We start from the raw sequence: 57,671 nt of genomic DNA on the forward strand, positions 1-57,671 counted from the left end.
CACGACACCGCCCAGCGGCATCCGGCCCGGACCGCACTGATCGGCGAGCGCTCGCTCACCTACGCCGAGCTCGACGCCGAAGCCGATCGGATGGCGCACGGCCTGCTTGCGCTCGGCCTCACACCGGGCGACCGGGTGGTGGTCCAGCTGCCCAATGTCGCCGAATTCCTGACGGTGCTGTTCGGTGTGCTGCGCGCGGGCATCATCCCGGTGCTCACGCTGCCGGCGCATCGTCGCGCCGAGATCGAGCACCTGGCCGGCCTGTCCGACGCGGTCGCGTACGTGATCGCCGATCAGGCAGGCGATTTCGACTATCGCGAACTGGCCGCGACGGTCCGCGCGAACGTTCCTGGCCTGCGGCACGTGCTCGTGCTCGGCGATCCCGGCGAGTTCACCGCCTTGGATTCGATTCCGGCGCTGGGCGATACCCGTGCGGCCGATGGCGCGAGCCTGCCCGAGATCGACGCCTCCGACATCGCGCTGATGCTCGTTTCGGGTGGCACCACCGGGTTGCCGAAGCTGATCGCCCGCACCCACGACGATTACGTGTACAACGCGACAGCGAGCGCACAGGTCTGCGAACTCACCGAAGACGACGTCTACCTGGCGACCCTGCCCGCCGCGCACAACTTCCCGCTGGCCTGCCCCGGCATCCTCGGCACCGTCAGTGTGGGCGGCGCGGTGGGGTTCGTCGCCGACCCGAGCCCGGAGAACGCCTTCGCGATCATCCAGCAGCACCGCGTGACGGTGACCGCGGTGGTCCCGCCGCTGGCCCAGCTGTGGTGTGCGGCAGTGGAATGGGAAGAGCCCGATCTGAGTTCGCTGCGGCTGCTCCAGGTGGGCGGGGCGAAGCTGGCCGAGGTCAATGCCCGCGATGTCGCGCCTGCGCTCGGCGTGAAGTTGCAGCAGGTGTTCGGCATGGCCGAGGGCCTGCTGAACTACACCCGCCTCGACGATTCCGACGAGCTGATCTGCACCACCCAGGGCCGCCCGCTCTCCCCCGCCGATATCGTGCGCGTGGTCGACGCCGAAGGCAACGAGGTGGCGCCGGACGAGGAGGGTGAGCTGCTCACCAAGGGCCCGTACACGATTCGGGGCTATTACCGCGCCCCCGAGCACAATGCGCGCGCCTTCACCCCCGACGGCTTCTACCGCAGCGGTGACCTGGTGCGCAAGCTGCCCAGCGGACATCTGGTGGTCTCGGGCCGGATCAAGGACGTGATCAACCGCGGCGGCGAGAACATCTCCTGCGATGAACTCGAGGAGCACCTGCTCGCCCATCCGGCGGTCCGGCATGCCGCCGCCGTCGGCCTGCCCGATCCGAGCCTGGGCGAGAAGGTGTGCGCGGTACTGGTGGTGAATGGGCAGATGCCGACGCTGGTGGAGATCAAGACCTTCCTCACCGAGCGCGGCCTTGCCACCTACAAGCTGCCCGATGTACTGCGTCAGGCCGAGACCCTGCCCGTAACTGCGGTCGGCAAGATCGACAAGAAGGCGCTGCAAGCCGAGGGCTGATCCCCGCGGCGCCGGAACCGATCGCCGGTACGCCGCAGCGGTGCCGCAGGGCACGGCCGCGGCTGTTCGGCCGGCCATCGTCCCGCCACCGGCGAACGGCCGAGGGCCGTGCGGCAATCACCGCACGGCCCTCGTCGTGTCGTTATTCGGCTTCGATCTACGCCTTGACGACGTAGGGCGCGATGCTGCCGAGCTTCTCGCAGGTTTCCTCGAACTCACGCTCGGGCCGCGACTGGCCGACGACACCAGCACCGGCGCGCAGCCACGCGCCCTCGGTGGTCTGATACACCGCACGCAGCACCAGCGTGGCCTCCAGCGCACCGGTGGGCGACACCGTCACCACCGCACCGGAATACAGTCCGCGCGGATCGTGATCGAGCCGGAACACCGAATCGACACCGGCCCGCTTGGGGATGCCGGAGGCGGTCACCGACGGGAACAGCACCTCCAGCGCGTCCCAGCTGGACCGGTCCGCGGCCAGCCGTCCGCGCACGGTGGAGGCCAGATGCTGCACACTGCCGCGCTCACGCACCGCCATGAAATCCGAGACGGCGGGAGTACCCGGATCCGCGACCGCGGCGATCTCGGCGAAGGAGGTCTGCACGGAGATCGCGTGCTCGACGATCTCCTTGGGGTCGGCGAGCAGGTCGGCGCGGGCGGCCAGGTCGATCTGATCGCCGAGGCCGAAGGCCCTGGTGCCGGCGAGCGGTTCGGTGGTGACGACCCGGTCCTCGTCGACGGAGGCGACCAATTCCGGGCTGAAACCGGCAGCCTCCAGACCGCCCAATCGCAGCAGGAACGACCGCGCCGGAGTGTTGTTGGCCCGGCCGAGCCGGTAGGTGGCCGGAACGTCGACAGCGAAGGGCAGATCGACCTTCCGCGACAGGATGACCTTCTGGTACTGCCCGGCGTTGATCTCGGCAATGGCCTCGGCGACCCGGCCCTGATAGCCGGTGGGGTCGACCCGGATGTCGACCGGATGCGGCACCGGCAGGTCAAGGCCCTGCGAGCCGGCGATCAGCTCGTGGATGACGTCGGTCTCGGCGTCGGTGGCACCGCTGATTCGCACACCGGCCTCGCCGACGACAACCTCGATTCGCGGAATCATCAGGTGCACCAGCGAGGTTCGCGGCCGCAGATGCGCGGTGGCGCCCAGCGACCAGGCACAGAATTCGAAGCCGATCCAGCCGTAGGCGTTGCGGCCTTCCAGCGGCAGGGTGCCGAGCGCACGGTCGACGACGGCGGCCGGGCTGCCCTCCCACGCACTGGCGGTGGTCTCGCCGTTCCAGCTGACCCGCAGTTCCTCCACGTCCAGCTCGACGCCACCGATCGGGTCCGCGGCGAACACCCATTCCCCCGGGCGTTCGTACATGACGAACTCGCCGAACCGTTCATCGGCCGCCAGCCGGGACATCGCTGCCGCCGGATCGGTCACATACTCAACGCGCGAGCGCTCGTCCGTCGTCGACAACGATCCTCCAAGGTTATGCTGACCTAACTTTGATAGGTAAGGTTAGCATTACCTGTACCGGACGATACTGTGCCCGCAACCACAGCGGGGAAGAGACTCTCGGTCCGGAGTTCCTGCGCGGATCCCGCTGGCGGGCTTGAATAGAGGGATCGTCGTTTCAGCGGAGGGACCACACATGATCGATCGCGGCGGCGCACCGGCCCGCAGCTCGGATGAGCCGGCCATCGGCTCGGTGGTCGCCCTGGTGGAGGCGAGCTCCCGGGTGGAACGCGAACTGGTCGGCGCCTGGCTGGCCGACGGCGGCCTCACCGCCGAACTGGGCACCGACGCACCCATCACTCAGATCGACCTCGACGCCGATGCCATCGCCGACCGATTGACCGGCCGCACCGACAATCCGCTGGTGGTTCCGGTCCGAGTGCTCTGGCTGCCGCCCGAACGCGAGGGCGTTCGCCGCACCACCTTCGCCGATCTGGCCACGCTCACCAACCCGCGCAAACCGCATCGGCTGGCCCAGCGCAGGCTGGTGCGCCGCGAGCCGGACCGCCATGTCGTGCTCACCGGCCGTCCGGCCCGGCTCAGCGAGCTGCGCGCCAATAATCCCGAGGCGGCGGCGCTGGATATCGCGGGCACCTCGGAGCCGTTCGCGCGCGCGATCCTGCGCGCGGGTGTGCTCGCATTGGAACGCGCCGAACGCACCGTCATCGGCGATCGGTACAAGGTGCCGCGGCTGGTGGCCGAGGAGATCCTCGATTCGCCGGACTTCCTGCGCAGGCTCGATCTCATCGCCGACCGCATCGGCGCGAGCAGACACGAGGTGTATCGCAGGGCCGAGAAGTCGCTGCATGAGCTGGTCGCCGCGCAGAGCAGGCTGGTCTCGGATCTGTTCACCCAGGCCATGCGGCCGGTGCACGCCTCGACCTGGAAGGTGGACTGCGACGAATCCGGCCTCGACGCCCTGCGTGATTTCAACCGCCGCTACCCGCTGGTGTTCCTGCCCTCGCACCGCTCCTACGTCGACGCCTTCGTCCTCGGTGATGTGCTCGCCCGCAATGATTTCCCGCCCAACCACGTCATCGGCGGGGCCAACCTGCGCTTCTGGCCGATGGGGCCGATCGCCCGGCGTACCGGCACGATCTTCATCCGGCGCAGCTTCGGCGACGATGAGGTCTACAAGGCCGTCGTCGAGGAGTACTTCGGCTACCTGCTGGCCAAACGGTTCAACCTGGAATGGTATTTCGAGGGCGGACGTACCCGCACCGGCAAACTGCGCCCACCGCGCTACGGCCTGCTGAACTATCTGGCCGCCGCCGTGCGCTGGAACCGCATCGACGACGTGATGCTGGTGCCGGTGTCGATCACCTACGAACGCCTCAACGAGCTCGGCGCCATCGCCAGCGAACAATCGGGCGGCAAGAAGAAACCCGAGGGCTTGGCGTGGCTGGCCAGATATGTGCGCAGCCAGCAACATTCGGCCGGCCACGTCTACGTGCGGTTCGGCGCGCCGCTATCGGCGCGGGAGCGGCTGGCCGCGCACGGCGACCCGCTCACCGCGCCGCCGCTGTCGATTCCGCTGCACCGTGCCGACGGCACCGCGCCGCCTATCATCGACGCCGGCGACGAGGTGGGCGAGCTGGAACGTAAAGCGGTGCAGCGGCTGGCGTTCGAGATAGCCGTCGGCATCAACGAGGTCACCCCGATCACCGTCAACGCGCTGGCCACCCTCGCCCTGCTCGGCGTGCACGAACGCGCGCTCACCCTGCGCGAAGTGTGCGATCTGCTGGCGCCGGTGCTCGATTACATCGAGCGCCGCGATCTGCCGCGCGGTGAGGTGGCGGCGCTGCGCGATGAGCAGAGCCTCGAGGTGGTGCTGGAGCAGTTGTCGCTGGCCAAGGTGGTCACGGTGTATCGCGGTGGGCTGGAGCCGGTCTACTCCATCGAATCCGGGGCCTATCTGGAGGCGGCGTTCTACCGCAACAGCGCCGTGCACTGGTTCGTCAACCGGGCGATCGTGGAACTGTCGATCCTGGCGGCGGTCGACAAGGCCACCCAGGAACTCGACGACGGCGCCGACACCGACCCACTGCGCACCGGCTGGGAAGAGGCCTTCCGACTACGTGACCTGCTCAAATTCGAGTTCTTCTTCCCCGAACGCAACGAGTTCTCCGAGCAGCTGACCGCCGAGATGCTACTGATCGACCCGGACTGGAACCACCGCACCAGAGACACCCTGAGCGTGGAGATCCTGGCCCAGCTCACCGCCTCCGGCTTCATGATGGCCCACCGGGTGCTGCGCTCGTTCTTCGACGCCCAGCTGGTGGTGGCCGAGCGGCTGGCCGATCGCGGCGATGCGGCGATCGAGGACCGCAAACAGTTCATCGACGAATGCGTCGCGGTGGGTAAGCAGATGCTGTTGCAGCAGCGGCTGCACAGCCCCGAATCGGTCTCGACCGAATTGTTCACCAGTGCACTCAAATTGGCCGCCAACTACGATCTGGTCGAACCCGACGATGCCACCGGGTTGGCCGACCGTCGTGCCGAATTCGCCGAACGGCTGCGCGTCATCGGAATCCGGATCGCGCGCGCCGCGGCGCTCGATCCGTCCAATCTCCCGGTCTCGGAGCGATAGTGGGCAGCGAGGAGCGGATGAGCGCGCTGGAACTGGATGCCGCGCATTCCGATATCGAGTCGGTGCTGGCCGCGATCCGGGTCGGGCCGCAGGGGCCGGGTGTCGCGGCGGTGTTCGAGCTGGGCGGCGTCGTGCTCGACGGATTCGAGTCCGCGCCGTCGCATCGCCCGTTGCCTCGGCGCAGCGGCGATCGCGACCAGCAGCTGGTCCGGGTGCTGCTCGACGGTATCCGCGCTCACCCGGACGACGGTTCGCACGGCCGGTTTCTCGGCGCAGCTGCCCAGGCGCTGGCCGGCTCGACCGAATCCGATCTCGACGAGATCGGTGCCGGGCTGTTCAGACGCACGCTCTACGGGCGCATCCATCCGGAGGCGTGGCGGCTGATCCGGGCTCACCGAGCGGCCGGGCATACCGTCGTCCTGGTCTCCTCCGGCACCCGGTTCACCCTCGAACCGGTCGCGGCCGCCCTCGGCATCGAGCACACCCTCTGCACCCGGATGGCCACCGAGGACGGCGTGCTGACCGGATATCCCGACGGCCGGGCCCTCTGGCGCTCGGGGAAGGCCGAGGCGATCCGAGAGTTCGCCGCCGCGTCCGGTATCGAACTGCGCACCAGCTTCGCCTATGCCGCCGACGGCACCGACCTGCCGACCTTGTCGTCGGTGGGATTTCCGATCGCGGTGAATCCCGATCCGGCACTGTCTGTCACCTGCGCCGAAAAGGACTGGCCCGCGCTCTCCTTTCGCCCGCGCCGTCCGGCGCGCCGCGTGGACATCGCCCGCACGGTCGCGGGCTTCGCCGCCCTCATCGCCGGTGCGATCACCGGAGTCCTGGTGAAGTCCTACACCCGCGACCGCAGGTCGATGGCCGACGCCCTGATGAAGTTCGGCACCGGCGCCACCCTGCGCGCCACCGGAGTCCGGTTGCGGGTCACCGGCGAGCACAATGCCCGTTCGCCGCGGCCTGCGGTGTTCGTCTTCAATCATCAGAGCCAGTACGACGTGATCGTCGTCCCGGCCGTGCTCGGCGGCGGGGTCACCGGCATCGGGAAAAAGGAGCTGACCAAGAATCCGGTGTTCGGGCCGCTGATGCGGTTCGTCGGCGTCACCTTCATCGACCGTACCGATACCGCTCGCGCCAAGGCGTCGCTCGAACCGGTGGTGCACACCTTGCGCGATGGGCTGTCCATCGCGGTGGCGCCGGAGGGCACCCGCTCCTTCACGCCCGAAGTGGGCCGGTTCAAGAAGGGCGCGTTCCATATCGCGATCCAGGCGGGGGTGCCGGTGATTCCGGTGGTGATCCGCAATGCGGGCGAGGTGTCGTGGCGCGATTCGATGGTGGTGCGTCCGGGTGTGGTGGATGTGGCGGTGCTGGATCCGATCGACGTCAGCGGGTGGGATCCGGCGAATATGCATGACGACGTGGAGCGGGTGCGTCAGCTGTTCATCGATACGTTGCTCGACTGGCCGGAGTAGGCCCCAGGCGCTCATCGCGGCCACTGCCCGCGCCATCCAGGCTCGGTCATACACGACTACGGCCCGCATCCTGGTGGGATGCGGGCCGTTCGCCGAATTGTGGCGCGGGTCAGACCGCGCGGCCGAAGAGCAGCTTCCACGGCATGAGCGCCGATTCCAGCTGCACCTTGAGGCTCATCTTGGAGGCGCCGAGGGTGCGTTCCTCGAAGCGGATGGGCACCTCGGCGATGGTGATGCCCTTCTTGACGGTGCGGTAGTTCATCTCGACCTGGAACGAGTAGCCGTTGCTGCGGATCGAGCCGACGTCGATGGCGCGCAGGGTGTCGGCCTTCCAGGCCTTGAAGCCCGCGGTGGCGTCCTTGACGCCCAAGCGCAGGATCAGGTTGACGTAGAAGTTCGCCCAAGCCGAGAGGGCCTTGCGGTACCACTTCCATTCCTCGGCGGTCGAGCCGCCGGGCACGTAGCGCGAGCCGAGCACGACTCCGGCGTCGGTGCTGGTGAGCTTGTCCAGCATGGCCGGGATGACTTCGGCGGGGTGGGAGAGATCGGCGTCCATCTGGATCACCACGTCGGCGCCTTCGTCGAGGGCTCGGGTGATGCCCGCGATGTAGGCGCGGCCGAGGCCGTCCTTCTCGGTGCGGTGCAGTACGCCTACGACGTTGGGGAGTTCGGCGGCGAGCTTGTCGGCGACTTCGCCGGTGCCGTCCGGCGAGTTGTCGTCCACCACGAGCACGTGCAGGTCGGCCACCGGTAGCGCGGTCAGCCGTTCCACCGCAACGGGCAGATTTTCGCGCTCGTTGTAGGTCGGCACAACAACGGTAACCCTCAAGGGTCGCCCTCCCTGCTCACCTGGTCGCGCCCGGGAACCCGTACGCAGGCCGCGAGCGATCGTCTGATTTCTCGTGAACGGTAGCTGATCCGCCTCCCCGCGAATTCAGCGCACCAGGCCCACACTCTGCCATCTCACCGCGCCCGACGCACATCCGGTGATCTTGCGAACACCACCGTTCGCCCGAATGCGTTTGCCGCCCAGCCCCCGCCCGCCTGTTCTTGGACCTCGCTCAGTTACCTCCGTCACGCCACTGCTGGTCCCGCGCGTCCTCGGCGGCATTGCGTTCCCGCACGATCTCCAACGCCCGCTCCGCCGTCGCCTGATCCGGAAACGGCCCGAGCCGATCCGCAAACCAGCACCGTTTCCCCTGCTCGGCCCGCTTGTGCTTGAGGCAGTAATACCAGGAATCAGCCATACCCCCAGCATTCCACCGAGCCTGCCGGCCGACATCGGAAATGAGCCGACCATCCGCGCCGGTTCGCGCCCGATCACTCCCGGGAGTGATCGGGCGAACACTTCCGGACTACGGAAAGCTTGCGATCGCCTCGCGCACCAACCGGGTGAGATCGCTGCCACCCGAGCACCAGTTCTCCTCGCCCGACAACACGATCTCGCCGACAGCCGCGGCGACGGCGACGACGTAGGGCCCGTCCGTCCAGAACCCGAACATGGGACTACCGGACTGCCTCGGCCTGAAATCTGCGGCGGTCGTCATCGCCCGGCCACTGCCGTAGTCCCACTCATCCTCGTCCATCTTCTTGTCCCGCTGGAAGTAGGGAAACGTGGCGGCCGCCCCGGTCGGGATGTCGCCGGCGTATCCGATATTCCACCAGACGTTTTCGTCGTCCCATGAGCTGTCGTAGGTCCGCACGCCCAAAGAGCCGAACCGGTCCCCGAGCCGCTGGTCGGTCACCAAGACCGCGTAATCCTCGTCGATCGTGGAATAGGTGGGATCGCTGGTGAGCTTGGTGAAGGCCATCCGCCGGAACGTTCGTGCGGTGGCCTGGATCGCCGAACCCGCGCGGTGCACTTGAATCACCTCGGCCGGGCCACCCCAGTCGACGACGTGGCTCGCGGTGAGAACATGCCGAGGCCCGACGATGACTCCCGATCCGGCCGCCACCCGGCCCTGGATGTGGCATACGCAGACCCACGGGTACCTGAGGTCGCTGTAGATGTTGCGGTCGTCCGGCGGATAGATGATCAAGGGCTTGAACGGCACACCACGGAGTTCCAGCCGTGGCGGCCGCGGTCGTGGCGGGGCCTTCGGACGCAGCGTCGACCCCACCCAGTCCGGTCGTTGCGGTTGTATCGGATCATCGGCACCCATCCCCTTGTCGATGAACACCGCCTTGGCGTCTCCCGGATCCGCAAGGTCCGACCAGAGCGCGGAAAGATTTTCCGGCACGTCGGCTTCTTCAGCGGCCTCGAAAGTCTCCAGTTGATCGCGTAGTTCGGCCCAAGTCAGCGGCCGGTCCGACTCTGACGTTGTGCCTTCGCTGTCGTACGACATCACGTCACCTTCCTGCGTTCTTCTGATCCCGACCTGGAAGAGGATCTGCGGGTAGACGGCGGCGAACTGCCTTCGCCCGCTGGCATCACTCGCATCGCCACCGATGACCGGGTTTCGAGGCCGGACTCGTCGCGGCCTGCTCGAGCGGGCATTCCAGATGCCGGCCAGGGACATCTGGGCGTTGCTGTCGTTGAAGAACCCGCGGCGCGCACGGCGACGCGATGACCAGGGCACCAGCCCGCCCCAACGGACACAGCGGCGTAATCTAGCCACCTTCAGGTTCGGAATGACGATGGTGTCGCCGTCCACGGTTTCGAGCACCGCTTGAACTGGGCCCTCACGCCCGGACCGAAATCGTCGAGCTGCGCAAATAGCGCGCTACAGAAAAATTGTTCGAGCGAGACCCGATTTTGTCAAGATACCTGAGCGCCAAAAGCGTTACTGGGCCTGCGCATGACCACGAGCCGAAAAATCCCCTAGCCGAGTCCTCAGCCAGGGGGATGGGGTGGCCAGGGCCGGGATCGAACCGGCGACCTTCCGCTTTTCAGGCGGACGCTCGTACCAACTGAGCTACCTGGCCGCAGGCACCCGAACGGAATGCCATACGTGAAACGCCGGATTTCTCCGGCGTTTACTTGCGACCCTGACGGGACTCGAACCCGCGACCTCCGCCGTGACAGGGCGGCGCGCTAACCAACTGCGCCACAGGGCCTTGCTCTACTGCTCCACAGTCCGAAGACTGTACCCCCTACGGGATTCGAACCCGCGCTACCGCCTTGAAAGGGCGGCGTCCTAGGCCGCTAGACGAAGGGGGCTCGTCCCGGATTTCTCCGGACCGGCTTTACAACGGCTGTCCGTTGGGAGCTCGCATAGCTTATGACAAGGTTGCGAGGTTTCCCAAACCGGCTGGTCAGAGGGCTAAACCGAGCTCTTCCAGGCGAGCGCCCGCGCGCCAGCCCTCACGCCGGAACCGCTCCACCCATTCCGGCGTGGACATGGATTCGATCACCACTTCGAGCGCCTCCTGGAAGCGGGAGCGCAGATCGACCCCGTTGCCGAACAGGTCGATGAAGTAGCGGGGGGGGGCCAGCGCGGCCGCGAGGGTGCGGGCGAAGCGGTCGGGGTCGGCGTCGGCCCGCAGCTGCCCCTGTTCGATCGCGCGCACGGCGAGCGCGCGGGTGGCGCGCGCGATGATGCGGCCGCCGCCGTTGGGGACCTCGCGATAGAAGTCGGGCTCGATGATGAGCCGGAATTCGGCCTGGACGATGATGTCGTGTTCGAGCCGAAGCGCGATCTCGTCGAGCATGCCGTGCATGACGTCGAGCGGGCCGAGATCGGTGCGGGCGAGCCAGCGATCGGCCGAGAACCGATATCGATCGAGTGCGGTGTCGAGGACCGCCCTGGCCAGATCTTCCTTGGAATCGAAATGGAAGTACATGGCGCCCTTGGTGGCTCGCGATCCTTCCAGTATGCGGTTGAGCGATGCGGCGGCGTAGCCGCTCTTGCCGAACTCAACGGCGGCGGACCTGATTATCGCCGCACGTGTCCGGCGGGCCCGCTCTTGCTGCCGTGCCATCTTCGAAACGCCTCCGAAGCCTTGTGGAGCCCAAGGGGTTCCACCCCGGCGGGCTCCTTCGCCGCCAAAGCGAGCCCGAATGGAAACAGGCTATTGGCGCGAATTTATGAGTTTTATCAACACTTACAACAGGGTTTTCGCCCCGGATACAGACTTTTGGTACGAAAACTAGGCGAGAAACCCGAAACACACCGACTGGTATAATTTTCCTGCCCGGGTGCGCCGCAGGGGGTGCGCATCCGGGCTTTTTCGTCGTCGCGCTTTCCGTCGTCCCCGATTTGCCTCCTGGCGGCGTCAACTCATGGGAAGCCCCGAATTCACCGATTCGCCACGGTACCCGGAATTGTCACCCGACACGCGGCAAACCGTAAGAGTGAGGTTGCCGGCGAGGCCGACTCCGGCCGCAGCTAACATCACGCAACAACTAGGATGGACCGGCGGATACCGAATCGGCAAGCGACACAGCGTCGTTGGAGTATTCGGCTACCGTGTTCCGCACCCGGAATCCATTACACCCGCCACCGCCGCAGACATCGACCGCCCAGCGTGCGCGGGTATCCAAACTCCTTGGTATGCAACATGTTTGAATGATATATCGCCGCTCCGAGCACAGCCAAGGCCACCCTCGCCCCGCCCGCAAGCCCCCGTGACACCACCTCGGACCCGCCGCCACACCCCTGGCCCCGGTACCACCGCGTCCGCCCGCGACGACTCACCACCGCCCCCGGTTACGAGAAACCACGCCTGCCCATTACACTTGCCAACCGCGCCCCTATAGCTCAGTTGGTAGAGCTACGGACTTTTAATCCGCAGGTCCCAGGTTCGAGCCCTGGTGGGGGCACCGCACGGGCGCCCGGTTCCGCATCGGGCGCCCGAGGTGTTTCCGGGGGCGAATCCGCACCGCCGCAGGTGGTTCCGTACTGCCGGGCGGCCCGACGCAGGTCCGCGGGCGAGCGGGACGTCGTGGGCGTGGGGCAGCATCCGGGGCCGGCGTGGGGCAGAAATGGGGCAAAGTAGGTCCTCGCCCATGCGGCGGCGGATCGCGGGGCCGGAGTTCGCGGACCTCGCCACCGCACGCTCCATCTGAGTGATACCGCACAAGATCACCTGGTCGGCTAACGCCGGGGCGGGGCGCGGCGATAGACCCCTCGCTGCGGAGCGAAGTCCTACACTCGCTAGTAGTTGCCGAGCGCCAACGACGGCGTATGACGTCCATCACCCCGAGAATTCCGTGACTGGATGCGTTTCGCATCACACCTACGGTGCCGTAAGGTATGGCCGCATCGGCAACGGTCAAACCTGAGGGGGGCGACCCGCAAGACCGCATAGATGAAGGGCTGATACATGGCAAGGGATCTGACTCAACTCGAGCTGCTGACGGAGTTGGAGCCGGTTGCCGAAGAGAACGTCAACCGGCACCTGTCCCTGGCAAAGGAATGGCATCCGCACGACTACGTCCCGTGGGACGACGGCCGCAATTTCGCCGCACTCGGTGGCGTCGACTGGGACCCGGAACAGTCGAAGCTGAGTGAAGTCGCCAAAGCAGCGATGATCACCAACCTGCTGACCGAGGACAACCTGCCCTCGTACCACCGGGAAATCGCCGAGAACTTCTCCCAGGACGGCGCCTGGGGCACCTGGGTCGGACGCTGGACCGCCGAGGAGAATCGCCACGGCATCGTGATGCGCGATTACCTGGTGGTCACCCGCGGCGTCGACCCGGTCGCGCTCGAAGAAGCGCGCATGATCCACATGACCAACGGTTTCGCCTCCCCCGCCGAGGCCGACGCCGGCTTCCTGCACTCGGTCGCCTACGTCACATTCCAGGAACTCGCCACCCGCGTCTCGCACCGCAACACCGGCAAGGTCTGCGACGACCCGATCGCCGACCGCATGCTGCAGCGCGTCGCCGCCGACGAGAACCTGCACATGATCTTCTACCGCAACATGTGCGGCGCGGCCCTGGATCTGGCGCCCGACCAGACGCTCGAAGCCATCACGCTCATCCTGGAGAACTTCCAGATGCCCGGCGCCGGTATGCCCAACTTCCGCCGCAACGGCGTGTTGATGGCCAAGCACGGCATCTACGACCTGCGCCAGCACCTCGAGGACGTGGTGGAGCCGGTGCTGAAGAAGTGGAACATCTTCGATCGCACCGACTTCACCCCGCGCGGCGAGGCCGTCCGCGAACGCCTCGGCAACTTCCTGGAGAAGCTGGGCAAGGACGTCGTGAAGTTCGAAGAGCAGCGCGACCGGATGCTGGCCCGCGAGGCCGCCAAGCGCGAACGCGAACTGGCGAGCTCGGCCGCGAGCTGATCCGCGAGTCACCGCAGACGAAAGCGCCGCCGTCCGGATCGGACGGCGGCGCTTTCGCGTTCCGAGTGGCTGCTACTTCAGCGGCAGCGCACCGTCGACGCCGCCCACATCGGTGATCTTCCAGCCGGAGTTCTCATCGAGGGTCACGCTGTAGCTGACGGTGGTCTGCGCGCCTTCCGGAGTCTGAGCATTGGTGGAGTTCACGTTGACGAACACGCTCACCTGGTAGATGCCGTTCTGCTCCGACATCACCTTCGCGGTGACCGGCGACGCGGTGGAGGTCCACTTCAGCGGGACCAGGATGCGCTCGAGCTTCGGCGCGGTGCTGTCGAACTTGCTCGCCAGCTGATCGGTGGTGCCTGCCTTGAGCTTGCCCACCCAGCCATTGATGTCCTGGTAGTTCACCGTCGCCGCGCCGACGGCGTAGTCGGTGGCGACCTGTTCGGCGCGGGCCGCGGCCGCCTCGCGGGCCTCCCGATCGGCGACGTCGCCGCGGGCCGACCACCACAGCGCCGCGAACACCACGGTGGCGATCGCGAGCGCGCCGATGACGGCGCCACGGACGATGGTGGAGACCTGCACCGAAACGGTGCCTGGCCGGTTGTTATCGGGTGTCGGCGCCGTCGGAGCCGCGTCGGCTTCCTTGTCGATGGTCGCGGTGGCGCCGCTTCCGGAGTGCTCGGTCATTGATCCTCTTTCGATCGCATACCGCATCGCACAAACTCCCCGGCGGCGATGCCTTGCGGACACCAGGCTAACGACTTGGTCACAAGTACCTCGAACCGAGGGTCACATACACCATCTGACCGGCCGAACGCCGAACACCCGGGTGTGAGCCGATCGTCGCGGTGAGCAGTAGTGCACGGATGAGACACTGGAGGGCGTGACGATGACGACGAGCGAGCTGAGCACCGGGCTGCGGATCGGGCCGTATCCGGTCGATCCGGCGGTCGTGCTCGCGCCGATGGCCGGAATCACGAATCTGGCGTTCCGCAAACTCTGCCGCGAATTCGGCAGCCCCACCTCGATCTATGTCTGCGAGATGATCACCGCGCGGGCCGTGGTGGAACGCAATGAGAAGACGCTGCACATGATGTCGTTCGACGAGGACGAGCATCCGCGGTCGATGCAGCTCTACGGCGTGGACCCGGCGACGCTCGGCGAGGCCGTTCGCATCATCGTCGGCGAGGGCTGGGCCGACCACATCGACCTCAACCTCGGCTGCCCGGTCCCCAAGGTCACCAGGCTCGGTGGCGGCGCGGCGCTGCCGTACAAGCGCGCGCTGTTCGCCAGGATCGTGCGCGCGATGGTGGCAGGGGCCGAGCCCGCCGGGGTCCCGGTGACGGTGAAGTTCCGCATCGGCATCGACGACGACCACCTCACCTACCTGGACGCGGGCCGGATCGCCGAAGCGGAGGGCGCCAAGGCCGTCGCTCTGCACGCACGCACGGCCGCCCAGCGGTATTCCGGGCAGGCCGACTGGTCGGCGATCGCCCGGCTCAAGCAGGCCGTCACCACGATTCCGGTGCTCGGCAACGGTGACATCTTCTCCGCCGACGACGCGGTGCGGATGATGGCCGAGACCGGCTGCGACGGCGTGGTGGTCGGGCGCGGATGCCTCGGGCGGCCGTGGCTGTTCGCCGAATTGCAGGCCGCATTGCGTGGCGAACCGCTGCCCGAGCCGCCGAACCTCGGTCGCGTCGGCCAGGTGCTGTACCGGCACGGCGCGCTGCTGGCCGAGCATCTCGGCGAAGATAAAGCCATGCGTGACCTGCGCAAACATATGGCCTGGTACCTGATGGGCTTCCCGGTCGGCGCCGATCTGCGCCGCTCCTTCGCGACGGTGTCGAGTCTGGTGCAGCTCGAAGACCTCATCGGTCAGCTCGACCCCGCCGTGCCGTTCCCCCGTGACGCCGAGGGCCCGCGCGGGCGCCAGGGCTCGCCGGGCAAGGTGGCGCTGCCGCACGGCTGGCTCGACGATCCCGACGATCCTGCCGTCCCCGCCGGCGCCGACCTGATGCACAGCGGCGGGTGATCCGCCCGGCGATACCTCTGCGGCAACCGTTCAGCATTCGCTTCGGCATATGACGTTTCGGCCGAGTCGGGCTCTCGTCGGGTGGCCGACCGTGGCGGAATCGTTATCATTGCGGAATCACTTCGGTCGGCCGGAGGCGGCGGCAACAGCGCGACGCCCGGCCGAACAGCGGTAAGACTGGAACACAGCAGTCGGGCCGGGCACTGAGGCAGAACGAAAAGCGAGGTTCGTTGGTGGGTGACGATCGGCACGGGCATTCGCCACGGCCCGGAGGTCGCGCCCCGTGGGAGCGGTATCCCGCGGCGGGTTCCCCCGAACGGGACGGCTCCGACGCGCCGCGCAGAGCCCGTCACGCCGACCCCGCGGACTCCGAATCCGCCGCGATCTCGGTGCAGGATCTGGTCAACCGGGTCGACAGCGAACGCATCAGCAGGCGCCGATCGGCCGAGCCCGGTCGCGCTGAGCCCCAAGGACGCCCGGCGCCGCAAGCGCAGGCGCAGCGGCCCGATACCGCCTCCCGTCAGCCGATTCCACCAGCACAACGATCCGCTCCGAGTGCGCGACAGTCGAGGCCGGTCCCACCACCTGCAGCGGCGGAGCCGCCCCAGCGCCGCGCCGCGCCGAACCAGCACCCGTCCGCCCCGCCCCCGCCCGACGACAACAGGCGGCAGGCCCAGCGCCGCGGCGAACCGACCCAGCGCCGGGCAGGCGATCCCCTGGCCGCCGATATCGCGCGCAAGTCCGCCGAGACCGGCCGCCCGCCGGCCGAGACCACTCGTCATCCCGCCGAGGCCCCTCATCGCGGACGAGAGACCGGCGCGATGCGCCGCCGCCCCGAGAACGCTCGGCGGCCCGGCGATCCGGAGCCCGGGCCCGAGCGCCCGGACCCGAAGCGGCGTCCACAGGGCTCCGCCGCCGCTGTTTCGGGGGCAGCCGCAGCCGGGTCCGGCCGTGGCCGGCAATCCGGCAGCACACCCGGCCGCGGCACGGGCAAAACCGGTGCGTCGGCGGTGGTTCAGGACATCGCGGACGCCGCGGGCCGACGTGGCCAGGAGCCGCCCGAAGTCGTCACCGACGTCATCGCGCCGGTCGAGGAGACCGAGCGGCCGCGCAAGGCACGCGGCAAGTCCGGCGCCTGGCCGACCACCGATACCGCCACCCCGGAAGCCGTCGGTGCGCCGCGGCGCACCCGGCTCGCGGAGAGCAAGCGGCGCAAACATCGCCGTGCGCGCGTGGCCGGACGGGCCGCGCTGGCCATCTCGGCCGCCGTCGCGCTGCTGATCACCGGCGGTGGCTGGAGTTATCTGCGCGCCAGCGGCAACAGCTTCAACCAGGTCTCCGCGCTCGGCGACAACTCCTCCGACGTCATCGACGGCAATGCCCAGCTCGGCGACGAGAACTATCTGATCGTCGGCACCGACACCAGGGCGGGCGCCAACGGCAAATTGGGCGCGGGGACGATCGAGGACGCCGAGGGCGCCCGCGCCGACACGGTGCTGCTCGTGCACGTTCCGAAGAACCGCCAGCGCGTGGTTGTGGTGTCCTTCCCGCGCGATCTCGATGTCGCGCGACCCGAATGCGAAGGCTGGGACAACGAGAAGGCCGATTACACCGAGGAGACCTTCCCCCCGTTCATCGGCGACAAGCTCAACGCGGTCTACGCCCTCGGCGGTCCGCGCTGCCTGGTCTCGACCATCCAGCGCCTGACCGGCAGCACCATCAACCACTTCATCGGCATCGATTTCGCCGGCTTCGAAGCCATGGTCGATCAGGTCGGCGGGGTCCAGGTCTGCACGAACGAGCCGCTGATCGACGACGAGCTCGGCACCGTGCTGGAAAAGGCCGGCAAGCAGACCATCAACGGCGCGACCGCACTCAACTATGTGCGCGCCCGCAAGGTCTACGGCGAGATCCGCGGTGACTACGACCGCATCAACCGCCAGCAGAAGTTCCTGGCGTCGCTGCTGCGCACCGCGCTGTCCAGCAAGGTCCTGCTCGACCTCGGCAAGCTCAACGGTTTCATCAAGGCCTTCACCCAGGCGACGTTCGTGGACAAGGTCAAGCCCGACGATCTGCTGACCCTCGGCCGGTCGCTGGCGGATGTGAACGCAGGCGCCGTCACCTTCCTCACGATTCCGACCTCGGGTACCACCGCCTACGGCAACGAGATCCCCCGCGAATCGGACATCAAGGCCATCTTCAAGGCGATCCGCGATGACCGCCCGCTGCCCGGTGAGAAGCCCGGCGCGGCCGCACCGACCCCGCCCGATCCGGCCCCGGCCGAGCCGCCGTCCTATGTCGCGGTCGATCCGAGCACGGTCTCGCTCCAGGTGTCCAACGGTTCCGGTATCAAGGGTCAGGCCGGCACGGTGGCCACCAAGCTGAACAACGTCGGCTTCCCGATCTACAGCACCGGCAACTACGACGGCGGGACCTCCGCGACCACCATCGTGCGTTACGCGACCGGTTACGAGGCGGAAGCGGCCACCGTCGCCAGCGCCATTCCCGGCGCGACGATGTCGGCCGCCGACGACGCCAGTCTCGGCAGCATCGTCGAGGTGGTGCTCGGCTCCGACTACCAGGGTGTGGTGAACGAACCGACCGCGGTGGGCGGGGCGATCACCGATGTCGCGGCCGCCCCAACGAGCCCGAGCCAGACCGCGCTGCCGGCCGACCTGGAGCACATCAACGCCGCGGACGATATCTGCGCCTGAGGCGGCTCCAGCGATCTTCGCCGCGCCCGGCCCCGGCATTTCACCCGCTGTTCGTGACTTGGACAGCGCCGCGAACTAGTGTCAGTTTTCATGCGTGTCATCTACAACGAGCAAATGGCCGGTCTCGCTCAACTGTTGGGCGAGATGGCCGGTCTCGCGGGTTCGGCCATGGACCGGGCCACCCAGTCGCTGCTCCAGGCCGACCTGTCGCTGGCCGAAGAGGTCATCAGCGAACACGACCGGATCGCCGAGATGATCACCGACGTCGAAGAGCGAACGTTCGCGCTGCTCGCGTTGCAGGCCCCGGTCGCGGGTGATCTGCGGCAGGTGGTGAGCGCGATCCAGATCGTCAACGACGTCAACCGGATGGGCGCGCTTGCCCTGCATGTGGCCAAGGTGACTCGCAGGCGTCATCCGAACCACGCGCTCCCCGAGTCGGTCAACGGCTACTTCGCCGAGATGGGCCGGATCGCGGTCAGCATGGGTGAGAGCGCCAAGGAAGTGCTCGAGACCCGCGACCCGGAACGTGCGGCGCTGCTCAACCAGCAGGACGACGCGATGGACGATCTGCATCGCCACCTGTTCACCCTGCTGATGGACCGCGACTGGAAGTACGGCGTCGCCGCGGCCGTGGATGTCACGCTGCTCGGCCGCTACTACGAGCGCTTCGCCGACCACGCCGTCGAGATCGGCCGCCGGGTGATCTTCCTGGTCACCGGTGAACTGCCGCCGGACGAAGACGCTTGACCGCCTCCCCTGGATTCTCGGCCGGGCTCAGGCGCCACTGACGACGCGTCGGCGGTTGGTCTCGGGTCGCTTCGCTCGTACCCGGGGAGTTAACCCGGATCGCACGAAATCAGTTGTGGCGGTACGCAAAAAGAGAGGGCCCGCGCTGTTTGCGCGGGCCCTCTCCGCATCCTGCCGTCCCGGACCGGCGGCTGTCTCCTGCCGCCCCGGAACGGGGACCTACCTCTATCCGAAGCGGCCAGAGATGTAGTCCTCGGTCTGCTTCTGGGACGGGTTGGAGAAAATCTTCTCGGTGTCGTCGATCTCGATCAGCTTGCCCGGCTTGCCCTGGGCCTCGAGGTTGAAGAAGCCGGTCTGGTCACTCACCCGCGCGGCCTGCTGCATGTTGTGCGTGACGATGACGATGGTGAATTCCTTCTTCAGCTCGGTGATCAGGTCCTCGATCGCCAGGGTGGAGATCGGGTCCAGCGCCGAACAGGGCTCGTCCATCAGCAGCACATCGGGCGAGACCGCGATGGCGCGGGCGATGCACAGACGCTGCTGCTGACCACCGGACAGGCCGCCGCCCGGCTTGTCCAGGCGATCCTTGACCTCGTTCCACAGGTTGGCTCCGCGCAGCGAGCGCTCGGCGACCTCGTCGAGTTCGGCCTTGTTGCGCACGCCCTGCAGTTTCAGCCCGGCCACCACATTGTCGCGAATCGACATGGTGGGGAACGGGTTCGGGCGTTGGAAGACCATGCCGATGGTGCGACGCACCCCGACCGGGTCGATCTGCGAGCCGTAGATGTCCTCACCGTCGAGCATCACCGCGCCCTCGACGCGGGCGCTCGGGGTGACCTCGTGCATCCGGTTCAGCGAACGCAGCACGGTGGACTTGCCGCAACCCGACGGTCCGATGAAGGCGGTGACGCTGCGCGGCAGCACGGTCAGGGATACGTCGGCCACGGCGTGGAATTTGCCGTAGTAGATGTTCAGGTCTTTGATATCGATCCGCTTGGCCATCGTGGGTATCCGTTCGCTTCTATCGGTTCCGCGTGAGCAGTTTGTTGACCGCGGCAGCGGCCAGATACAGCAGCGCGATCATCAGGATCAGGGTCAGCGCCGCGCCCCACACCCGCAGCCGGCCCGCCGGTTCCGGGTTCGCCAGCTCTTGGTAGATCAGCAGCGGCAGCGAGGCCATATTGCCGTCGAAGACGTTGAAGTTGATCGACTTGCTGTAGCCGACGAGCACCAGCACCGGCGCGGTCTCACCCATGACGCGGGCGAGGGCGAGCAGGATGCCGCTGATCATGCCGGGCAGCGCCGTCGGGATGACGATCCGCATGATCGTCTTCCACTTCGGCACTCCGAGCGCGTAGGAGGCTTCACGCAGTTCGTCGGGGACGAGTTTGAGCATTTCCTCGGTGCTGCGCACCACCACGGGCAGCATCAGCAGCACCAGCGCCAGCGAGACCGCGAACGCGCTCTGCGGGAAGCCGAGGGTCGCGATCCACAGCGCGAAGATGAACAGCGCCGCGACGATCGAGGGCACACCCGCGAGGATGTCGACCATGAAGGTGGTCACCTTGGCCAGCCGGCCGCGACCGTATTCGACCAGGTAGATCGCGGCCATGATGCCGAGCGGCACCGCGATGATCGCGGCCACCGCGGACTGCACGATGGTGCCGTAGATCGCGTGGTACACACCGCCAGCGGTCTGGTCGGGCAGCACGCCCTTCTGCGAGTTGGTCCACCATTCCGGGGCAACGATCGCCTCGATGCCCTTGCTGATCACCATCCACAGCACCCACACCAGCGGGATCAGCGCGATCGCGAAGCACAGCGTGATCAGCCCGGTGGCGATGTTGTTGCGGATCCGGCGGCCGGTGCTGACATGCCGGAAGGTGGGCGCCTTGACCGGCTTGTCGAGCGTCGTCGTGGTAGTCATCAGGAGTTGACCTTTCCGCCGGAGGCCAGCCGGGCCAGCGCGTTGACCACGAAGGTCAGGGCGAACAGCACGAAGCCTGCCGCGATGTAGGCGCCGGTGGGCAGCGCGGAGCTGAACTCCGCGGCCGAGGCGGCGATCCGGGAGGCGAAGGTGTAGCCGCCGTCGAACAGCGACCAGTTGCCGGCCTGGGCGGCGGTGCGCAGCACGATGAGCACCGCGATGGTCTCACCGAGGGCGCGGCCGAGGCCGAGCATGGATCCGGCGATCACACCGCTGCGCCCGTAGGGCAGCACCGTCATCCGCACGACTTCCCATTTGGTCGCACCGAGCGCTTGCGCTGCTTCGATATGCGAGACCGGCGTCAGCGCGAAGACCTCACGCGAGACCGAGGTGATGATCGGCAGGATCATCACCGCGAGGATCACGCCCGCGGTGAAGATCGTGCCGCCACCGGAGATCGAGACATTGCCTTCGGCGAACAGGAAGAACCAGCCCAGCTTTTCGTTGAGGAACCGCTGGACCGGTTCGATCTGGGGTGCGAGCACCAAAAAGCCCCACAGGCCGAACACGATCGATGGCACCGCGGCCAGCAGATCGATCAGCATCGCGAACGGCTTCGCCATCCGAGTGGGCGCGTAGTGGGTCAGGAACAGCGCGATGCCGACGCCGATCGGCACCGCGACGATCAGCGCGAAGATCGAGCTCAGCACCGTGACCATGAACAGATCGCGAATACCGAACCGCAGGTGGTCGGCGTTCGTGGTGGAGAACTCGGCGCTGGTGAAGAAGTTGGCCTCGTTGGCCATGACCGAGGGAACCGCGCGAATCAATAGGAACAGCGCGATCAGCGCGATGGCGCCGACGATCGTCGCGCCCGCTGCCGTCGCCAGCGACCGGAAGATCGTTTCGGCCCGCTGACTGTGGGGCTGTCGTCCCTTGACAGAAGGTGTCTCGGGCTTGGGTTCGCTCGACATAGGCGCAGTATCTCCAGCCGCCTGCCGGCTCGTCGACTCCGACGAACCGGCAGGGGCCACCTCAGGGTGCACGGTCATGGCTGGCTGACGATCAGGAGATGGCGTTGATCGCGGCGGTCAGCTTGGTCTTGAACTGGTCGGGGATCGGGATGTACCCGGCCTCTTCCAGCCCCTCCTGGCCGTTGGTGACGGCCGAGGTCAGGAACGCCTTGACGGCGGTGGCGACGGAGTCGTCGGCGTAATCGGAGCACACGATCTCGTAGGTCGCCATCACGATCGGGTAGGCGCCGGCCTGGGCGGGCTTGTAGAACGAGGAGGTGTCGAGGGCCAGGTCGTTGCCCTCACCCTTGATCTTCGCGCCGTCGATGGCCTTACCGGCCGACTCGGCCGACAGGGTTACCGGCTCCGGGCTCGCCGAGGTGATGACCTTGGCGATGGACAGGTTCTGCGCCTTGGCGAAGGACCACTCGTTGTAGGTGATGGAGTTCTTGGTGCTCTTCACCGCGGCCGAGGTGCCCTCGTTGCCCTTGGAGCCTTCACCGACGCCGCCGGCGAAGACCTTGCCCGCGCCCTTGCCCCACGCACCGTCGGAGGCGGCGTCCAGGTAGAGCTGGAAGTTGTCGGTGGTGCCGGACTCGTCGCTGCGGAAGATCACCGCGATCGGCTCGGCGGGCAGCGCGGCGTTCGGGTTCAGCGCCTTGATCTCGGGGGCGTCCCAGGTCTTGACGGTGCCGTTGAAGATCTTGGCGGCGGTCGGGCCGTCCAGCACGAGGTCGGTCACGCCGTCGATGTTGTAGGTGATGGCGATGGGACCGAAGACGGTGGGCAGGTTCCAGGCCGGCGAGGCGCAGCGTTCCTGAGCCTTGGCCGGCTCGTCCTTCTTGGCGCTCAGCGGGGAGTCGGAGCCACCGAAATCGGTCTGGCCGCCGATGAATTCGCTGACACCCGCGCCGGAGCCGCTGGAGGTGTAGTTGAGCGTCTGGCCGTCGCAGTTCGCCTCGTAGGCCGCGGTGAAGCGCTCCATGGCGTTCTTCTGCGAGGACGCGCCGCTGGCCTTCAGCGATTCCTTACCACCGCAGGCGACGTTGGTGTTCGCCTCGGGGCCGCCGGCCGTGGTGTTGTCGTCGCTGCCACATCCGGCGAGCGTCATGGCACCGGCGGCCAGCACACCGACGAGTGCGCTGCTGCGCTTGAATTTCACAATTCCTCCGCATGTTGCGTAACTACTCGCCCGGCCCCTCACCGGCCCGGGCGGGTGATGTGGTGCGGTTCGCGGGGAACTTGCGCACCAGGCAGCGCGTGCTGCCCACAAGTAACGTAGATTCGCCCGGTTGACAGTTGGACCAGGCTGAGTGAACGGAAAGTGAACAGCCCGGCGATAACGGCGTTGACCGGTGTGACATTTGCCCCACATTTACTCGAACTCCCCGAATCGTCCGATTACCGTTCAGTTGGGTTGGGTGCTCGTGTCCGGTTCGTCCGGATTACCGATCGGCGCTCGCGCCGGCCGCGTAGGCGGCGTCGACATGGGCGACGGAGAAGCCGAGCCGGGTGTAGGTGTGCACCGCGGAGGCGTTGTCGGCTTCGGTGTACAGCAGCACCGCACCGAGCCCGCGATCGCGCAGGTAGTGCAGTCCGGCGAGGGTCAGCAGGCGACCGAGGCCGCGGCCCTGCGCGGCCGGATCGATCCCTACCACGTACACCTCGCCCAGCGGCGGATCGAGCTCGGTGTGCACCTTGGTCCAGTGAAATCCCAGCAGCCGTCCGGGATCGCCCGCGTCCACCGCGAGGAACAGCCCCGCCGGGTCGAACCAGGGCTCGGCCCGGCGCAGCGCGATCTCGCGTTCGGTCCAGCCGCCCTGCTCCGGATGCCAGTCGAAGGCGGCGTTGTTGACCCGCAGCAGCTCGGCGTCGTCATCGGGACCGGCATAGGTGCGCAGCAGAATGCCCTGCGGCACGGTCAATTCCGGTAGCTCCTCGGTAGCCAGATCGCGACGCATCTGCCACAGTTCGCGCGCGATCGCCAGGCCCAGCCGCGCCGATACCGCCCGCGCGCCGGGCAGGTTGCCGTGCGCCCACACCCGCGCGCCCGCACCGCCTGCCTCCAGCGCCGCGGCCACCAGTTGGGTGCCGTAGCCGATACCGCGCGCGGCGGGATCGACGGCGGCCTCGGCCATCGCCGGATGCTCACCCCGCGCGGGCACCAGGTTGGCGTAGCCGATCACCGTCTCGTCGCGCAGACCCAGCAGGTGGCGAGCCGCACCCGGCTCCCGTAGCGACAACACGGCCTGTTCGGAGACGGCGGCCACACCGTCGGCCTCGGCCGCCCGTTCCAGCAGCGCACGCACCTGCTCGGCCGATCCGGCGTCGAGCCGGTCGCTCCAGCGCATCGTCATGTCGCTCACTCGCATACCACCCATCCACTGTGTCGTCGGAGATTCCGGGGTCGCGCTACCGCCAACTTAGCGGCAAAACGGACAATTCCCACCGTTGGTGAGCGGTTCGTTATCTAACGTGCCGTTATTGAGCGGTACCGTTAACCGGCGCCAGCGGAGTGCCGTCCGAGCCGTCGGTCTCCTCCTCGGCGAAGGCCGGAGCCTCCCCCTTGGCGTTGGATCGCGCGGGCCGCACCGCCTTGTATCCGACATTACGGACGGTGCCGATCAACGACTCGTACTCGCTGCCGAGCTTGGCGCGCAGCCGCCGCACATGCACGTCGACGGTGCGGGTACCGCCGAAGAAGTCATAGCCCCACACCTCCTGCAACAGCTGAGCGCGGGTGAAGACCCGGCCTGCGTGCTGGGCCAGATACTTCAACAGCTCGAATTCCTTATAGGTGAGATCGAGCGGACGGCCGCGCAGCCGGGCGGTGTAGGTGCCCTCGTCGATCACCAGCTCACCGAGGGTGATCTTGCCGGTGCTCTCCGGGCTGGCCACCCCGCCGTTGCGGCCGACGAGCAGCCGCAGCCTGGCATCGAGTTCGGCCGGGCCGGTGCCGGGCAGCAGGATGTCGTCGAGCCCCCAGTCGGCATTGACGGCGACCAGGCCGCCCTCGGTCAGCACCGCCACCACCGGCACCGACGAACCGGTGCTGCCGAGCAGCCGGCACAGCCCGCGGGCGGCGGCGAGATCGGTGCGCGCGTCGACCAGGGCCACATCGGCGGTCCCGGCCTCCAGCAGCGAGGCCACCTCGGTCGGGGCGGGCCGGACGGTATGCGCCAGCAGCGCGAGCGAGGGCAGCACCGATTCCGGGTTGGGGTCGGATGTGAGCAGGAGCAGCTCCACAAGCACTCCTCCCATTTCGTAGCTACGCGAAAGCCCGGCATCGTCGCCGCGTGCCACGTCGCTGGTCACAGGTGATCGGATGCAAGATTAGCGCGTATGCGCCGATGAGCTTGTCATCCGGGTGAGCGGTCCGGTTACTGTTCATTCCATGCGCAAGCTGATTATCGGGCTGCTGTGTCTCGCGGGACTGGCGGTGGTCATCGATTTCGGCGCCGCCGCGTATTCGGAGTACCGCGTGTCCCGCTCCCTGCGCGAAGGCGCCGATCTCAGCGCCGACCCCGAAGTGACCTTCCACGGTTTCCCCTTCCTGCGTCAGGCGTACAACGGCCACTACGACAACATCCAGATCACCGCACGCAGCATGCGGCCGGACATCCCCGGTGAGATCGCCGTCGAGGCGACGCTGACCGGGATGCGGCTGCCGCTGGGCGACCTCGTCGACGGCCGGGTGCGCAGCGTGCCGGTGGACCACGTCGACGTGCGCATGCGGGTGGAACCGGTGGAACTCGGCCGCCTCTTCGGCATCCCCGACCTGCAAGTTCACTCCCGGCCCGCGGATAAATCCGATGGCACCGGTGGCTCGGGCGGTTCCGGGATGACCACCGCGGGCGCACTGGTGCTGACCGGCACCCTGCCCAAGGCGCCCGCCGGACAGTTCGGGGCGAAGATCGCCGGCGAACGAGTCAGCGTGCAGGCGGATCTGCTGCTGGACGGCGACCAGATCCGCGTCATCGCGACCGGCTTCTACCGCGGCCCCGAGGACACCTCCAGCGTGGTGGTGCCCGAGGACGAGGCTCCCGCGGTGCTGGCCCGATTCACCCGTACCATCGATACGAAGGAACTTCCGTTCGGCATCCGGCCCACCGAGGTCTTCGCGCTCGGCGGCCAGATCGTCGTCGAGGGCGAGGGTGAGAACGTGACGATCGATCTCGACAGATTGCGGCGACAATGATCGAAATCACAATTCTGGTGGTGATGCTGCTGGCCGGCATCGCCGTCGGGCTGTACCTGCGCGGCCGTGACGGCACCGTCCGCCCGGCCACCCTGGACAAGGACACCGACGAGCGAGCCGAACTGCTGGCCGCCGCGGGCATCACCGGATCCGGCCCGGCCGTACTGCATTTCTCCGCCGAATGGTGCGGTCCGTGCACGGCGGTGCGGCGCGTAGTCGCCGGTGTCACCGAGGATTTGGCCGATTCACCGCAGCCGCCGCGCGATATCGAGGTCGATATCGACGCCGACCCGACCCTGGCCAAGGCCCTCAATGTGATGTCGCTGCCCACCACATTCGTCTTCGACGCCGAAGGTCGCGAACGCTTCCGCATCTCCGGTGTGCCGCAGGTCGGCGATCTGCGTAGTGCGCTCACCCCGTTGACGGTCTGAAAACCCGCCGCCGACCTGCGGAGCAAGCCTCCTGATCAACCCGGGGTCCAATTCTCCCCGGGAATTGGGTAAACTGCCTTCCGTGCAAACCCACCGCGAGCTGATGCTCACCCGACGCCGCACAGTTGATCTGTGCCGGCTCGGTGGTTGTTGCTGCCTGTGCCGCTGATCGGTCGGCCTGCTCAGATTTCCTGACGCCGACCAGCGTTCGCCGCGCGAGAGATCCCTTGATCCCCCGGCGAATTGGCAAATTTCCCGCCGAACAGCACCTCGAGCGCAGGAGTACGCACGATGTCCACCGATTCCCTCAACACTTCCGGAACCAGGACCATCCCCGACGGCCACGTCGACGTCCGCGGACCGCGGTTCGTCGCCTGGGTCACCACGGGCGTCCTTGTTCTGGTGCTGATCGCTGCCGCCTTCTCCCCCGCGATCGCCGCCGTGCTGATCGCGGCCCAGGCGGTGGTCTTCGCCCTCGGCGCCGTCAACGGGCCCAAACGGCACCCGTACGGCCGCATCTACGCGAACCTCATCGCCCCGCGCTCCGGCCCGGTCACCGAGACCGAGCCCGAAGCCCCGCTGCGGTTCGCCCAACTACTCGGCCTGGCCTTCGCGGCCGTGAGCCTGCTGGGCTTCGTGCTCGGCGCCCCCGTGGTCGGCGCGCTCTTCGCCGGCTTCGCACTGTTCGCCGCGTTCCTGAACGCGGCGTTCGGGATCTGCCTTGGCTGCAAGATCTATCCCCTGGTAGCCCGATTCCGCCGGCGTTCGATTGGCGGTGCTCGCGAGCCCTCCGTGGTTACGCAAGCTGCCTCCTCCGGGCCTGACGCTCCCACCGCAACCCCGGCACCGAACTGACCCTGCAAGTCACCACCGAAAGGAACAACATGGCCCGCTCCGATGTCCTGGTCTCCGTTGACTGGGCCGAAGAGAACCTCAACGCCCCCGGCGTGGTCTTCGTCGAGGTCGACGAGGACACCTCCGCCTACGACGGCGGTCACATCGAGGGCGCCGTCCGGCTCGACTGGAAGAAGGACCTGCAGGATCAGGTTCGTCGTGATTTCGTGAACCAGGAGCAGTTCTCCGATCTGCTCTCGGCGCGCGGCATCTCCAACGACGACGAGGTCATCCTCTACGGCGGCAACAACAACTGGTTCGCCGCCTACGCGTACTGGTACTTCAAGCTGTACGGCCACAACAACGTCAAGCTGCTCGACGGTGGCCGCAAGAAGTGGGAACTCGACGGCCGCCCGCTGTCCACCGAACCGGTGAGCCGCCCGGCCACCCAGTACAAGGCGTCCGCTCCGGACCTGTCGATCCGCGCCTTCCGCGACGAGGTCATCGCGGCCATCGGCGCCAAGAACCTGGTCGACGTCCGGTCCCCTGACGAGTTCTCCGGCAAGATCCTGGCTCCCGCGCACCTGCCGCAGGAGCAGAGCCAGCGTCCCGGCCACATCCCCGGCGCCATCAACGTGCCGTGGAGCAAGGCCGCGAACGAGGACGGCACCTTCAAGTCCGACGACGAGCTGGCCAAGATCTACGCCGAAGCCGGCCTCGACGGCTCCAAGGACACCATTGCCTACTGCCGCATCGGTGAGCGTTCCTCGCACACCTGGTTCGTGCTGCAGGAGCTGCTCGGCCACCAGAACGTCAAGAACTACGACGGCAGCTGGACCGAATACGGTTCGCTCGTCGGCGCACCGATCGAGTTGGGAGCGTAATCAATATGTGTGCAGCACCTACCCAGGGTCAGGCCATCCCGGCAGGGGTGGATGTGGAGAAGGAAACGGTCATCACCGGCCGCGTGCTGAGCGCCGACGGCCAGCCGGTGGGCGGCGCGTTCGTGCGCCTGCTCGACGGCAACGGTGATTTCACCGCCGAGGTCGTGGCGTCGGGCACCGGTGACTTCCGGTTCTTCGCCGCGCCGGGTTCGTGGACCGTGCGCGCGCTGAGCTCGGCGGGCAACGGCTCGGCCGAGGTCCGCCCCGAGGGCGCGGGCATCCACAGCGTGGACGTCGCGGTCGCGAAGTAATCTCGCGGCCTTCAGCGGCCCCGCAGCCTTCGTCACGAGGAGGCTGCGGGGCCGCTGTGCGTCGGCCGGAGGCTGTGTGCACCGCCGGGGCCGACGCCGCCGGGGCCGTTTGCGTATCGCCGCACGGCAATAGCTAGACTCCAGATGTGGTCCTCTTCTTCGAGATTCTGCTGGTGGCCGTGTCCATCCTCATCGGGTGGTTCGGCCTGTACGTCTTCTACCGGCTCTTTACCGAATCATGAGCGATCTCGCGAGCGAGGGTTCCGATCCGGCCGAGCACGCGAGTGAGAACATGAACGGCAACGCTCCGGCCCCGCAGCCGGAGCGCCGTAGCGGTGATCAGGCGGTGGCCGACGCCGCCGAGCGGGCGAAATCGACCGGCGCCCGCAATATCCCGGTGCTGCCGGATCTGCCGCTGCCCGAGGACACCGCGAATCTGCGGCTCGGGCCGGATCTGAGCTCGGCCATGCTCGCACTGCTGCCGCTGGTCGGTGTGTGGCGCGGTGAGGGCGAGGGCAACGACCCCGAGCGCGGCGACTACCGCTTCGGCCAGCAGATCATCGTCTCCCATGACGGCGGCGACTTCCTGGCCTGGGACTCCCGCTCCTGGATCATCGAATCCGATGGGTCCTACGGCGGCCCCGATCTGCGCGAGAGCGGGTACTGGCGGGTCGGCACGGACGCCGACGACGAGGTCATCGAACTACTGTTGACGCACAGCTCCGGCATCGTCGAGCTGTTCTACGGTCAAGCGCTGACCCAGTCGTCGTGGGAGCTGGCCACCGATGTGGTGATCCGCAGCCAATCCGGAGTGGTCGTCGGCGGCGCCAAGCGGCTGTACGGGATCGTCGAGGGCGGAGATCTGGCCTACGTCGAGGAGCGGGTGGTGGCCGACGGGCCGCTGGAGCCCCGGCTGTCGGCGCGGTTGCAGCGGTATATCGGCTGAGCTGTGCGCCTCGAACGCGGTACCCGATCCGGGTGCCGCGTTTCTTGTTTCCCCGGCTGAGTTTCTTTTCGTGTCCCGGATATGGAACGACCCCCGAGCCGTACCGCTGTGCCGGAGCACATCGGTCCCGACCGGACAAGATCGGGGACTCGGGGGCCGGGTGACTGCCTGGGATTCGCTATCAGCACGTACTCGCCGAATGGAATCCATACAGCGGTGGTGCCTTAGCGGGCAGCCACCTCACGTGTCCAAGAGTCAAACATTCTTCAGACCACCTCCTTCCTTGTGTACCGACGAATCTAGCCACCGGTCAGGATGTCGGCAACGGAATTTCGCGCGGAGCGGACAACGGGCCTTCCTGCCTGCCGGAAACCACGCTGACCTGCCCTGATGCGTCCACCTGCAGGACCAGATCGGCGCGGTGGCCCGGCGGCAGTTGATGTGTGACGACCACTACGTCGCGCCCGGGGTCGACCAGGCCGCTGTCCACGTCGAGCAGGGCGCGCAGCAGCTCCGCGCCGGCCGCGGCCTCGAGGTGCTCGGTGGGTTCGTCGAGCAGCAGCACCCGCGCCGGGGAGATCAGCGCCCGCGCGAGCAGGATCCGGCGGCGCTGCCCACCCGAGACGGCCGCCGCACCGCCGACCAGATCGGTGTGGATGCCCTCGGGCAGCGAGTCGAGCCAGGGCCCGGCGCCCACCGCTCGCAGGGCCTGTTCGCCCTCCTCGACGGTGAGATCGCCGCGCGCAACCCGCAGGTTCTCGAGAACGCTGGTGCCGAAGAGGTGGGCGTCCTCGGCGAAGAAGGTCACGCCGGGGACCGGGGTGCCGAACAGGCCCGCCCACGCCATCAGCAGGGTGGTCTTGCCCGCGCCGCTGGGGCCGGTGATGGCGATGCGGCGGGCGTTCGGGAGTTCGGGGAAGTCACCCGCCGGGCCGGGGAGCGGGCCCGCCTCCGTCCGGTCCGTCGATGTCGGCTGATGAAGTGCGGTCGCCCCGGGGTGGGGTGGGGCCGCGCTCGCGGTGGAGTCGAGCGCCCTTCGGCCCGGCGGTCGCGCCCCATCGCTGCCGGTCTGGGCGCCGAACTGCGGCGACACGACGTCGCCTGGGTTGTCCGACGCGGGGCTGCCGGAAGCGCCCACCGCGTTCAGCCGGGTGTATGCGGCGCGGGCGGTGGTAAGGGTTTGGGCCGCGGCCGGCAGCGGGCCGACGGCTTCGAAGGCCGAGAGTGGCAGCAGGACCAGGATGGTCAGGGCCATCGGGGTCATGGCGCCGGGAGCACCGCCGTTCGGGCCGTAGAGGATGATGCCGATGAGCAGGGCGCCGAGCACGCTCGCCCCGATGGACAGCGGGGTGGCGGCGGCCGCCCAGGCGCTGCGGGAGGCGGCGGCGTCTTCGGCGGCGACCGCGCGCTCACTGGCGGCGGAGGCGGCGGCGATGGCGTCGTCCAGACGGCCGGCTACCCGCAGTTCGGGGGCATGATCCAGGATGGTCATCGCCTGCGCGGTGAACTCCGCGCGGTCGGCGCGCACTGCCCGCTCGGCCGCGGCCGCCGCCCTGGCCGACAGCCACGGCGCGAGGACGCCCGAAACGATCAGCGCCACAGCGAGGATCGCGGCGGCGGCGATCGAAATGAGGCCCAGCAGCACCACGGCCGCGGTCGACAGAATCGCCGCCACCGCGACCGGCACGAAGGAGCGCACCACCACGGCGCCGAGGTCGTCGATATCGCTGCCGACGCGTACCAGCAGGTCACCGCGCCGCAGCTGGGTGGGCGATCGATCTGCCGGCGGCGCCGAGCTCTCGACCGGCTGCGTCGATGAGTACGCGCTGGTCTGCGGGCCCGTCGATGAGCCTCGACTGTTCAGCGGGCCTGTCGACGAGTCCTGGCCGTCCAGCGGGCCCGCAGTGCCGGCTCGCCCATTCATGTGCGCGTCCGCCGTCAGGGCGTGACCACGCCGGCTTCCGGTGGCCCGGAGTGCACGCGCGTTCATTGCCGGCACCGAATTCCGGCGCGGGAGCCACAGATTCGACCGCGCCAGCGTGCGATAGGTGGTGGTCCGCGCCGTCGTCATCGCCCGCAAGGCCACATCGTGGGTGGCCAGCCGCTCCAGATACCGGCACAGCCCGCGCGAGATGCCCAGCGCCCGCACCGCCACCACCGCGACGGTCAGATCCAGCACCGGCGGCATCTGCCAGGCTCGCGCGATCAACCACGCCGCCAGCGCCGCCAGCGCCAGACCGCTGCCCAACGCCAGCACGCCCCAGCCAACGGCCACGGCCACCCGCCACGGCGAAAGCCGCAGCATCGACCACATTCCGCGCATGTCACGCATGAGTTCACCCATGATGCCGCTCCACTCGCATCGGCAGCGGCAGGCCGGCCTCGCCGCAGTCGACCCGGCGCATCATCGGAGGCACATCGCACCGCCGAACCCGAACCGCGTGAGCACCCTGCGCTTCACCCGAGCCCTGCGCGGCGGGCGGTGGGATCAGCAGCGACGAACCCCACGCGAGGACACCCCTGCGGCCGAGCACGCGATGAAACACGGCGTGCGGTGCAGCATTCACAGCGCCACCTCCTGCGGGCGGGTGGTGGCCGGCACCTCGATGACGGTGTCGGCACCGCGCCTGCGCACATTGCGCCGCCCATGCTCGGCGGGCCGTGGGATCACCAGCGCCGAACTCCGCGTGAGGACACCACTGCGGCCGGGCGCGCCGCGACGGCCACGGGCGTGCGGTGCAGCACTCACAGCGCCACCTCCTGCGGGCGGGCAGCGGCCGGCACCTCGATGACGGTGTCGGCGATCGCGAGCAGCGGCGGGCGGTGGGCCACGATCACGACCGTGGCACCGGCGCGGGCGCGGGCGGTGAGGGCGGCGAGGACGGTGGCTTCGCTGTCGGCGTCGAGGTGGGCGGTGGGTTCGTCGAGCAGCAGGATCGGGCGGTCGGCGGCCAGCACGCGAGTCAGGGCCATGCGTTGGCGCTGGCCGAGGGACAGGCCGGCCCCGCCGGCGCCGACGCGGGTGTCCCAGCGGTCCGGGAGCTCGTCCAGCACGGCGTCGAAACCGGTCGCCGCGCATGCCGCGTCGAGTTCGCCGAGCACCCGAGCGGATTGCCTGCGCTGCGATTCGGTGATGCGGGCGCCGAGCAGCTCCAGGTTCTCCCGCAGGGTGCCCGGCACCAGCACCGGACGCTGCGGCAGCCACGCCACCCGCGACCACCACTGGGTCGGGTCGAGGTCGGCTATGTCGATTCCATCCACCCGCACCCTGCCGCGATCCGGCGCGATCAATCCGAGAACCGCTTGCAGCACCGTCGATTTCCCGCAGCCATTGGGCCCGGTGAGCACCGAGACCGACCCCGGGTGCAGGACCGCGGACAACCCATCGGGCGCCATGCCGTCTCGCGCGCGGACGGCGAGATCGACCAGTTCGATGCGCCCCGCGCTGCCGGGGTCCGCGCCCGAACCGTGTTCGGCGATCTCCTCGAAGCCGCGGCGACCGGTATCTCGGCGGCGAGCGGCATCATCGACCGTCCCGCCGGCATCGCCGATCCCACGGTCGGCCCGCTGCTCGTCGCCGCGGCAGGCGCCTACGCCGGGGCGCTCCAGATGCGAGCTCCCCGACCCGCCGGCCTCCGCGCTGCGATCCACCCCGGCGGGAACCCGCCGTACCTCCGCGTCGACGTCTTCCGACCCCACCGCGACATCCGGCGGGTCGAGCACCGCGAAAGCCTTGTCCGCCGCGGCCATTCCGTCCTGCGCCGCGTGGAATCGTTCGCCAACGGTGCGCAGCGGCAGGTACACCTCCGGCGCCAGCACCAGTGCGACGACGCCCGCGTACAAACTCATCTCACCGAAGACCAGCCGCAGCCCGATGGAGACGGCGATCAGCGCGACCGACAGCGTCGCCAGCATTTCCAGCACCATCGACGACAGGAACGCGATGCGCAGCGCGGACATGGTGCGGTGCCGGAGGGCATCGCCGAGCTCCTGCACACGGCCGGCCATGGTGCGCGGCTGTCCGTCCGGCGGCAGCTTCGCAGCGGGATCGGTGTCACCACCACGCGAGCTCTCGCGCCCCAGCGCACGCAGCGTCGGCATACCCGCGAACAGATCGAGCAGCTGATCCGACAGCCGCGTGGTCGCGTCGAGCGTGGCGCGGGCACGGCCCTCGGTGAGCAGGCCGATCAGGATCATGAAGATCGGGATCAGCGGCAGCGTGATCACCACGATGATGCCGGAGGTCAGATCATGGGCCGCGATGACGATCCACACCACCGGCGGCACCAGCACCGCGAGCAGCAGCGCGGGCAGGTACCCGACCAGGTAGCCGCGCAGCCCGGACAGTCCGGTGCCGACCACCACTGCCAATTCGGTTCGGCGCGATTCCAGTTCGCGCGGCGGCAACTGCGCCCCCGCCGCCAGTACCGACTGTTCCAGTTCGGCGACCACCGAGGCGCCCGCCCGGTGCGCGATCCTGGCCTGCCACCAGGTGGCCAGCACACGGCCTGCGATGGCCAGCGCGAGCACGATCAACTCGGCGCTCCACCTGCCGATCTCGCGGGCGCCGGGATCGGTGATCACTCCGGCGAGCACCCGACCGATCATCACCGCGGCCACCACGATGGCGATGGTCGTCAGCACCGAGAGCCCGACGCTCAACGCCAGGTAGCGCCGCGCCGAACGCGCATACCGCCACAGACGGGGGTCGACGGGCGGGCGGCGGGCCATGACCTACTCCTCGACGACGGGACGGCGCGACAAACCGATACCGGGCGGGATCTGCTCAACGGTAATCCGCTTGCGGAACACCCAGTAGGTCCAGCCCTGGTAGATCAGCACCACCGGCGTCACGATGACGGCCGCCCAGCTCATCACCTTCAGCGTGTACGGCGTGGACGAGGCGTTGTCGACGTTCAGGCTGAACGCGGGGTCGATGGTCGAGGGCAGCACGTCCGGGAACAGCGAGCCGAACAGCAGCGCCGAGGCGGCCACGATCACCAGGGCAGTGCCGGTGAAGGCCCAGCCGTCGCGCTCGGCGAAGTGCGCGGCGGCGGCGACGACCAGTCCGAGCACCGCGAGGCCGAGCGGGATCCAAGTCCAGTCGGCGCCATAGGCGAGCTGGGTCCACAGCCCGAACCCGCCGACCACCAGCGCGGTGGGAGCCAGCAGCAGCCTGCCGGTGCGCATGGCGTCCGCGCGCACCTCACCGCCGGTTTTCAGGCTCAGGAACACCGCGCCGTGCAAGGCGAACAGCAGGCCGGTGGTGAGGGCGCCGAGCAGCGCGTACGGGCTGAGCAGATCCAGCAGCGATCCGGTCATCTGGTGGTCGGCGTCGAGCGGGACGCCGCGCACGATATTGGCGAAGACCCAGCCCCAGGCCAGCGCGGGCACCCAGGAACCGATGCCGATACCGAGGTCGCAACGCGCCCGCCAGACCGGATCGTCGATCTTGCCGCGGTATTCGATGGCGCAGATCCGCAGGATCAACGCGACCAGCAGCAACAGCAGCGGGAAGTAGAACCCGGAGAACAGGCTGGCGTACCACTCGGGGAACGCCGCGAACATCGCGCCGCCCGCGGTGATCAGCCACACCTCGTTGCCGTCCCAGACCGGGCCGATGGTGTTGAGCACCACGCGCCGACGCGTATCGGAGCCACGCCCGAGCACGGGCATCAGCATGCCGACGCCGAAGTCGAAGCCCTCCAGCACGAAGTAGCCGGTGAACAGCACGCCGATCAGAACGAACCAGAACTCTTGCAGATCCATCGTCGGCTCCTAGTAGGCGAACGAAAGCTGTTCGACGGCAGGTTCTTCGGTGCGTGGTTTCGCACCGGGCGCCCCGGTATCGTCCGGCCCCTTCGCGGGCGCGGGCGCGGCGGCTTTGTCCGGTCCCTCGATGACGTAGCGGCGCATCAGGTAGAACCACACCACCGCCAGCAGGCCGTACACGATCGTGAAGGTGATCAGCGAGACCCACACCGTGGTCGCGGAGTGGTTCGACACCCCGTCCTGCACCAGCAGTCGCAGGTTCGGGTCGCCGGTCGGGTTCGGCACCACCACCCAGGGCTGACGGCCCATCTCGGTGAACACCCAGCCCGCGCTGTTGGCCAGGAACGGGGTGGGGATGGCCAGCAGGCTCAGCCAGGAGAACCAGCGTTGGTCGGGCACCCGGCCGCGGCGCATCACCCAGAGCCCGGCGATGGCGAGCAGGGCCGAGCCGCCGGCCAGGCCGATCATGGCGCGGAAGGACCAGTAGGTGACGAACAGGTTGGGCCGGTAATCGCCGACGCCGTACTTCTCGTTGTAGGCCTGTTGCAGGTCGACGACGCCGTCGAGGGTGACACCGGTGAACTTGCCCTCGGCCAGCCACGGCAGCACGTACGGCACCTCGATGACATGGGTGACGCTGTCGCAGTTGTTGTGTGTGCCGACGGTCAGCACCGAGAAATCGGGGTTGGTCGCGGTGTGGCACAACGATTCCGCCGAGGCCATCTTCATCGGCTGCTGCTCGAACATCAGCTTGCCCTGGACGTCGCCGGTGTAGATCAGCGCGACTCCGGACAGCGCGATCACCACCAGCGAGGCCCGCGCGGCCGGCCGCCACATGGTCCTGGCCTCGGTGAGCTTCTGCTCGTCGCCGCTGCGCGCGTTGCGCACCATCCACCAGCCCGCGATACCGGCGACGAAGGTGGCCGCGGTCAGGAACGATCCCGCGACGACGTGCGGAAACGCCGCCAGCGCAGTGTTATTGGTGAGCAGTTCGACAATGCTGGTCAGCTCCGCGCGCCCGGTCTCCGGGTTGTAGCGGGCGCCCACGGGATGCTGCATGAACGAGTTGGCGGCGATGATGAAGTACGCCGAGGCGTTCACGCCGATGGCCACCATCCAAATGGTCGCCAGATGCACCAGTTTCGGTAGCCGGGACCAGCCGAAGATCCACAGGCCGATGAACGTCGACTCCATGAAGAAGGCGACCAGGCCCTCCAGCGCCAGCGGTGCGCCGAAGACGTCGCCGACGAACCGGGAGTATTCGCTCCAGTTCATCCCGAACTGGAATTCCTGCACGATGCCGGTGGCGACACCGAGGGCGAAGTTGATCAGGAACAGCTTCCCGAAGAACTTGGTGAGCCGGTACCAGTGTTCCTTGCCGGTGATCACCCACGCGGTCTGCATACCCGCGATGAGCGGGGCGAGTCCGATGGTGAGCGGCACGAACAGGAAGTGGTAGACGGTCGTGATGCCGAACTGCCACCGCGAGACGTCCAAGGCACTCACACTGACCTCCTGGCGATCTACGACGTGTCGTAGTAAGACTACGCGGCAGGTCAGCCCGGTCAACGTGTCGCGCGACACGACACGCCGACCGTCACAGGCCGGTCAGGGCCGGTTTCACCAGTCGGCGATCGAACCCGCCCGCTCGATACCGCGCTCGACCAGCTCGACGATCTCGGCCGCATTGTCCGGCGCCGACATCCGCAGCCCGTCCAGCGAGTTCACCCGCGCGGCCAGCGTGATGCTCGACAGCATCCAGATGGAATCGCAGGTGAGCAGGTCAGCGGTGTAGAGCGATTCGTAGCGGCAGTCATAGCCCGCCTTCTTCGCCTCCGCGTAGAACGCCCGCTGGGTGACCCCGGGCAGAACGCCGTTCTTGGCAGGCGGGGTGATCAACTGCTTGTCCCGCACGATCACCACCGTGGACCGCGGCCCCTCCAGCACCCGGTTCTCGGTACTGGTGAAGATCACATCGTCGGCGCCCATCCGCGCGGCGAAACGCAGCGCCGCCATATTCGTCGCGTAGGACAGGGTTTTCGCGCCGAGTAGCTGCCACGGGGCGGCCTGCGCGAGATCGATCGAGATACCGCGCGACAACGTCACCACCGAGACGCCCTCGGTCCTGGCCTTCGCCACCCGCGCGGGCACCCCGACCACGAGGACATAGGAGGTCGGCACCGGCACCGTTTCCGACAGCTCGCCGGAGGTCACCGCGGCCTTGACGCTGTTCAGGTCGGCATCGCGGCCGCGGGTCAGCACCAGCCGCATCAGCCCCTCCTGCTCGGAGCCCCATTCCTTGGCCGCCGTCTCGACCGCCTCGCGCCAGCGACCGAGTTCGGGCTCCGGTAGGTCGAGAGCCTGCGCCGAGCGGCGCAGCCGCGCGAGATGGAACTCCAGGGCGCACGCATTGCCCTCGCGCACCAGAATCGTTTCGAAAACGCCATCACCACGCAATGCGCCGATATCGTCGGCAAACAACAACGGCGCGTCCGCATCTCGGACCTCACCGTCGAGTGTTACAAGAACTCGATCCACCATGCGATGAAGCGTAGGCCACACAGGCCCGCTACGACGGGCTACGGGCGCACGGTTGTCCCCAGGTGGACAATCCGTCCCTCGACCATGCGCGTCCGGAAGGCTGTCGGAGCTTTCGCCTAGAGTGGGTTGCGTGTCCGTGGTCGCCGCACCCAGCCCTGTCCTCGCTGTTCCGGGAGCCGTCGCGGGAGCGCCGGGAACCCCCGACGCCGCCGTCGCGTGGCATTACGGCGATCCATTCGGCGAACAACGAGCCGCCGCGCAGCAGATGGCGATCGTGGACCGCTCGCATCGATTCGTACTCGCCATCACCGGCGCCGAGCGCCTGAGCTGGTTGCACACCATTTCCAGCCAGCATGTGGCGAATTTGCCCGACGGGCGTTCCGCCGAGAATCTGGACCTCGATCTCAACGGCCGCGTGCAGCACCATTTCGTGCTCACCGACCTCGACGGCACGGTCTGGATCGACACCGAGGCCGAACGCGGCCCCGCGCTGCTCGACTTCCTCACCAAAATGGTCTTCTGGGCCGACGCCAAACCTCGCGAGGCCACCGACCACGCGGTCCTGAGCCTGCTCGGCCCGCAGGTCCAGACCTTGACCGGCGCGCTCGGCATCGAGCGCCTCCCCGAGGTGTACGAGGCCGTGCCGCTGCCCGGCGGCGGGTTCCTGCGCCGCATGCCGTGGCCGACGGCCGACTCCTTCGACCTGGTGATCCCCCGCGAGCGGCTCACCGGCTGGTGGACCACCCTCACCGAGGCGGGCGCCGCGCCGGCCGGCATGTGGGCCTTCGAGGCGCTGCGGGTGACGGCCCTGCGCCCACGGATCGGGATCGACACCGACGACCGCACCATCCCGCACGAGGCCCGCTGGATCGGCGGCGTCACCGAACACGGCGCCGTGCATCTGGACAAGGGCTGCTATCGCGGCCAGGAGACCGTCGCCCGGGTGCACAACCTCGGCAAGCCGCCACGTCAGCTGGTGCTGCTGCATCTGGACGGCTCGGCCGACGAGCGCCCGGCCGCAGGCGACGCGGTGACCGCGGGCGGACGCTCCGTCGGCCGCATCGGCACGGTCGTCGACCATTACGAATACGGCCCGATCGCGCTCGCGCTGATCAAACGGGCGGTGCCGGTCGACGCGAAGCTCGAGGCAGGCCCCACGGCCGCCGCCATCGACCCGGATTCGGTCGTGGTCGACGACACCCCGCAAGCGGGCCGGGCCGCGGTCGATCGGCTCCGTGGCCGCTGAGCGCAGGCCCGCCGCCACCAGCCCCCGGGGAGAGGAGCTCGTCTATGCGCGCCGGTGACACCGGAGAAGTGCTGGCGGTGTGCGTGCTGCACGCCGAAATCGAGGTGCCGGGCCGGGTGGGCCGCTCCGGCATCGACAAGCGGCCGAAGCCAGGGCGGGTCGGCGTGCGCGCGCTCGGCCTCGACGGCGATCACGTCTGCGACACCGACCACCACGGCGGCCCGCACAAGGCCGTCTACGCCTACGCCGACGAGGACGCGCACCGGTGGGCCACCGAACTCGATCGGGACCTCCCCGCGGGCTGGTTCGGCGAGAATCTGCGCATCCGCGGCCTGCCGATCAGCGACGCCGTCATCGGTGCGCGCCTGGCCATCGGCCCCGGGCCGGTGGGGCCCGGCCACACCCTGCTCGAGGTGAGCGAGCCCCGCGTCCCGTGCGCGACCTTCCAGCACTGGTCCGGCGAACGGCAGTGGGTCAAACGCTTCACCCTGCGCTCGGACACCGGCACCTACTTGAGAGTGCTCACCGAGGGCACGATCAGCGCGGGCGACACCGTGCACGTGGTCCACGTCCCCGAACACGGCATCACCGTGCGCGACGTCTTCACCGGCGCCGACCCGGACAAGCTGGAGCTGCTCCTCGCCGCCGAGCCGACCGTCTCCGACGACGTCCGCATGCAGATCGACCGGCACAACCGCCGCCGCGCGAACGCCGAACGCGCGGCGCAGCGGCGTGACGACGGCGACCATCTGAAGGCAGGAGTGCGAGCGTGAGCATCGAACTGGTCGAGGTGGTGCGTTCCGGATTCCGGGAATGCGTACACCGCGGGTCGGTCGTCGTCATCGGCGCCGACGGCGAACCCAGCTGCGCACTCGGCGAAATCCACCTGCCGATCTTCCCGCGCTCCACCAATAAGCCGATGCAGGCGGTGACCCTGCTGCGCAACGGGTTCGAACCCGTCGACGACGCGGAACTGGCCATCGCCACCGCCTCCCACTTCGGCGAACCCGACCATGTGCAGTTGGTCGAACGGCTGCTGGACCGCTTCGGATTCGACGAGTCGGCCCTCGAATGCCCACCGGATCTGCCCTTGGACGAACGCGCCCGCGCCTCGGTGCTGTGCCACGACCGGCCACCGAGCAAGCTGTTCATGAACTGTTCGGGCAAACACGCAGCGATGCTGGCCACCTGCGCCGTCAACGGCTGGCCGACCACCGGATACCTCGACAGCGCGCACCCGCTGCAACAGGCGGTGCTGTCGACCGTGATCGAGCTGACCGGCGAACCCGAGACCGACCTCGGCATCGACGGGTGCGGGCTGCCGATCATCCCGGTCTCGCTGATCAACCTGGCCCGCGCCTTCGCCGCCATGGCGACGGCCGAACCGGGAACGCCCGAACGCCGGGTCGCCGACGCCATCCGCACCCATCCGCGAGTGATTTCCGGCACCAACGCCCCCGATCTGCTGATCATGAACGCCACCCCCGGCCTGGTGTGCAAGATCGGCGCCGACGGCGTGCACGCGGGCGCGTTGCCGGACGGAACCGCGTTCGCCTACAAGATCGACGACGGCGCCGACCGCGCCCGGATGCCGCTGACGCTGGCGATTCTGCAACGAATGGGCGTCCCGTGGTCGGACGCCCTCGCCGAATTGGCGGCACCGGCGGTACTGGGTGGCGGTGCGCGGGTCGGCGTCATCCGCGCGATCCCCGGCGTGCTGTAGTCAGGCGAGCATCGGGCAAACGGCTTCGGTTCGGCACCTGTTCGACCACTCCTGGAAGCGCGACCGCCGCACACGCGCTAGAGTGTCTGTCAGGAAGAGTATTAATTCGAACGGGGCCGCCACCAATCCCCAGGCCGCCCCGCTGTGACGCGAGGGGGTCAGCCATGGGCCGTGGCCGGGCTAAGGCAAAGCAGACCAAGGTTGCACGCGAGCTGAAGTACAGCTCGCCGTCGACCGACTTCGCGAGCCTTCAGCGCGAGCTGTCGGGTAGCCCCCACTCTCAGCGGAGTGGAGTGCTGTCCGATGAGCACGACGCGGATGATTCGTTGTCCCGCTGGAACAGCGACGACGACGACTACGACGATTGGCGCCGCTGACCAGGTGCGACGTATGAAGGGGGAGGCCGAGGCGCCTCCCCCTTCAGTCGTTGCCATCCGGTCGGCCAGCCAGCCGCCGAGGTTCGCCCGACATCAGGTCTCGACCACTGAGGTCGAGACCTGATCGAGAGCTCGGTTCGATCGCTCGCATCGACTCTCGAGGTACTCGAACAGCATCGGCGCCCGTTGCACCGCACGGGCCGCCCCGATGCCCGCCCGTCCGGACATCGTCCGAGATAGGCGAACTCGCCCCTCGGCGACCCTCCAGCATCCCCTCCGACGCGCAGCGCATCACCCCCTTCGCTCAGCGCATCCCCCTCGCTCAGCGTATCCCTCGCCCCAGCGCATACCACTCGCTCAACCGCGTCCCCCGGCCTAGCCATCCCCCGGCCCAGCCATCCCCCGGCCTAGCGCGTCCCTGAGGAGCGCACCGCGGTGCGCCGCGCGACACCGCCGCGAACGCACCACGCGAGGCGGGACATTCCCCGAGCGGAACGCGCCCCACGGACAGCGCACCACCCATGAGCACAACGCGCGCCCCGCCGCACAGCCCAACCTCCGCACTCCACGCGCCCCACCGGATCGCATGCCTCCCCGGCCGGCACCCGCACCGCACAACGAGCCCGACCGGTCAGCCCGACGCACCCCCGTCCAGCGCACCTCCCCGCACCACGCGCCCCACCGGATCGCATGCCTCCCCGGCCGACACCCGCACCGCACAACCAGCCCGACCGATCAGCCCGACGCACCCCCGTCCAGCGCACCTCCCCGCACCACGCGCCCCATCGGACCGCGTGCCACCCCGGCCAGCACTCTCACCGCACAACCAGCCCGACCGATCAGCCCGACGCACCCCGCCACACAGCGCGCCTCCCGCATCACGCGCCCCGCCGCACAGCGCACCTACCCGCACCACGCGCCCCACCGTCCAGCGCACCTCCCTGTACAACGCGCTCCATCGGACCGCGTGCCACCCCGGCCAGCACTCTCACCGCACAACCAGCCCGACCGATCAGCCCGACGCGCCCCGCCACACAGCGCACCTCCCCGCACCACACACCCCGCCCCACAGCGCACCTCCCACACCACACACCCCGCCGCACAGCCCCCTCCGCGCACAACACTCCATCGGACTGCGCACCCGCACGCACACCACGCGCCCGCCCACCGCACAACGTGCCCACCGGGATTTCGCACCTCACTGCACGACGCCCCGCGCGACCTGCACCACCGGACAGTGCGCTTACTCCGCACGCACAGCGCACCGCCCTACGGACGCGCACCCCGGACGCGGCGCATGCGCGGATCGAAGCCGGCACCCTCGCCTGGCCCCCGGAAACGCGTCAGCCGGCCGACCCGTAGGCCGACCGGCTGACGAAGGTTTCGATGCTCAGAAGCGCGGGTGTTCGCCCACCATCACGGCGCGGGGTGCGCCCGCGTCCTTGGCCTTGGTCACCGTGCCGAGCGTCCAGCATTCGATGTGCCGGGCGGTCAGGACCGCCAGTGCCCGGTCGACGTCCTCCGGCGCCACCACGGCCACCATGCCGACGCCCATGTTGAACGTCTTCTCCATCTCCGGGCGCTCCACCCGGCCGCGCTGGGCGATCATCTTGAACACCGGCGCCGGGTTCCAGGTACCGCGGTCGAGCTCGGCGACCAGTCCCGCGGGCAGCACCCGGGCCAGGTTCGCGGCCAGGCCGCCGCCGGTGACGTGCGCGAAGGTGCGCACATCGGTTTCGGCGATCAGGGCCAGACAGTCCTTGGCGTAGATGCGGGTCGGCTCGAGCAGCTCCTCACCGAGGGTGCGGCCGAACTCCTCCACGTGCCCGGTCAGCGACATGCGGTCGATGTCGAGCAGCACCTTGCGGGCCAGGCTGTAGCCGTTGGAATGCAGGCCGGACGAGCCCATCGCGATGACCACGTCGCCCGGGCGCACCCGCTCGGGGCCGAGCACGGCATCGGCCTCGACCACGCCGACGCCGGTGGCGGACAGGTCGTAATCGTCGGGATCCATCAGACCGGGATGTTCGGCCGTCTCACCGCCGAGCAGCGCACACCCGGCGCGCACACAGCCCTCGGCGATACCGGATACCAGTTCGGCGACCCGCTCGGGAACGACCTTGCCGACCGCGATGTAGTCCTGCAGGAACAACGGCTCGGCGCCGCAGACGACCAGATCGTCGACCACCATGGCGACCAGATCCAAGCCGACGGTGTCGTGCTTGTCCATCGCCTGCGCGACGGCGATCTTGGTGCCGACGCCATCGGTGGAGGCCGCGAGCAGCGGCTCCTTGTAGCCGCCCTTCAGCGCGAACAGACCGGCGAAACCGCCGAGGCCACCCTGCACCTCGGGGCGGCTTGCCTTACGAGCCAGCGGTGCGAACAACTCGACTGCGCGGTCGCCGGCTTCGATGTCAACACCGGCCGCGGCATACGAGGCTCCGGCACCACTGGGGGTCTGTTCACTCATTTTCGGTGATTGCTCCAAACCGAATCGGCGGATAATTGCCTGATCACGCTACCGTCGCGCGTCGGCGGGGCGAGTTCAGGGCCTGCTCAACGCGCTGGCGTTGGCGTTCTGGCCCAGCAGCTCGGTCTCGGACTTGCCGGTGAGCATGCCCTCGAGCACGTTCTTGCCGATGGCGACCTCGGTCGGCAGCGGGATCGGGTAATTGCCGTCGAAGCAGGCGCAGCACAACCGCGACCGCGGCTGCTCGGTGGCCGCGATCATGCCCTCGGTGGAGATGTAGCCGAGGCTGTCGGCGCCGATCGAGCGCCGCACGTTCTCCACCATGTCGGCGTAGCTGTCGTCGGAGCCGGCGCCGTTGGCGATGAGCTCGGCGCGCGAGGCGAAATCGATGCCGTAGAAGCACGGCCACTTCACCGGCGGCGAGGCGATGCGCACGTGGATCTCCAGCGCGCCCGCTTCCCGCAGCATCCGGATCAGCGCGCGCTGGGTGTTGCCGCGCACGATCGAATCGTCGACCACGATGAGCCGCTTACCGCGGATCACCTCGCGCAACGGGTTGAGCTTGAGCCGGATACCGAGCTGGCGGATGGTCTGGCTGGGCTGGATGAAGGTGCGGCCCACGTAGGCGTTCTTCATCAGGCCCTGCCCGTAGGGCACACCGGAGCCCTGCGCGTAACCGACCGCGGCGGGGGTGCCGGACTCGGGCACCGGGATCACCAGATCGGCCTCGACCGGATGCTCCTTGGCCAGCCTGCGGCCGATGTCGACGCGGGTGGCGTGCACCGAGCGACCGGAGATGGTGCTGTCCGGGCGGGCGAGGTAGACGTATTCGAAGACGCAGCCCTTGGGCTCGGGAGTGGCGAACCGCAGCGAACGCACGCCGTCGGCGTCGATGGCCAGCAGTTCGCCCGGCTCGATCTCGCGGACGAAGGAGGCGCCGACGATATCGAGCGCGGAGGTCTCACTGGCGACCACCCAGCCGCGATCGAGCCTGCCGAGGCACAGCGGGCGCACACCGTGCGGATCGCGGGCCGCGTAGAGGGTGTGCTCGTCCATGAAGGTCAGGCAGAAGGCGCCCTTCAGGGTGGGCAGCAGCTTCATCGCGGCCTGCTCGATGCTGGAGTCGGCGGCGGCGTGCGCCAGCAGCGCCGTCATCACGTCCGAGTCGGAGGTGGCGGCCACCGGACCGGGGCGGCCACCGCGCGGCATCCCGCCGAGCACACCGAGTTCCCGTGCCCGATCGGCCAATTCGGCGGTGTTCACCAGATTTCCGTTGTGTCCCAAGGCCAATCCGGAACCGACGGCGGTGGTGCGGAAGATCGGCTGCGCGTTCTCCCAGGTGGTGGCGCCGGTGGTGGAGTAGCGGCAATGCCCGACGGCGACATGGCCCGGCATCGCGGCCAGGGTCTGCTCGTCGAACACCTGGCTGACCAGGCCGAGATCCTTGAAGACCAGCACCTGCGAACCGTCGGCTACGGCGATGCCCGCCGCCTCCTGCCCACGGTGCTGCAACGCGTACAGACCGTAATACGTGAGTTTGGCCACGTCTTCGCCGGGCGCCCAGACTCCGAAGACACCACACTCCTCGCGTGGTGGATTCTCGTCCTGATCCGCGGGGGCGGGATTGCTGACAACCGGCAGGTCGGCGTTGGTCACCGTGTGCTCCCTGTTCGGGCGGGCTGGGGGCACCGTCATTCTACGGGTCGAACCGCGCCCCCGATGACAGCCGCCCGCATACGTGCAGTTAATCGGTGCGGCGCAGTGCCCGATATCGGGCTCGTCCGGCTGTTACCGTGCGATCCGTGACGACTTCCGACAGCGCAGCGGCGACGCGGACCGATCGCCGCCTCGGAATGCGCATCTTGCTGCCGATCGGTGTATTGGCCCTGCTCACGGCGCTACTCGGGGTGATGTACCTCGACTACGTCGCCGACCCAGAGGGCAATCTGCACGACTTCCCCATCGCGCTGGTGAATCAGGATGTCGGAGACGTCACAGGGCCGCCCGACGCGCAGCAACATGTGAACTACGGCAAACAGATCACCGACGCGCTACAGCAGGGCATGCCGGAGGACAAGATCGATCTGCGGGTCGTCGGCATCAGCGAGGCCGAGCGGATGATGCAGCAGGGCCAGGTCTATGGCGCGATGGTCATCCCGAGCGATTTCAGTAAGCGACTCGGCATTCTCGGCGTCGGCAGCATCGTTCCCGGCGATATCGAACGCCCGATCATCACCTTGCAGACCAATCCGCGCATGGGCGCGTTCGGCACCCAGATCGTGTTGCGGGTCGGCGACCAGGCCCTGACCCAGGTGCGGCAGCAGGTCGGCAGGCAGCTCACCGATCAGGTGAATGCGCAGCTCGCGCCGGAGCCAGGGGCGCCGCCGAGCCCGGAGCCGAGCGGTGCGGCGCGGGTGGCGCTGGAAGACCCGGTGCAGATCGTGTACCAGCAGTACCGCCCGCTGCCCGACGGCACCGGCCAAGGCCTGACCGCGTTCTTCTACGCACTGCTGATTCTGCTGGCCGGCGTGGTCGGCGCGATGGTCATCCACACCATGATCGACGCCGCGCTCGGCTTCGTGCCGACCGAATACGGGCCCTGGTACGTACATTTCCCGCCGACGCCGATCTCCCGTTTCCACACCCTGCTCATCAAATGGGGTGTGATGGTGGTCGCGGCCACCCTCGTCTCGGCCATCTATCTGGGTGTGGCGAAGCTGCTCGGCATGCCGATCGACCATCCGCTCGGGCTGTTCCTCTACAGTGCGCTGGCCCTGACCGCCGTCGGCATGACCGGCCTGTCCATCCTCGCGGCCATCGGCTCGGCCGGCCTGCTGGTGAACCTGATCCTGTTCATCATCCTCGGCCTGCCCTCCTCCGGCGGCACCGTGCCCATCGAGGCCACACCCAAGTACTTCCATTGGCTGGCCGGCTGGGAACCGATGCATCAGGTCTTCCTCGGCGTTCGCTCGATCCTGTACTTCGACGGCAGTTTCGCCGCCGGCCTGAGCCGCGGCATCTGGATGGCCCTGATCGGCCTGGCCGTCGCGATCGTGTTCGGCGCGGTGATCACCAAGTTCTACGACTACAAGGGACTGCACCGGGAGAACCGGGTGGCTGCCGCGGGCGCGCCCACGGTTGGTGCCGGAGTGGGCCCTGCGGGAACCGACTCGGCCGGCCAGCGCAAGGCGGACACTGCGGACACCGGATCGGCCGCCGCTGATTCCGGGACCAACGCCACCGAAACTGCCGATACCGACTCCCCATCGGGCGCCAAGGGTGGCCGTACCGACGAGGACTGACTGCGACGGCAACAGCGTGTCGACGGGCTGTTCGGACCGCGTCGGTGGGTCGCAGTATCGTCGCCCCCGTGGTCCGACGTGCGGCGGTGAAACCGGAAGAGATGCGGGCGGCGGTCACGGCGGTGCGGTCGTGGCTGCTCGATGAGGCAGCGCCCGCACCCGCGCGGGCCGAACTGGGCGCGGCCGTGCGGATGACGGCGCGCGCGCTGGCCGAATCAGCGCCGGGTCATTCGGTGGAGGTCCGGGTGCCGCCTTTCGTCGCCGTGCAGTGCATCGAGGGTCCGCGCCATACCCGGGGCACCCCACCCAACGTCGTCGAGACCGACCCGCGCACCTGGCTGCTGCTCGCCACCGGCCTGATGGATTTCGTCGCCGCCCGCGAGGAAGGCAGGCTGACCGCCTCCGGCAGCCGCGCCGACGAAGTGTCCCGGTGGCTGCCGATCCTGCGGGTGGGCATCGGACCCGAGTAGTAGCCGCTTCTGCCCCCGGCCGCGTGGAGGTTCGCGTCGACCGCGAGGGCGTCCCCGGTATCCGCGTCTTCGGCCCCCGGCCGCGTGGAGGTTCGTGCAGGCGTCGCCTTGGCACTGCGGGAAGGTGCGTGCAGGCGTCGCGGCGTCACCGCGGGAAGGTGCGTGCAGACGTCGCGTCATCACCGCGGGAGGGTTCGGGGACGGTGTCCCGTCAGCACCACGTGCGGGCTGCGAATCGCGCCGCGAGCGCACCTCCGGCATTGATCGCCCAGTGCAGCAGGGCGGGAGCGGTCGCGCTGTCGGTGTGCCGGCGCAGCAGACCGAACAGTGCCCCGGCGGCAGTGGTTACGGCGATGGTGACCGGCAGGTTCTCCTCGGTGGCGCGGGCGGGCGCGATATGCCAGAGCCCGAAGGTGGTGGCGCCGAGCAGGGTTGCGACGGGCGGCCCGAAGGTCTTGTCCAGCAACGGGTCGAGGGTCGCGCGGAAGACCAATTCCTCGCTGTAGACGGTGCCGAACGGAATGTGCACGCCCACCCATTCGGCGGTCGAGACGCCGGGAGCGCGGTCGGGGCGCTCGGCCAGCTCACGGCGCACGGCCGGAATGGCAAGCGCCGCACCGTAACCGGCGGCCACGATCCCCGCACTGCCGAGGCCGTAGCGCCATCCGCGCGCCGAGCACCAGTTCGGGTGCGCGCCGAAGGCGGCGGCGTACCCGGTGGCGGCACCGGCGTTGACCAGCGTGCGCACCCGCATATCCTCCGGCAGCCGCGGCACCACGGCATTGCTCCACAGCAAGGGCAAGGCGACTGCCAGCGCAACCCGGACGCTCACTTGATCTGCCGTTCATACGCCTCGGAGATCTCGATCTCGTACCGGATGCGTTCGGCCAGCTCCGGATTCCAGCCGGGCGGCGCGGCGATGGCTGCCCAGCCGTCGAGTACCAGGCTGCCGTACCGGTGCCCGTGCCCGTCGGTGACGCCCTGTGCGTTGGTGAGATCGGCGGTGACCTGCCAGAAGGTGACGAACGGCGCCCACCGCATCCGCCCGGACACATCGGATCCGCGCGGTTCGGACAGCCAATCCGGTTGCGAGAAGATCAGATCGGCCGACCACCAGACGATGGGGTCGGACGGATGTTGCAGGTAGGCGATGCGCGGCGCCCGCCACTCCGGGCCGGGCCTGGCGAAATCGGCGGCGTCGGCGGCGAACCGGACCACCAGCCCGTCGGCGTACACCGGTTCCACCTCCAGCGAACCGGGATCGCGCCGCGCGACGAACTGGCTCCACAGCCGATTCGAATTCGGCGGGCCGACCCACAGGGCACCGTCGACCTTCTCCCGCAGATCGGCCAGCCCCTCGAAAGCCGCCTCCGAGCCCTGCGAGCCGAGGCTCTCGCCGTAGACGAACAGTTTCGGCCGCTGCTGCTCCGGCCGCGCCGACCAGTGCTGATACACGGCGTCGAAGACCTCGCGCCCCGCCGCCGCGGCTTTGCTCTTGTCCGCGAGGAACGACAGCACGCTGGGCAGATACGAGTACTGGGTGGCCACCAGTGCGGTATCGCCGCCGTACATGTATTCGATCGCACCCGCGGCCATCGAATTCACCCAGCCGGTACCCGTGGTCGTGATCACCACGATCACCTGCCGCTCGAAGGCGCCGGCGCGTTCCAGTTCGGCGACGGCCAGTTCGGCCTGTGTCCGGCCGTCCTCGGCCGACTCCAACCCGACGTAGGCCCGAATCGGTTCCTTGGCGGGCTGTCCGGTGACCTGGGCGATTCTGGCGGCGTTCGGACCGTGCGAAACGAACCAGCGGCCCTCGAAACCGAGCGTGTCCCATTTCGCCAGCGACATCGGGCTGCCCGACTTCTCCGGCAACTGCGGCTGCACCGCGTATTCGGAGGTGTGGTCGTTACGCACACTGAACGCCTGGTTCGCGACCGCGAAGAACGCCCGCGTCGCCACGCCGTTGAACAGGGTGACCGCCAGCAGCACCAGCACCAGGAAACCGGCCGCCGGCGCCAGTTCGCGCGGCACCTTCACCCAGCGGTTGAGCTGACGGGCCAGGTACAGGATCAGTTCACGCACCGTGCGATACACCGCGACGACCAGGACGCCGACCGCGAGGCTCAGCAGACCGGTGCGCAGATAGGCGGGCGTGGTGGTGCCTTCCATATCCATCAGCGCGGTGATCTCACGCTGCCAATGCGCCGACTGCACCAGCATGTACGCGGCCAGCACCGCGGCCGTCAGCAGAATCGCCGACTTCACCCCGTAGCGCACCCAGGTGGGTGGTGCCGGGATCTTCAGCCGCGGGCGCACCCACAGCCGGAACAGCCATTCCAGCAGGCAACCGACGCCGTAACCGATGGCGGCATTGATGCCGCTGATCAGGCCCTGGAACATCCAGTCGCGCGGTACCAGCGACGGGGTGACCGACAGCGCGAAGAACACCGTCGCGACCACCAGCCCGACGTAGTTCAGGTCGATGACCACCTCGGCCCGGCGCACCGCTGCGACGCCGCGCGAGCGCAGCTTCGTGAGGGTGGACGCCGTTTCGAGCACCAAGACAGTATGGCGGCAGCCCCCGACAACGCCGGTGCGTTACCCATTCACGGCGCGGCAACTACCCATCGCACTCGAGTAGTTGTACCCGGTCGCCGCGGCCGCGAACCTCGCACACTCGATAACCATGAGCACACCAAACGCAGCGCCGAAAACCACCTCGGCATACATCGCCCAGGCCGCGATCGCGTTCGGCGTCAGCTTGTTCGGGGCGGGCGTCGGAATCTTCTATCTACCGCTGGATCCGTGGCAGCGCGGATTCCTCGGCATGACAGTGCTGTTCCTGGTGACCAGCACCTTCACCTTGGCGAAGGTGGTCAGGGACAAGCACGAAGCCGATTCCCTGCGTGGCCGGATCGACGAGGCGCGGATGGAGAAGCTGATCGCCGAGCACGATCCGTTCAAGTCCGTCGCCTGATCACCTCAGCGCGAATCACCCCGCCCGGACCCGGTGTTCACGAGGGGTCCGGGTCCGGACGGGGTGAGCGTTGTGGTGTTCGGTCCCAGCGGGACTCGGTTCGCCCGGCGGAATCGACTGTCAGACGGCGGAGCCGAACAGCTTGGGCAGCGTGCCCTCATGCGCCTCGCGCAGTTCGGCCAGCGGCACCGTGAACTGTCCCTGCACCTCGATCGAGTCGGAGCCCTGGTCGACCACACCGATGCGCACCCACGGCAGTTCGCGCGCGGTGCACATGCGGGTGAACCGGGTTTCCTCCGAGCGCGGCACGGCGACCAGCACACGACCCGCCGATTCGGAGAACAGCGTGACGAACGGATCGGCGTCCTCGGGAAGCAGGATGCGGCAACCGGTCTCGCCGGCCAGCGCTGCCTCGACCACCGCTTGGGCGAGACCGCCCTCGGAAAGGTCGTGAGCGGCACTGATCATGCCGTCGCGGGAACCGGCGGTCAGCACCTCCGAGAGCAGCCGTTCGCGGGCGAAATCGACCTTCGGCGGGACGCCACCGAGATGATCGTGGGCGACCTGCGACCAGATCGAACCACCGAACTCGTCGCGGGTGTCGCCGAGCAGGATCAGCGTCTCGCCCGGCTCGAGGCCGAGGCCGGTCGGGATGCGGCGGTGCACATCGTCGATGACGCCGAGCACGCCCACCACCGGCGTCGGCAGGATCGCGTCCTGGCCGGTCTGGTTGTAGAAGCTCACATTGCCGCCGGTGACCGGGATGCCCAGTTCGGCACAGCCGTCGGCCAGGCCGCGCACCGCCTGCTGGAACTGCCACATCACGCCCGGATCCTCCGGCGAGCCGAAGTTGAGGCAGTTGGTGACGGCCTTCGGGGTGGCGCCGGTGGTGGCGACGTTGCGGTAGGCCTCCGCCAGCGCGAGCTGGGCGCCGGCGTAGGGGTCGAGCTTGGTGTAGCGGCCGGAGGCGTCGGTGGCCAGGGCGATACCGCGGCCGGTCTCCTCGTCGATGCGGATGACGCCCGCGTCGGCGTGTTCGGCGAGCACGGTGTTGCCGCGCACGTAGCGGTCGTACTGCTCGGTGATCCACTTGCGGCTGCACAGCTGCGGGCTGGACACCATCTGCAGCAGCGTCGCGCGCAGCTCGTCGGCGGTCTTGGGCCGGGTCAAGGTGTCGGGAGTATCGGCGATCAGGGCGTCCTGGTACTCCGGACGCCGCACCGGACGCTCGTAGACCGGGCCCTCGTGCGCGACGGTGCGCGGCGGCACATCCACCACGGTCTCGCCGTGCCAGGTGACGACCAGCCGCTCACCATCGGTGACCTCGCCGATCACGGTGGCCAGCACATCCCACTTGCGGCAGACGGCCATGAACGCGTCGACATTCTCCGGCGTCACCACCGCGCACATGCGCTCCTGGGATTCGCTGGACAGCACCTCGGCCGGCGTCATATCGGCCGCGCGCAGCGGCACCTTGTCGAGCTCGATGTGCATGCCGCCGTCACCGGCTGCCGCCAGCTCGGAGGTGGCACAGGACAGTCCGGCGCCGCCGAGATCCTGGATGCCGACGACCAGCTTGGCCGCGTACAGCTCGAGACAGCACTCGATGAGCACCTTCTCGGTGAACGGGTCGCCGACCTGCACGCTCGGCAGCTTCTTGCGGCCGGCGCCGGATTCGTCCCCGGAGAAGGTGTCCGAGGCCAGCACCGAAACGCCGCCGATGCCGTCGAGGCCGGTGCGCGCGCCGAACAGGATGATCTTGTTGCCGGTGCCCGAGGCGAAGGCCAGATGCAGATCCTCGACCCGCATCGCGCCCGCGCACAGCGCGTTCACCAGCGGATTGCCCTGGTAGGAGGCATCGAAGACGGTCTCGCCGCCGATGTTCGGCAGGCCGAGCGAATTGCCGTAGCCACCGATGCCGCGCACCACACCGTCGACCACGCGACGGGTGTCGGCGGCGTCCGCCGCACCGAAGCGCAGCTGATCCATCACCGCGATCGGGCGCGCGCCCATCGCCATGATGTCGCGCACGATGCCGCCGACGCCGGTCGCGGCGCCCTGGTACGGCTCGACGTAGGAGGGGTGGTTGTGGCTTTCCACCTTGAAGGTGACCGCCCAGCCGTCGCCCACGTCCACCACGCCCGCGTTCTCGCCGATGCCCGCGAGCATGGACGAGCGCATTTCCTCGGTGGTGGTCTCGCCGAAGTAGCGCAGATGCACCTTCGACGACTTGTAGGAGCAGTGCTCGCTCCACATCACCGAGTACATCGCCAGCTCGGCGTCGGTGGGGCGGCGGCCGAGAATCTCCTTGATCCGGGCGTATTCGTCATCCTTGAGCCCGAGCTCGAGATACGGCTGCGGAGTGTCCGGAGTGGCTGCGGCGGTTGCGACCGTGTCGACCTGCGGAGTCACGGGATTACCAGGGTCCTTTCGGCCAGGCATGCGGAGACAATCCAGACGACCGCCGCTGCGACGCGCCGAGTTGCTGAATTGCCGCGAGATACTCCTGCGAGTCTACTGCCGGGGCAAACGCGACCACTGCCGGGGCAAACCCGGCCGGACCTCGGCCATCGCGGGACCGGCTAATCTGTCCCGGTGAACGATCGATCGGGGGTTGCGGAACCGGCCGAGCAGCCCGTCCCCACAGCCGGCGCGCGCCCCGGGTCGAACAGCGACGACACCGGGCTCGACAGGGAGCCCGCGCGCGGGCTGTCGCCGCGCCAGATGCGCTGGCTGACCGGCGCGATCGCGCTGTTCGTGATCTACGCGATCATCGCCCCGCTGGTGCACTGGTGGGACGGCTATATCGACCTCCAGGTCTACCGCAACGGCGCCCGGGTCTGGCTCGACGGCGGCGAGCTCTACGGCCCGATGCCCGAGGTGTTCGGCATCGGTCTGCCGTTCACCTATCCCCCGCTGGCAGCGCTGCTGTTCGCACCGCTCGCGCTGATGCCGCTCGGGCTGGCCGAGATCGTGGTGTTGGCCACATCCGTGCTGAGCCTCGGCATCACGCTGTGGCTGGTGCTGTCGCGGATCCGCCCGGAACTGGATCGAATGACGGTGCTGGCGGCGGTCATCGCGGCGGTCGCGGTGGCCGGTTTCTTCGAGCCGGTGCGCCAGACCTACTCCTTCGGCCAGATCAATCTGGTGCTGATGGCCGCGGTCGCGCTGGACTGCCTGGTGCGCAAGCCCTTCTGGCCGCGCGGCATGCTCATCGGCATCGCCGTCTCGGTGAAACTGATCCCCGCCGGGTACCTGCTGTATTTCCTGTTGCGCAAGGACTGGAAGGCGGCGGGCACGCTGATCGCCTCGGCTGTCGGCGCGGTCGGGCTCGGGTTCCTGATCTTCCCCAGCGATTCGGTGGAGTACTGGTTCCACACCCTCGCCGACACCGGACGGATCGGCCCGCCCTATTACGCGGGCAACCAATCGCTGAAGGGACTGGCCTTCCGGCTCGGCGTCTCCGATTCCCTGGCGACGCTGATCTGGATCTCGTTGTCACTGATCGCGATCGGCCTGGCGGCACTGTGGATGCGCAGGCTCATCGAGGCCGGCGCCTCGGTGGCCGCGCTCATGGTGAACGCGGCCGCCATCCTGCTGGTCTCGCCGGTGTCGTGGTCGCACCACTGGGTGTGGGTCGCGCCCGCGCTGCTGGTGGCCGCCGACGCCATCGCCCGCGGCAGGCGTAACCCGCTGCTGATCGGCGCCGTCACCGCGATGACGGTGATGTTCTTGATCGGGCCACACTGGTTGCTGCCGCACGAGGCCGACCGCGAACTCGACTGGGCCTGGTGGCAGCAGATCATCGGCAGCGGTTACGTGATCACCACCTTCGCGGTGTTCGTGATCGCCGTGCTGACCTACCGCCCTGCCGTCTCCGGGGTGAAGAAGGCGGCCAGCGCCGCGGCGTAGGCGCCCACATCGTCGGCGCCCATCAGTTCGCGCGCCGAATGCATGGCGAGCTGGGGCGCCCCGACGTCGACGGTGGGCATGCCGGTGCGCGCGGCCGTCATCGGGCCGATGGTCGAACCGCACGGCAGATCGGCGCGATGCACATAGCGTTGCAGCGGCACCCCGGCCTGGTCGCAGGCCAGCGCGAACGCCCCCGCGCCGGTGGCATCGGTGGCGTAGCGCAGGTTCTGGTTCACCTTGAGCACCGGGCCGCCGTTGATCTCGATGCGGTGCGCGGGCTCGTGCCGGTCCGGATAGTTCGGATGGGTCGCGTGGGCCATATCGCCGGAGGCACAGATCGAACCGGCCAGCGCCGCCAGGTATTCGGCCCGGCCACCGCCGCGGGTGAGCACGATGCGTTCCAGCACCGTCGCCAGCAGATCCGATTGGGCGCCGCGGTCGGACTGGCTGCCCACCTCTTCGTGATCGAACATGGCGAGCACCGGCACCGCCGCGCCCGGGGTATCGATGGCGGCGAGGAAGGCGCGCAGGCCCGCGTAGCAGGTGCCCTGGTTGTCCAGGCGCGGCGCGCTCACCAGATCGCGGTCGCGGCCGACCAGCCGGCTCGGGTCGAGGTCGTGGGTCATCAGTTCCCAGCCGAGCACGGCGTCCGGCGCGATACCGGCATGCTCGGCGACGTAGGCGATGAACGAGCGCGGTTCGGAGCCGACACCCCAGATGGCGTTCACATGCCGCTGCGGATCCAGCGTCACCCCGCGCCTGTCCTCGGACAGGTGGATCGCCAGCTGCGGCACCCGCAGGATCGGCTCGTTGATGCGAACCAGCCGCTCGCCGACGGTATCGCCCTCGCGCACACTCAACCGCCCGGACAGGCCGAGCTCACGATCGAGCCAGGAATTCAGCCAGGCGCCACCGTACGGCTCGAGGCCGACCAGCTGCCAGCCCGCCGAGCTCAGGTCCGGATGCTGCTTGACCCGCAGATTGGGGCTGTCGGTATGCGCGCCGACCACCCGGAACGGCGCCCCCGCCGCGGGGTCGTGATCGGCCCACGCCACCAGCGAGCCGCCGCGCACCACGTAATGCCTGCCGCGCCCGCCCGCCAGCCAGGCCGAGGCCTCATCGAGCCGGGTGAACCCGTGCTCGTCGAGATCCTGTGCGACCGTATGGCACACGTGGAACGGTGACGGCGACTCATCGATGAAGGCACACAGCCCGGCGGCCGAGGCCGCGGTGGAGGAAACCGGCATACCGCGATCCTAGGCGTGCCGAGGGCGACCCGGCCGTCGAGATCAGGCCGAGACGAGTGTGTCCAGCACGGAGAGGAACAGGCCGAGGCCGTCGTCACTCGGGCCGGTGAGCGGCTCGGTGGCGTGCTCCGGGTGCGGCATCAGTCCGACGACGCGGCGATTGGCCGAGGTGATGCCCGCTATCCCGCGCTGCGAACCGTTCGGGTTGTCGCCGGCGTAGCGGAACACCACGCGGCCCTCACCCTCGAGCTCGTCGACCACGGCGTCGGAGGCCTGGAAGCGGCCCTCACCGGACTTCAACGGCACCAGGATCTGCGCGCCCGGCTCGTACCGCGAGGTCCAGGCCGTGTCCACGGCCTCGACACGCAACCATTCGTCACGGCAGATGAAGTGCAGGCCCTCGTTGCGGGTGAGGGCGCCGGGCAGCAGGCCCGCCTCGCACAGCACCTGGAAGCCGTTGCAGATGCCGAGCACCGGCATGCCGTTCTCGGCCGCGCGCACCACTTCACCCATGACCGGGGCGAAGCGGGCGATCGCACCGGCGCGCAGGTAATCGCCGTAGGAGAAACCACCGGGCACGATGACGGCGTCGACCTGCTTCAGATCGGCGTCGGCATGCCACAGGCTGACCGCCTCGGCGCCGGCCAGCCGGACCGCGCGGGCGGCGTCGACGTCATCGAGCGTGCCGGGAAAGGTGATGACCCCGATGCGCGCTGTCATGAGACGCGGACCACCTTCCACTCCTCGATGACGGTGTTGGCCAGCAGCGATTCCGCGATCTGCGCGAGTTCGTCGTCGCTGACGTCATCGCCGACCTCGAGTTCGAATCGCTTGCCCTGCCGGACGTCCGAGACTCCCTGGAATCCCAGGCGCGGAAGTGCGCCGACAATGGCCTGACCCTGCGGATCCAGGATCTCGGCCTTCGGCATCACCTCGACGACGACTCGTGCCACGCGTTGCTCCTCGAGTGGTGGTGGGGGTTACCTGAACAGCGTAGTTGGCGGGCGCGACCGGCGCGGTGCCGGGTTGGGTGTGTGTGATGCGCCGTGACGCGGCCCATAGCGGACGTCCGCCTGCCGACCCGCCGCGATGCTGGAGCGGATGCGCGACTGCGCCTAACGTAGCCGTATGCGCATTGCCCACTTCGGTCATTCCTGCATCCTCGTGGAGTTGCACGGCAGAAAGATCCTGTTCGATCCGGGCACCTTCGCTCACGGTTTCGAGGGTCTCACCGGACTGGACGCCATCGCGATCACCCATCAGCACCCCGACCACATCGACCCGAACCGGATCGAGGCGCTGATCGACGCCAACCCGGACGCCCGGTTGTTCAGCGACCCGCAGACCGCCGACCAGCGCGGCGGCCGCTGGGAGGCGGTGCACGCGGGCAATGTCATCGACCTCGACGGCCTGCGGATCACCGGCGGCGGCGGACGTCACGCCGTCATCCATCCGGAGATCCCCGTCATCGACAACACCGTCTTCCAGCTCGGCACCCCCGACGACCCGGCCCAGCTCGTGCACCCCGGCGATTCCCTGTGGGTCCCGCCCACCCCCGTCGGCGTCCTCGCCCTGCCCGCCGTCGCCCCCTGGATGAAGATCAGCGAGGCCGTCGACTACCTGCGCGCCGTAGCCCCGCGCACCGCCATCCCCATCCACTACGGCATCATCGCCGCCGAAGCCCAGGGCATCTACTTCGGCCGACTCTCCGAAATGGGCCCGGCGGGCACCGAATTCCGCGTCATCCAGCCGGAGGACTCCGCCGACCTGTGAGCGCATCGTCCCAGGCACGCTGTGCGAACCTGAACCCATGAGCGTCGGCACGGTGACCCAGTGGCACAACGACAAGGGCTGGGGCGTGATCGACTCCCCCGACACCGCCGGTGGCTGCTGGTTCCACTACAGCCATCTCTGGGCCGGAGCGCTCCCCCAACTGCAACCCGGTGAATCCATGTGGGTCAGCGGAGGTTTCCGCGAGGCGTTCGTCGGCGAGATCGTCGACTTCGACTGGGAACGAGCAGATCAGGACGGCTATGCCTGCCGGGCCACCGATGTGCGGCCGCGACGGGAACCCCCGCACTGGACCGTGCGGATCCACCCGGCGCGGTAGTGCCCGCTCAGCGGGTGTAGGTGGATAGGAACAGTGCCTCGGCCAGGGCCAGGTGTTCGATTTCGGTGGGGTCGACGCTTTCGTTGGGGGCGTGGATCAAGCACTGTGGTTCCTCGACGCCGAGGAGCATGATCTCGGCGTCGGGGTAGGTATC

General features: G+C 68.5%; 50 protein-coding genes and 4 tRNA genes (2 of these 54 running past the window's edge). 24 read left to right on the forward strand and 30 right to left on the reverse strand.

The window, feature by feature from the left end:
- On the forward strand, nucleotides 1-1,515 hold the 3' portion of the coding sequence (locus AC5W7N_RS01615; protein WP_495923124.1) for a (2,3-dihydroxybenzoyl)adenylate synthase. The gene continues 123 nt to the left of window position 1, outside the view; the window shows 1,515 of its 1,638 coding nt (coding positions 124-1,638); its start codon lies beyond the left edge, outside the window; its stop codon occupies nucleotides 1,513-1,515.
- A 157-nt stretch (nucleotides 1,516-1,672) separates the two neighbouring features.
- On the opposite strand, the gene AC5W7N_RS01620 is transcribed toward AC5W7N_RS01615, so the two are convergent.
- Nucleotides 1,673-2,986, reverse strand: a complete 1,314-nt coding sequence (locus AC5W7N_RS01620; protein WP_163814229.1) for a salicylate synthase — start codon at nucleotides 2,984-2,986, stop codon at nucleotides 1,673-1,675.
- A 175-nt stretch (nucleotides 2,987-3,161) separates the two neighbouring features.
- Between AC5W7N_RS01620 and AC5W7N_RS01625 the strand changes: the two genes are divergently transcribed.
- The gene (locus tag AC5W7N_RS01625; protein ID WP_194989813.1) at nucleotides 3,162-5,615 is read left to right on the forward strand and encodes a glycerol-3-phosphate 1-O-acyltransferase; all 2,454 of its coding nucleotides are present in this window, start codon (nucleotides 3,162-3,164) and stop codon (nucleotides 5,613-5,615) included.
- A gap of 17 nt (nucleotides 5,616-5,632) precedes the next feature.
- Entirely contained in the window at nucleotides 5,633-7,090 is a 1,458-nt protein-coding gene (locus tag AC5W7N_RS01630; protein ID WP_194989812.1) for an HAD-IB family hydrolase, read from the forward strand.
- Nucleotides 7,091-7,199: 109 nt separating this feature from the next.
- Here AC5W7N_RS01630 and AC5W7N_RS01635 read toward each other — a convergent pair whose 3' ends face one another.
- From AC5W7N_RS01635 to AC5W7N_RS01665, 7 genes are all read right to left on the reverse strand, one after another.
- Entirely contained in the window at nucleotides 7,200-7,901 is a 702-nt protein-coding gene (locus AC5W7N_RS01635) for a polyprenol monophosphomannose synthase (protein WP_163814300.1), read from the reverse strand.
- Between the two features lie 250 nt (nucleotides 7,902-8,151).
- Nucleotides 8,152-8,337, reverse strand: coding sequence for a hypothetical protein (locus AC5W7N_RS01640; RefSeq protein ID WP_163814226.1), 186 nt, complete (start codon nucleotides 8,335-8,337; stop codon nucleotides 8,152-8,154).
- A gap of 108 nt (nucleotides 8,338-8,445) precedes the next feature.
- Nucleotides 8,446-9,756 carry a trypsin-like serine peptidase gene (locus tag AC5W7N_RS01645; RefSeq protein ID WP_495923125.1) on the reverse strand — a complete coding sequence of 437 codons (1,311 nt, stop codon included), beginning with the start codon at nucleotides 9,754-9,756 and terminating at the stop codon, nucleotides 8,446-8,448.
- Between the two features lie 185 nt (nucleotides 9,757-9,941).
- Nucleotides 9,942-10,015: transfer RNA gene (locus AC5W7N_RS01650), tRNA-Phe, on the reverse strand.
- 58 nt (nucleotides 10,016-10,073) lie between these two features.
- Nucleotides 10,074-10,147: transfer RNA gene (locus AC5W7N_RS01655), tRNA-Asp, on the reverse strand.
- Between the two features lie 30 nt (nucleotides 10,148-10,177).
- Nucleotides 10,178-10,250: transfer RNA gene (locus tag AC5W7N_RS01660), tRNA-Glu, on the reverse strand.
- Nucleotides 10,251-10,345: 95 nt separating this feature from the next.
- Nucleotides 10,346-11,011: a TetR family transcriptional regulator gene (locus tag AC5W7N_RS01665; RefSeq protein ID WP_495923126.1), complete on the reverse strand. Its 666-nt coding sequence runs from the start codon at nucleotides 11,009-11,011 to the stop codon at nucleotides 10,346-10,348.
- A gap of 768 nt (nucleotides 11,012-11,779) precedes the next feature.
- Between AC5W7N_RS01665 and AC5W7N_RS01670 the strand changes: the two genes are divergently transcribed.
- Nucleotides 11,780-11,852: transfer RNA gene (locus AC5W7N_RS01670), tRNA-Lys, on the forward strand.
- Nucleotides 11,853-12,355: 503 nt separating this feature from the next.
- On the forward strand, nucleotides 12,356-13,327 hold the full coding sequence (locus tag AC5W7N_RS01675; protein ID WP_014348908.1) for an acyl-ACP desaturase: 972 nt from the start codon (nucleotides 12,356-12,358) through the stop codon (nucleotides 13,325-13,327).
- Nucleotides 13,328-13,399: 72 nt separating this feature from the next.
- Here AC5W7N_RS01675 and AC5W7N_RS01680 read toward each other — a convergent pair whose 3' ends face one another.
- On the reverse strand, nucleotides 13,400-14,014 hold the full coding sequence (locus AC5W7N_RS01680; protein ID WP_194989810.1) for a hypothetical protein: 615 nt from the start codon (nucleotides 14,012-14,014) through the stop codon (nucleotides 13,400-13,402).
- Nucleotides 14,015-14,216: 202 nt separating this feature from the next.
- Here AC5W7N_RS01680 and dusB point away from each other — a divergent pair, with 202 nt between their 5' ends.
- The 3 genes from dusB to phoU all read left to right on the forward strand — a co-directional run bounded on the left by dusB (nucleotide 14,217) and on the right by phoU (nucleotide 18,823).
- Nucleotides 14,217-15,362, forward strand: a complete 1,146-nt coding sequence (dusB, locus tag AC5W7N_RS01685) for a tRNA dihydrouridine synthase DusB (RefSeq protein WP_163817278.1) — start codon at nucleotides 14,217-14,219, stop codon at nucleotides 15,360-15,362.
- Nucleotides 15,363-16,183: 821 nt separating this feature from the next.
- Complete coding sequence (locus tag AC5W7N_RS01690; RefSeq protein ID WP_195020927.1) at nucleotides 16,184-18,076, forward strand: LCP family protein; 1,893 nt, start codon at nucleotides 16,184-16,186, stop codon at nucleotides 18,074-18,076.
- 90 nt (nucleotides 18,077-18,166) lie between these two features.
- Entirely contained in the window at nucleotides 18,167-18,823 is a 657-nt protein-coding gene (gene phoU, locus AC5W7N_RS01695) for a phosphate signaling complex protein PhoU (RefSeq protein ID WP_163817240.1), read from the forward strand.
- 225 nt (nucleotides 18,824-19,048) lie between these two features.
- On the opposite strand, the gene pstB is transcribed toward phoU, so the two are convergent.
- The 6 genes from pstB to AC5W7N_RS01725 all read right to left on the reverse strand — a co-directional run bounded on the left by pstB (nucleotide 19,049) and on the right by AC5W7N_RS01725 (nucleotide 25,009).
- Nucleotides 19,049-19,825 carry a phosphate ABC transporter ATP-binding protein PstB gene (gene pstB, locus AC5W7N_RS01700; protein ID WP_163817242.1) on the reverse strand — a complete coding sequence of 259 codons (777 nt, stop codon included), beginning with the start codon at nucleotides 19,823-19,825 and terminating at the stop codon, nucleotides 19,049-19,051.
- A gap of 19 nt (nucleotides 19,826-19,844) precedes the next feature.
- On the reverse strand, nucleotides 19,845-20,750 hold the full coding sequence (gene pstA / locus AC5W7N_RS01705; RefSeq protein WP_163817244.1) for a phosphate ABC transporter permease PstA: 906 nt from the start codon (nucleotides 20,748-20,750) through the stop codon (nucleotides 19,845-19,847).
- Nucleotides 20,750-21,724, reverse strand: a complete 975-nt coding sequence (pstC, locus tag AC5W7N_RS01710) for a phosphate ABC transporter permease subunit PstC (protein ID WP_228806918.1) — start codon at nucleotides 21,722-21,724, stop codon at nucleotides 20,750-20,752. Before pstC ends, pstA begins: the two co-directional genes overlap by 1 nt.
- Before the next feature lie 91 nt (nucleotides 21,725-21,815).
- Nucleotides 21,816-22,925, reverse strand: coding sequence for a phosphate ABC transporter substrate-binding protein PstS (pstS, locus tag AC5W7N_RS01715; protein ID WP_195006936.1), 1,110 nt, complete (start codon nucleotides 22,923-22,925; stop codon nucleotides 21,816-21,818).
- A 283-nt stretch (nucleotides 22,926-23,208) separates the two neighbouring features.
- A complete protein-coding gene (gene mshD / locus AC5W7N_RS01720; protein WP_416382019.1) occupies nucleotides 23,209-24,129 on the reverse strand; it encodes a mycothiol synthase in 921 nt (306 codons plus the stop codon).
- Nucleotides 24,130-24,244: 115 nt separating this feature from the next.
- A complete protein-coding gene (locus tag AC5W7N_RS01725; protein ID WP_163817250.1) occupies nucleotides 24,245-25,009 on the reverse strand; it encodes a winged helix-turn-helix transcriptional regulator in 765 nt (254 codons plus the stop codon).
- Nucleotides 25,010-25,157: 148 nt separating this feature from the next.
- Between AC5W7N_RS01725 and AC5W7N_RS01730 the strand changes: the two genes are divergently transcribed.
- The 6 genes from AC5W7N_RS01730 (at nucleotide 25,158) to AC5W7N_RS01755 (ending at nucleotide 29,367) form a co-directional block, all read left to right on the forward strand.
- On the forward strand, nucleotides 25,158-25,961 hold the full coding sequence (locus tag AC5W7N_RS01730; protein ID WP_194992173.1) for an LmeA family phospholipid-binding protein: 804 nt from the start codon (nucleotides 25,158-25,160) through the stop codon (nucleotides 25,959-25,961).
- Complete coding sequence (locus AC5W7N_RS01735) at nucleotides 25,958-26,392, forward strand: thioredoxin family protein (RefSeq protein WP_163817254.1); 435 nt, start codon at nucleotides 25,958-25,960, stop codon at nucleotides 26,390-26,392. Before AC5W7N_RS01730 ends, AC5W7N_RS01735 begins: the two co-directional genes overlap by 4 nt.
- A gap of 291 nt (nucleotides 26,393-26,683) precedes the next feature.
- Nucleotides 26,684-27,247, forward strand: a complete 564-nt coding sequence (locus AC5W7N_RS01740) for a DUF4395 domain-containing protein (RefSeq protein ID WP_228806959.1) — start codon at nucleotides 26,684-26,686, stop codon at nucleotides 27,245-27,247.
- 29 nt (nucleotides 27,248-27,276) lie between these two features.
- Complete coding sequence (locus AC5W7N_RS01745; protein WP_163817257.1) at nucleotides 27,277-28,110, forward strand: sulfurtransferase; 834 nt, start codon at nucleotides 27,277-27,279, stop codon at nucleotides 28,108-28,110.
- A 5-nt stretch (nucleotides 28,111-28,115) separates the two neighbouring features.
- A complete protein-coding gene (locus tag AC5W7N_RS01750) occupies nucleotides 28,116-28,421 on the forward strand; it encodes a DUF1416 domain-containing protein (RefSeq protein ID WP_048832701.1) in 306 nt (101 codons plus the stop codon).
- Between the two features lie 238 nt (nucleotides 28,422-28,659).
- Entirely contained in the window at nucleotides 28,660-29,367 is a 708-nt protein-coding gene (locus tag AC5W7N_RS01755; RefSeq protein WP_163817259.1) for a heme-binding beta-barrel domain-containing protein, read from the forward strand.
- Between the two features lie 310 nt (nucleotides 29,368-29,677).
- Here the strand turns inward: AC5W7N_RS01755 and AC5W7N_RS01760 are convergent, their stop codons facing one another.
- The 6 genes from AC5W7N_RS01760 to AC5W7N_RS01785 form a co-directional block, all read right to left on the reverse strand.
- Nucleotides 29,678-31,681 (reverse strand): ATP-binding cassette domain-containing protein, encoded by a 2,004-nt coding sequence (locus AC5W7N_RS01760; RefSeq protein WP_416382081.1) that lies wholly within the window; start codon nucleotides 31,679-31,681, stop codon nucleotides 29,678-29,680.
- Nucleotides 31,682-31,930: 249 nt separating this feature from the next.
- Entirely contained in the window at nucleotides 31,931-32,116 is a 186-nt protein-coding gene (locus AC5W7N_RS01765) for a hypothetical protein (RefSeq protein ID WP_495923128.1), read from the reverse strand.
- A complete protein-coding gene (locus tag AC5W7N_RS01770) occupies nucleotides 32,113-34,098 on the reverse strand; it encodes an ABC transporter ATP-binding protein/permease (RefSeq protein WP_194989724.1) in 1,986 nt (661 codons plus the stop codon). Before AC5W7N_RS01770 ends, AC5W7N_RS01765 begins: the two co-directional genes overlap by 4 nt.
- Nucleotides 34,099-34,101: 3 nt before the next feature.
- Complete coding sequence (cydB, locus tag AC5W7N_RS01775; RefSeq protein ID WP_163817265.1) at nucleotides 34,102-35,136, reverse strand: cytochrome d ubiquinol oxidase subunit II; 1,035 nt, start codon at nucleotides 35,134-35,136, stop codon at nucleotides 34,102-34,104.
- Between the two features lie 9 nt (nucleotides 35,137-35,145).
- On the reverse strand, nucleotides 35,146-36,645 hold the full coding sequence (locus AC5W7N_RS01780; RefSeq protein WP_194989723.1) for a cytochrome ubiquinol oxidase subunit I: 1,500 nt from the start codon (nucleotides 36,643-36,645) through the stop codon (nucleotides 35,146-35,148).
- Nucleotides 36,646-36,759: 114 nt separating this feature from the next.
- Complete coding sequence (locus tag AC5W7N_RS01785) at nucleotides 36,760-37,680, reverse strand: aminodeoxychorismate lyase (RefSeq protein ID WP_163817269.1); 921 nt, start codon at nucleotides 37,678-37,680, stop codon at nucleotides 36,760-36,762.
- Nucleotides 37,681-37,810: 130 nt separating this feature from the next.
- Here AC5W7N_RS01785 and ygfZ point away from each other — a divergent pair, with 130 nt between their 5' ends.
- From ygfZ to AC5W7N_RS01805, 4 genes are all read left to right on the forward strand, one after another.
- Entirely contained in the window at nucleotides 37,811-38,926 is a 1,116-nt protein-coding gene (ygfZ, locus tag AC5W7N_RS01790; RefSeq protein ID WP_194989722.1) for a CAF17-like 4Fe-4S cluster assembly/insertion protein YgfZ, read from the forward strand.
- A gap of 44 nt (nucleotides 38,927-38,970) precedes the next feature.
- On the forward strand, nucleotides 38,971-39,699 hold the full coding sequence (locus AC5W7N_RS01795; RefSeq protein WP_194989721.1) for an MOSC domain-containing protein: 729 nt from the start codon (nucleotides 38,971-38,973) through the stop codon (nucleotides 39,697-39,699).
- Nucleotides 39,696-40,649, forward strand: a complete 954-nt coding sequence (locus tag AC5W7N_RS01800) for an asparaginase (protein ID WP_195020561.1) — start codon at nucleotides 39,696-39,698, stop codon at nucleotides 40,647-40,649. Before AC5W7N_RS01795 ends, AC5W7N_RS01800 begins: the two co-directional genes overlap by 4 nt.
- A 164-nt stretch (nucleotides 40,650-40,813) precedes the next feature.
- Nucleotides 40,814-41,026, forward strand: coding sequence for a DUF3073 domain-containing protein (locus AC5W7N_RS01805; protein WP_036532795.1), 213 nt, complete (start codon nucleotides 40,814-40,816; stop codon nucleotides 41,024-41,026).
- Nucleotides 41,027-42,416: 1,390 nt separating this feature from the next.
- Here the strand turns inward: AC5W7N_RS01805 and purM are convergent.
- Complete coding sequence (purM, locus tag AC5W7N_RS01810; RefSeq protein WP_104362133.1) at nucleotides 42,417-43,496, reverse strand: phosphoribosylformylglycinamidine cyclo-ligase; 1,080 nt, start codon at nucleotides 43,494-43,496, stop codon at nucleotides 42,417-42,419.
- A 75-nt stretch (nucleotides 43,497-43,571) separates the two neighbouring features.
- Nucleotides 43,572-45,152, reverse strand: a complete 1,581-nt coding sequence (gene purF, locus AC5W7N_RS01815) for an amidophosphoribosyltransferase (protein ID WP_163817737.1) — start codon at nucleotides 45,150-45,152, stop codon at nucleotides 43,572-43,574.
- Between the two features lie 197 nt (nucleotides 45,153-45,349).
- Between purF and AC5W7N_RS01820 the strand changes: the two genes are divergently transcribed.
- Together AC5W7N_RS01820 and AC5W7N_RS01825 are read left to right on the forward strand one after the other, a co-directional pair.
- Nucleotides 45,350-46,798: a YhgE/Pip domain-containing protein gene (locus AC5W7N_RS01820; protein WP_195020926.1), complete on the forward strand. Its 1,449-nt coding sequence runs from the start codon at nucleotides 45,350-45,352 to the stop codon at nucleotides 46,796-46,798.
- Between the two features lie 68 nt (nucleotides 46,799-46,866).
- Nucleotides 46,867-47,268 (forward strand): sterol carrier family protein, encoded by a 402-nt coding sequence (locus AC5W7N_RS01825; protein WP_324197386.1) that lies wholly within the window; start codon nucleotides 46,867-46,869, stop codon nucleotides 47,266-47,268.
- A gap of 211 nt (nucleotides 47,269-47,479) precedes the next feature.
- On the opposite strand, the gene AC5W7N_RS01830 is transcribed toward AC5W7N_RS01825, so the two are convergent.
- Together AC5W7N_RS01830 and AC5W7N_RS01835 are read right to left on the reverse strand one after the other, a co-directional pair.
- Nucleotides 47,480-48,100, reverse strand: coding sequence for a CPBP family intramembrane glutamic endopeptidase (locus tag AC5W7N_RS01830; protein ID WP_195020560.1), 621 nt, complete (start codon nucleotides 48,098-48,100; stop codon nucleotides 47,480-47,482).
- Nucleotides 48,097-49,833 (reverse strand): alpha/beta hydrolase, encoded by a 1,737-nt coding sequence (locus AC5W7N_RS01835; RefSeq protein ID WP_163817733.1) that lies wholly within the window; start codon nucleotides 49,831-49,833, stop codon nucleotides 48,097-48,099. Before AC5W7N_RS01835 ends, AC5W7N_RS01830 begins: the two co-directional genes overlap by 4 nt.
- A gap of 124 nt (nucleotides 49,834-49,957) precedes the next feature.
- On the opposite strand from AC5W7N_RS01835, the gene AC5W7N_RS01840 reads away from it, so the two are divergent.
- A complete protein-coding gene (locus AC5W7N_RS01840; protein ID WP_014348876.1) occupies nucleotides 49,958-50,248 on the forward strand; it encodes a YiaA/YiaB family inner membrane protein in 291 nt (96 codons plus the stop codon).
- 120 nt (nucleotides 50,249-50,368) lie between these two features.
- Here the strand turns inward: AC5W7N_RS01840 and purL are convergent, their stop codons facing one another.
- A complete protein-coding gene (gene purL / locus AC5W7N_RS01845) occupies nucleotides 50,369-52,660 on the reverse strand; it encodes a phosphoribosylformylglycinamidine synthase subunit PurL (protein WP_495923131.1) in 2,292 nt (763 codons plus the stop codon).
- A 312-nt stretch (nucleotides 52,661-52,972) separates the two neighbouring features.
- On the opposite strand from purL, the gene AC5W7N_RS01850 reads away from it, so the two are divergent.
- Complete coding sequence (locus tag AC5W7N_RS01850; protein ID WP_495924254.1) at nucleotides 52,973-54,160, forward strand: glycosyltransferase 87 family protein; 1,188 nt, start codon at nucleotides 52,973-52,975, stop codon at nucleotides 54,158-54,160.
- On the opposite strand, the gene AC5W7N_RS01855 is transcribed toward AC5W7N_RS01850, so the two are convergent.
- The 3 genes from AC5W7N_RS01855 to purS are packed head-to-tail and all read right to left on the reverse strand — an operon-like array spanning nucleotide 54,109 to nucleotide 56,360.
- Nucleotides 54,109-55,407 (reverse strand): M18 family aminopeptidase, encoded by a 1,299-nt coding sequence (locus tag AC5W7N_RS01855; protein ID WP_495923133.1) that lies wholly within the window; start codon nucleotides 55,405-55,407, stop codon nucleotides 54,109-54,111. The two genes, AC5W7N_RS01850 and AC5W7N_RS01855, sit on opposite strands and share 52 nt — an antisense overlap.
- Before the next feature lie 42 nt (nucleotides 55,408-55,449).
- Nucleotides 55,450-56,127, reverse strand: coding sequence for a phosphoribosylformylglycinamidine synthase subunit PurQ (gene purQ / locus AC5W7N_RS01860; RefSeq protein WP_495923135.1), 678 nt, complete (start codon nucleotides 56,125-56,127; stop codon nucleotides 55,450-55,452).
- Nucleotides 56,124-56,360 (reverse strand): phosphoribosylformylglycinamidine synthase subunit PurS, encoded by a 237-nt coding sequence (gene purS, locus AC5W7N_RS01865; RefSeq protein ID WP_036532785.1) that lies wholly within the window; start codon nucleotides 56,358-56,360, stop codon nucleotides 56,124-56,126. The genes purQ and purS overlap by 4 nt, the downstream gene beginning before the upstream one ends.
- 175 nt (nucleotides 56,361-56,535) lie before the next feature.
- On the opposite strand from purS, the gene AC5W7N_RS01870 reads away from it, so the two are divergent.
- The gene (locus AC5W7N_RS01870) at nucleotides 56,536-57,180 is read left to right on the forward strand and encodes an MBL fold metallo-hydrolase (RefSeq protein WP_195006935.1); all 645 of its coding nucleotides are present in this window, start codon (nucleotides 56,536-56,538) and stop codon (nucleotides 57,178-57,180) included.
- A 37-nt stretch (nucleotides 57,181-57,217) separates the two neighbouring features.
- Entirely contained in the window at nucleotides 57,218-57,517 is a 300-nt protein-coding gene (locus AC5W7N_RS01875) for a cold-shock protein (RefSeq protein WP_495923136.1), read from the forward strand.
- A 7-nt stretch (nucleotides 57,518-57,524) separates the two neighbouring features.
- Here the strand turns inward: AC5W7N_RS01875 and AC5W7N_RS01880 are convergent, their stop codons facing one another.
- Nucleotides 57,525-57,671, reverse strand: partial view of a dipeptidase gene (locus tag AC5W7N_RS01880; protein ID WP_495923139.1) — the final stretch only. Its footprint extends 1,212 nt past the window's final position; the window shows 147 of its 1,359 coding nt (coding positions 1,213-1,359); the start codon falls outside the window, past its right edge; the stop codon is at nucleotides 57,525-57,527.

Source organism: Nocardia sp. CDC519 (assembly GCF_059509835.1).

Bases quoted from the DNA above. Each gene is read 5' to 3' on its own strand.
- AC5W7N_RS01625 (WP_194989813.1), top strand. From the start codon at position 3,162: ATGATCGATCGCGGCGGCGCACCGGCCCGCAGCTCGGATGAGCCGGCC.
- AC5W7N_RS01630 (WP_194989812.1), top strand. From the start codon at position 5,633: ATGAGCGCGCTGGAACTGGATGCCGCGCATTCCGATATCGAGTCGGTG.
- AC5W7N_RS01640 (WP_163814226.1), bottom strand. From the start codon at position 8,337: ATGGCTGATTCCTGGTATTACTGCCTCAAGCACAAGCGGGCCGAGCAG.
- AC5W7N_RS01665 (WP_495923126.1), bottom strand. From the start codon at position 11,011: ATGGCACGGCAGCAAGAGCGGGCCCGCCGGACACGTGCGGCGATAATC.
- AC5W7N_RS01675 (WP_014348908.1), top strand. From the start codon at position 12,356: ATGGCAAGGGATCTGACTCAACTCGAGCTGCTGACGGAGTTGGAGCCG.
- AC5W7N_RS01680 (WP_194989810.1), bottom strand. From the start codon at position 14,014: ATGACCGAGCACTCCGGAAGCGGCGCCACCGCGACCATCGACAAGGAA.
- dusB (WP_163817278.1), top strand. From the start codon at position 14,217: ATGACGACGAGCGAGCTGAGCACCGGGCTGCGGATCGGGCCGTATCCG.
- AC5W7N_RS01690 (WP_195020927.1), top strand. From the start codon at position 16,184: ATGCGCCGCCGCCCCGAGAACGCTCGGCGGCCCGGCGATCCGGAGCCC.
- phoU (WP_163817240.1), top strand. From the start codon at position 18,167: ATGCGTGTCATCTACAACGAGCAAATGGCCGGTCTCGCTCAACTGTTG.
- pstB (WP_163817242.1), bottom strand. From the start codon at position 19,825: ATGGCCAAGCGGATCGATATCAAAGACCTGAACATCTACTACGGCAAA.
- pstA (WP_163817244.1), bottom strand. From the start codon at position 20,750: ATGACTACCACGACGACGCTCGACAAGCCGGTCAAGGCGCCCACCTTC.
- pstC (WP_228806918.1), bottom strand. From the start codon at position 21,724: ATGTCGAGCGAACCCAAGCCCGAGACACCTTCTGTCAAGGGACGACAG.
- AC5W7N_RS01730 (WP_194992173.1), top strand. From the start codon at position 25,158: ATGCGCAAGCTGATTATCGGGCTGCTGTGTCTCGCGGGACTGGCGGTG.
- AC5W7N_RS01735 (WP_163817254.1), top strand. From the start codon at position 25,958: ATGATCGAAATCACAATTCTGGTGGTGATGCTGCTGGCCGGCATCGCC.
- AC5W7N_RS01740 (WP_228806959.1), top strand. From the start codon at position 26,684: ATGTCCACCGATTCCCTCAACACTTCCGGAACCAGGACCATCCCCGAC.
- AC5W7N_RS01745 (WP_163817257.1), top strand. From the start codon at position 27,277: ATGGCCCGCTCCGATGTCCTGGTCTCCGTTGACTGGGCCGAAGAGAAC.
- AC5W7N_RS01750 (WP_048832701.1), top strand. From the start codon at position 28,116: ATGTGTGCAGCACCTACCCAGGGTCAGGCCATCCCGGCAGGGGTGGAT.
- AC5W7N_RS01755 (WP_163817259.1), top strand. From the start codon at position 28,660: ATGAGCGATCTCGCGAGCGAGGGTTCCGATCCGGCCGAGCACGCGAGT.
- AC5W7N_RS01760 (WP_416382081.1), bottom strand. From the start codon at position 31,681: ATGTGGTCGATGCTGCGGCTTTCGCCGTGGCGGGTGGCCGTGGCCGTT.
- AC5W7N_RS01770 (WP_194989724.1), bottom strand. From the start codon at position 34,098: ATGGCCCGCCGCCCGCCCGTCGACCCCCGTCTGTGGCGGTATGCGCGT.
- cydB (WP_163817265.1), bottom strand. From the start codon at position 35,136: ATGGATCTGCAAGAGTTCTGGTTCGTTCTGATCGGCGTGCTGTTCACC.
- AC5W7N_RS01785 (WP_163817269.1), bottom strand. From the start codon at position 37,680: ATGGTGGATCGAGTTCTTGTAACACTCGACGGTGAGGTCCGAGATGCG.
- AC5W7N_RS01795 (WP_194989721.1), top strand. From the start codon at position 38,971: ATGCGCGCCGGTGACACCGGAGAAGTGCTGGCGGTGTGCGTGCTGCAC.
- AC5W7N_RS01805 (WP_036532795.1), top strand. From the start codon at position 40,814: ATGGGCCGTGGCCGGGCTAAGGCAAAGCAGACCAAGGTTGCACGCGAG.
- purM (WP_104362133.1), bottom strand. From the start codon at position 43,496: ATGAGTGAACAGACCCCCAGTGGTGCCGGAGCCTCGTATGCCGCGGCC.
- AC5W7N_RS01820 (WP_195020926.1), top strand. From the start codon at position 45,350: ATGCGCATCTTGCTGCCGATCGGTGTATTGGCCCTGCTCACGGCGCTA.
- AC5W7N_RS01840 (WP_014348876.1), top strand. From the start codon at position 49,958: ATGAGCACACCAAACGCAGCGCCGAAAACCACCTCGGCATACATCGCC.
- AC5W7N_RS01850 (WP_495924254.1), top strand. From the start codon at position 52,973: ATGCGCTGGCTGACCGGCGCGATCGCGCTGTTCGTGATCTACGCGATC.
- AC5W7N_RS01855 (WP_495923133.1), bottom strand. From the start codon at position 55,407: ATGCCGGTTTCCTCCACCGCGGCCTCGGCCGCCGGGCTGTGTGCCTTC.
- purQ (WP_495923135.1), bottom strand. From the start codon at position 56,127: ATGACAGCGCGCATCGGGGTCATCACCTTTCCCGGCACGCTCGATGAC.
- AC5W7N_RS01870 (WP_195006935.1), top strand. From the start codon at position 56,536: ATGCGCATTGCCCACTTCGGTCATTCCTGCATCCTCGTGGAGTTGCAC.
- AC5W7N_RS01875 (WP_495923136.1), top strand. From the start codon at position 57,218: ATGAGCGTCGGCACGGTGACCCAGTGGCACAACGACAAGGGCTGGGGC.